At 33.2% G+C, this 57,671-nt stretch carries 57 protein-coding genes (2 of these 57 running past the window's edge); 44 read left to right on the forward strand and 13 right to left on the reverse strand.

Annotated features, from left to right (window positions below; all coding sequences use genetic code 11):
- The 9 genes from serS to IEV77_RS01735 form a co-directional block, all read left to right on the forward strand.
- A protein-coding gene (gene serS / locus IEV77_RS01695) for a serine--tRNA ligase (RefSeq protein ID WP_188461223.1) crosses the window boundary here: on the forward strand, positions 1-141 show its 3' end. 1,131 nt of this gene lie to the left of the window's left edge; 141 of the gene's 1,272 nt are visible here — the last part of the coding sequence; its start codon lies off the left edge, out of view; the stop codon is at positions 139-141.
- 538 nt (positions 142-679) lie between these two features.
- Positions 680-2,455 carry a tetratricopeptide repeat protein gene (locus IEV77_RS01700; RefSeq protein WP_188461225.1) on the forward strand — a complete coding sequence of 592 codons (1,776 nt, stop codon included), beginning with the start codon at positions 680-682 and terminating at the stop codon, positions 2,453-2,455.
- A 213-nt stretch (positions 2,456-2,668) separates the two neighbouring features.
- Positions 2,669-3,181 carry a GNAT family N-acetyltransferase gene (locus IEV77_RS01705; RefSeq protein ID WP_188461227.1) on the forward strand — a complete coding sequence of 171 codons (513 nt, stop codon included), beginning with the start codon at positions 2,669-2,671 and terminating at the stop codon, positions 3,179-3,181.
- Between the two features lie 114 nt (positions 3,182-3,295).
- Positions 3,296-3,619 carry a DUF4286 family protein gene (locus IEV77_RS01710; protein WP_188461229.1) on the forward strand — a complete coding sequence of 108 codons (324 nt, stop codon included), beginning with the start codon at positions 3,296-3,298 and terminating at the stop codon, positions 3,617-3,619.
- Between the two features lie 18 nt (positions 3,620-3,637).
- A complete protein-coding gene (gene rsmA / locus IEV77_RS01715) occupies positions 3,638-4,429 on the forward strand; it encodes a 16S rRNA (adenine(1518)-N(6)/adenine(1519)-N(6))-dimethyltransferase RsmA (RefSeq protein WP_188461231.1) in 792 nt (263 codons plus the stop codon).
- A 41-nt stretch (positions 4,430-4,470) separates the two neighbouring features.
- Entirely contained in the window at positions 4,471-5,844 is a 1,374-nt protein-coding gene (gene mgtE / locus IEV77_RS01720) for a magnesium transporter (protein ID WP_188461233.1), read from the forward strand.
- 2 nt (positions 5,845-5,846) lie between these two features.
- Positions 5,847-6,782 carry a 2-hydroxyacid dehydrogenase gene (locus IEV77_RS01725; protein ID WP_188461236.1) on the forward strand — a complete coding sequence of 312 codons (936 nt, stop codon included), beginning with the start codon at positions 5,847-5,849 and terminating at the stop codon, positions 6,780-6,782.
- Between the two features lie 26 nt (positions 6,783-6,808).
- Positions 6,809-7,267 (forward strand): DUF1801 domain-containing protein, encoded by a 459-nt coding sequence (locus IEV77_RS01730; protein ID WP_188461238.1) that lies wholly within the window; start codon positions 6,809-6,811, stop codon positions 7,265-7,267.
- 124 nt (positions 7,268-7,391) lie between these two features.
- Positions 7,392-7,778, forward strand: coding sequence for a VOC family protein (locus tag IEV77_RS01735; RefSeq protein ID WP_188461240.1), 387 nt, complete (start codon positions 7,392-7,394; stop codon positions 7,776-7,778).
- 51 nt (positions 7,779-7,829) lie between these two features.
- On the opposite strand, the gene IEV77_RS01740 is transcribed toward IEV77_RS01735, so the two are convergent.
- The 3 genes from IEV77_RS01740 to IEV77_RS01750 are packed head-to-tail and all read right to left on the reverse strand — an operon-like array spanning position 7,830 to position 11,445.
- Positions 7,830-9,659 carry a GNAT family N-acyltransferase gene (locus IEV77_RS01740; protein ID WP_188461242.1) on the reverse strand — a complete coding sequence of 610 codons (1,830 nt, stop codon included), beginning with the start codon at positions 9,657-9,659 and terminating at the stop codon, positions 7,830-7,832.
- Positions 9,660-9,682: 23 nt separating this feature from the next.
- Positions 9,683-10,933 carry an aspartate kinase gene (locus tag IEV77_RS01745; RefSeq protein ID WP_188461243.1) on the reverse strand — a complete coding sequence of 417 codons (1,251 nt, stop codon included), beginning with the start codon at positions 10,931-10,933 and terminating at the stop codon, positions 9,683-9,685.
- Positions 10,934-10,962: 29 nt separating this feature from the next.
- The gene (locus IEV77_RS01750; RefSeq protein ID WP_188461245.1) at positions 10,963-11,445 is read right to left on the reverse strand and encodes a GNAT family N-acetyltransferase; all 483 of its coding nucleotides are present in this window, start codon (positions 11,443-11,445) and stop codon (positions 10,963-10,965) included.
- Positions 11,446-11,567: 122 nt separating this feature from the next.
- Between IEV77_RS01750 and fbp the strand changes: the two genes are divergently transcribed.
- Positions 11,568-12,575, forward strand: coding sequence for a class 1 fructose-bisphosphatase (fbp, locus tag IEV77_RS01755; protein ID WP_188461248.1), 1,008 nt, complete (start codon positions 11,568-11,570; stop codon positions 12,573-12,575).
- A gap of 77 nt (positions 12,576-12,652) precedes the next feature.
- Here fbp and IEV77_RS01760 read toward each other — a convergent pair whose 3' ends face one another.
- Positions 12,653-13,084, reverse strand: coding sequence for a TerB family tellurite resistance protein (locus IEV77_RS01760; protein WP_188461250.1), 432 nt, complete (start codon positions 13,082-13,084; stop codon positions 12,653-12,655).
- A gap of 179 nt (positions 13,085-13,263) precedes the next feature.
- On the opposite strand from IEV77_RS01760, the gene mfd reads away from it, so the two are divergent.
- Positions 13,264-16,605 carry a transcription-repair coupling factor gene (mfd, locus tag IEV77_RS01765; RefSeq protein ID WP_188461252.1) on the forward strand — a complete coding sequence of 1,114 codons (3,342 nt, stop codon included), beginning with the start codon at positions 13,264-13,266 and terminating at the stop codon, positions 16,603-16,605.
- Here the strand turns inward: mfd and IEV77_RS01770 are convergent.
- On the reverse strand, positions 16,602-16,967 hold the full coding sequence (locus IEV77_RS01770; RefSeq protein WP_188462927.1) for a YraN family protein: 366 nt from the start codon (positions 16,965-16,967) through the stop codon (positions 16,602-16,604). The genes mfd and IEV77_RS01770 overlap by 4 nt on opposite strands.
- A 178-nt stretch (positions 16,968-17,145) precedes the next feature.
- Between IEV77_RS01770 and IEV77_RS01775 the strand changes: the two genes are divergently transcribed.
- Complete coding sequence (locus IEV77_RS01775) at positions 17,146-17,442, forward strand: TFIIB-type zinc ribbon-containing protein (RefSeq protein ID WP_188461254.1); 297 nt, start codon at positions 17,146-17,148, stop codon at positions 17,440-17,442.
- A 596-nt stretch (positions 17,443-18,038) separates the two neighbouring features.
- Positions 18,039-19,850, forward strand: coding sequence for a chloride channel protein (locus tag IEV77_RS01780; RefSeq protein ID WP_229736554.1), 1,812 nt, complete (start codon positions 18,039-18,041; stop codon positions 19,848-19,850).
- Between the two features lies 1 nt (position 19,851).
- Here the strand turns inward: IEV77_RS01780 and IEV77_RS01785 are convergent, their stop codons facing one another.
- Positions 19,852-20,868, reverse strand: coding sequence for a S66 peptidase family protein (locus tag IEV77_RS01785; RefSeq protein WP_188461256.1), 1,017 nt, complete (start codon positions 20,866-20,868; stop codon positions 19,852-19,854).
- Between the two features lie 38 nt (positions 20,869-20,906).
- Between IEV77_RS01785 and metG the strand changes: the two genes are divergently transcribed.
- From metG to IEV77_RS01835, 10 genes are all read left to right on the forward strand, one after another.
- Complete coding sequence (metG, locus tag IEV77_RS01790; protein WP_188461258.1) at positions 20,907-23,015, forward strand: methionine--tRNA ligase; 2,109 nt, start codon at positions 20,907-20,909, stop codon at positions 23,013-23,015.
- A 10-nt stretch (positions 23,016-23,025) separates the two neighbouring features.
- Positions 23,026-24,456 (forward strand): hypothetical protein, encoded by a 1,431-nt coding sequence (locus IEV77_RS01795; protein WP_188461260.1) that lies wholly within the window; start codon positions 23,026-23,028, stop codon positions 24,454-24,456.
- A gap of 11 nt (positions 24,457-24,467) precedes the next feature.
- Positions 24,468-25,100, forward strand: coding sequence for a class I SAM-dependent methyltransferase (locus IEV77_RS01800; protein WP_188461262.1), 633 nt, complete (start codon positions 24,468-24,470; stop codon positions 25,098-25,100).
- A gap of 103 nt (positions 25,101-25,203) precedes the next feature.
- Positions 25,204-25,719 (forward strand): ferritin, encoded by a 516-nt coding sequence (locus IEV77_RS01805; RefSeq protein WP_188461264.1) that lies wholly within the window; start codon positions 25,204-25,206, stop codon positions 25,717-25,719.
- A gap of 77 nt (positions 25,720-25,796) precedes the next feature.
- A complete protein-coding gene (locus IEV77_RS01810) occupies positions 25,797-25,967 on the forward strand; it encodes a hypothetical protein (RefSeq protein ID WP_188461266.1) in 171 nt (56 codons plus the stop codon).
- 232 nt (positions 25,968-26,199) lie between these two features.
- Positions 26,200-26,670 (forward strand): lipocalin family protein, encoded by a 471-nt coding sequence (locus IEV77_RS01815; protein ID WP_188461267.1) that lies wholly within the window; start codon positions 26,200-26,202, stop codon positions 26,668-26,670.
- 4 nt (positions 26,671-26,674) lie between these two features.
- Positions 26,675-27,379 (forward strand): YiaD family glycine zipper/OmpA-like lipoprotein, encoded by a 705-nt coding sequence (locus IEV77_RS01820; protein ID WP_188461269.1) that lies wholly within the window; start codon positions 26,675-26,677, stop codon positions 27,377-27,379.
- Positions 27,380-27,392: 13 nt separating this feature from the next.
- Positions 27,393-28,193, forward strand: a complete 801-nt coding sequence (locus IEV77_RS01825) for an META domain-containing protein (RefSeq protein WP_188461271.1) — start codon at positions 27,393-27,395, stop codon at positions 28,191-28,193.
- Between the two features lie 85 nt (positions 28,194-28,278).
- Entirely contained in the window at positions 28,279-30,396 is a 2,118-nt protein-coding gene (locus tag IEV77_RS01830) for a Tex family protein (protein WP_188461273.1), read from the forward strand.
- Between the two features lie 104 nt (positions 30,397-30,500).
- Complete coding sequence (locus tag IEV77_RS01835) at positions 30,501-31,400, forward strand: DMT family transporter (RefSeq protein ID WP_188461275.1); 900 nt, start codon at positions 30,501-30,503, stop codon at positions 31,398-31,400.
- A gap of 37 nt (positions 31,401-31,437) precedes the next feature.
- Here IEV77_RS01835 and IEV77_RS01840 read toward each other — a convergent pair whose 3' ends face one another.
- Positions 31,438-31,770, reverse strand: a complete 333-nt coding sequence (locus IEV77_RS01840) for a single-stranded DNA-binding protein (protein WP_188461277.1) — start codon at positions 31,768-31,770, stop codon at positions 31,438-31,440.
- Between the two features lie 203 nt (positions 31,771-31,973).
- Here IEV77_RS01840 and IEV77_RS01845 point away from each other — a divergent pair, with 203 nt between their 5' ends.
- The 3 genes from IEV77_RS01845 to IEV77_RS01855 are packed head-to-tail and all read left to right on the forward strand — an operon-like array spanning position 31,974 to position 33,557.
- A complete protein-coding gene (locus IEV77_RS01845) occupies positions 31,974-32,618 on the forward strand; it encodes a spermidine synthase (protein WP_188461279.1) in 645 nt (214 codons plus the stop codon).
- Between the two features lie 37 nt (positions 32,619-32,655).
- On the forward strand, positions 32,656-33,186 hold the full coding sequence (locus IEV77_RS01850) for a GNAT family N-acetyltransferase (RefSeq protein ID WP_188462931.1): 531 nt from the start codon (positions 32,656-32,658) through the stop codon (positions 33,184-33,186).
- Positions 33,187-33,206: 20 nt separating this feature from the next.
- A complete protein-coding gene (locus tag IEV77_RS01855) occupies positions 33,207-33,557 on the forward strand; it encodes a hypothetical protein (RefSeq protein ID WP_188461281.1) in 351 nt (116 codons plus the stop codon).
- Between the two features lie 47 nt (positions 33,558-33,604).
- On the opposite strand, the gene IEV77_RS01860 is transcribed toward IEV77_RS01855, so the two are convergent.
- Together IEV77_RS01860 and IEV77_RS01865 are read right to left on the reverse strand one after the other, a co-directional pair.
- Positions 33,605-34,072, reverse strand: coding sequence for an RrF2 family transcriptional regulator (locus tag IEV77_RS01860; protein ID WP_229736556.1), 468 nt, complete (start codon positions 34,070-34,072; stop codon positions 33,605-33,607).
- A gap of 217 nt (positions 34,073-34,289) precedes the next feature.
- Positions 34,290-34,757: a CBS domain-containing protein gene (locus IEV77_RS01865; protein WP_188461283.1), complete on the reverse strand. Its 468-nt coding sequence runs from the start codon at positions 34,755-34,757 to the stop codon at positions 34,290-34,292.
- A gap of 114 nt (positions 34,758-34,871) precedes the next feature.
- On the opposite strand from IEV77_RS01865, the gene IEV77_RS01870 reads away from it, so the two are divergent.
- Positions 34,872-37,190, forward strand: a complete 2,319-nt coding sequence (locus IEV77_RS01870) for a M28 family peptidase (protein ID WP_188461285.1) — start codon at positions 34,872-34,874, stop codon at positions 37,188-37,190.
- Between the two features lie 114 nt (positions 37,191-37,304).
- Here the strand turns inward: IEV77_RS01870 and IEV77_RS01875 are convergent, their stop codons facing one another.
- The 3 genes from IEV77_RS01875 to IEV77_RS01885 form a co-directional block, all read right to left on the reverse strand.
- Positions 37,305-38,966, reverse strand: a complete 1,662-nt coding sequence (locus tag IEV77_RS01875) for a T9SS type A sorting domain-containing protein (RefSeq protein ID WP_188461287.1) — start codon at positions 38,964-38,966, stop codon at positions 37,305-37,307.
- 363 nt (positions 38,967-39,329) lie between these two features.
- Complete coding sequence (locus IEV77_RS01880) at positions 39,330-41,429, reverse strand: M13 family metallopeptidase (RefSeq protein WP_188461289.1); 2,100 nt, start codon at positions 41,427-41,429, stop codon at positions 39,330-39,332.
- A gap of 109 nt (positions 41,430-41,538) precedes the next feature.
- On the reverse strand, positions 41,539-42,048 hold the full coding sequence (locus IEV77_RS01885; protein WP_188461291.1) for a hypothetical protein: 510 nt from the start codon (positions 42,046-42,048) through the stop codon (positions 41,539-41,541).
- 259 nt (positions 42,049-42,307) lie between these two features.
- Here IEV77_RS01885 and IEV77_RS01890 point away from each other — a divergent pair, with 259 nt between their 5' ends.
- On the forward strand, positions 42,308-43,267 hold the full coding sequence (locus tag IEV77_RS01890) for an NAD-dependent epimerase/dehydratase family protein (RefSeq protein ID WP_188461293.1): 960 nt from the start codon (positions 42,308-42,310) through the stop codon (positions 43,265-43,267).
- A gap of 91 nt (positions 43,268-43,358) precedes the next feature.
- Positions 43,359-43,961, forward strand: coding sequence for a hypothetical protein (locus IEV77_RS01895; RefSeq protein WP_188461295.1), 603 nt, complete (start codon positions 43,359-43,361; stop codon positions 43,959-43,961).
- A 30-nt stretch (positions 43,962-43,991) separates the two neighbouring features.
- Here the strand turns inward: IEV77_RS01895 and IEV77_RS01900 are convergent, their stop codons facing one another.
- Positions 43,992-45,242: an NAD(P)/FAD-dependent oxidoreductase gene (locus IEV77_RS01900; protein ID WP_188461297.1), complete on the reverse strand. Its 1,251-nt coding sequence runs from the start codon at positions 45,240-45,242 to the stop codon at positions 43,992-43,994.
- A gap of 108 nt (positions 45,243-45,350) precedes the next feature.
- Here IEV77_RS01900 and flxA point away from each other — a divergent pair, with 108 nt between their 5' ends.
- The 15 genes in view from flxA to IEV77_RS01975 are tightly spaced (at most 39 nt apart) and all read left to right on the forward strand, a layout consistent with a single transcriptional unit that may run on beyond the window.
- Positions 45,351-46,877: a flexirubin biosynthesis tyrosine ammonia-lyase FlxA gene (gene flxA, locus IEV77_RS01905; protein ID WP_188461299.1), complete on the forward strand. Its 1,527-nt coding sequence runs from the start codon at positions 45,351-45,353 to the stop codon at positions 46,875-46,877.
- Positions 46,878-46,894: 17 nt separating this feature from the next.
- On the forward strand, positions 46,895-48,019 hold the full coding sequence (locus tag IEV77_RS01910) for a WG repeat-containing protein (RefSeq protein WP_188461301.1): 1,125 nt from the start codon (positions 46,895-46,897) through the stop codon (positions 48,017-48,019).
- 39 nt (positions 48,020-48,058) lie between these two features.
- The gene (flxB, locus tag IEV77_RS01915; RefSeq protein ID WP_188461303.1) at positions 48,059-48,790 is read left to right on the forward strand and encodes a flexirubin biosynthesis SDR family reductase FlxB; all 732 of its coding nucleotides are present in this window, start codon (positions 48,059-48,061) and stop codon (positions 48,788-48,790) included.
- A gap of 12 nt (positions 48,791-48,802) precedes the next feature.
- The gene (locus tag IEV77_RS01920; protein ID WP_188461305.1) at positions 48,803-50,020 is read left to right on the forward strand and encodes a beta-ketoacyl-[acyl-carrier-protein] synthase family protein; all 1,218 of its coding nucleotides are present in this window, start codon (positions 48,803-48,805) and stop codon (positions 50,018-50,020) included.
- An 8-nt stretch (positions 50,021-50,028) separates the two neighbouring features.
- Complete coding sequence (locus tag IEV77_RS01925) at positions 50,029-50,271, forward strand: acyl carrier protein (protein WP_188461307.1); 243 nt, start codon at positions 50,029-50,031, stop codon at positions 50,269-50,271.
- 21 nt (positions 50,272-50,292) lie between these two features.
- A complete protein-coding gene (locus tag IEV77_RS01930; RefSeq protein WP_188461309.1) occupies positions 50,293-51,177 on the forward strand; it encodes a lysophospholipid acyltransferase family protein in 885 nt (294 codons plus the stop codon).
- 10 nt (positions 51,178-51,187) lie between these two features.
- Positions 51,188-52,108, forward strand: a complete 921-nt coding sequence (locus IEV77_RS01935; protein WP_188461311.1) for a dialkylrecorsinol condensing enzyme DarA — start codon at positions 51,188-51,190, stop codon at positions 52,106-52,108.
- An 11-nt stretch (positions 52,109-52,119) separates the two neighbouring features.
- The gene (gene darB, locus IEV77_RS01940; RefSeq protein ID WP_188461313.1) at positions 52,120-53,253 is read left to right on the forward strand and encodes a dialkylresorcinol biosynthesis protein DarB; all 1,134 of its coding nucleotides are present in this window, start codon (positions 52,120-52,122) and stop codon (positions 53,251-53,253) included.
- A 1-nt stretch (position 53,254) separates the two neighbouring features.
- Positions 53,255-53,686, forward strand: coding sequence for a hotdog family protein (locus tag IEV77_RS01945; RefSeq protein WP_188461314.1), 432 nt, complete (start codon positions 53,255-53,257; stop codon positions 53,684-53,686).
- Complete coding sequence (locus tag IEV77_RS01950) at positions 53,686-54,138, forward strand: hotdog family protein (RefSeq protein WP_188461315.1); 453 nt, start codon at positions 53,686-53,688, stop codon at positions 54,136-54,138. Before IEV77_RS01945 ends, IEV77_RS01950 begins: the two co-directional genes overlap by 1 nt.
- Before the next feature lie 6 nt (positions 54,139-54,144).
- Positions 54,145-54,558 carry a flexirubin biosynthesis protein DarG gene (DarG, locus tag IEV77_RS01955; protein WP_188461316.1) on the forward strand — a complete coding sequence of 138 codons (414 nt, stop codon included), beginning with the start codon at positions 54,145-54,147 and terminating at the stop codon, positions 54,556-54,558.
- On the forward strand, positions 54,548-55,546 hold the full coding sequence (gene darH / locus IEV77_RS01960; RefSeq protein ID WP_188461317.1) for a BtrH-related acyltransferase DarH: 999 nt from the start codon (positions 54,548-54,550) through the stop codon (positions 55,544-55,546). Before DarG ends, darH begins: the two co-directional genes overlap by 11 nt.
- Before the next feature lies 1 nt (position 55,547).
- Positions 55,548-56,291 carry an ABC transporter ATP-binding protein gene (locus IEV77_RS01965; RefSeq protein WP_188461319.1) on the forward strand — a complete coding sequence of 248 codons (744 nt, stop codon included), beginning with the start codon at positions 55,548-55,550 and terminating at the stop codon, positions 56,289-56,291.
- Entirely contained in the window at positions 56,284-57,552 is a 1,269-nt protein-coding gene (locus IEV77_RS01970; RefSeq protein ID WP_188461321.1) for an ABC transporter permease, read from the forward strand. The genes IEV77_RS01965 and IEV77_RS01970 overlap by 8 nt, the downstream gene beginning before the upstream one ends.
- Positions 57,530-57,671: the beginning of an acyl-CoA thioesterase gene (locus tag IEV77_RS01975; RefSeq protein ID WP_188461323.1), read on the forward strand. It continues 311 nt past the right edge of the window; 142 of the gene's 453 nt are visible here — the first part of the coding sequence; the start codon lies at positions 57,530-57,532; the stop codon falls past the right edge of the window. Before IEV77_RS01970 ends, IEV77_RS01975 begins: the two co-directional genes overlap by 23 nt.

Raw genomic sequence — 57,671 nt, forward strand, 5'->3', positions numbered from 1 at the left:
GAACTAGCTCATACATTAAACGGAAGTTCACTTGCCTTACCAAGAGTTCTTGCTGGCATTTTAGAGAATTATCAAACTAAAGATGGGATTGTTATTCCTGATGTTTTAGTGCCATATACCGGCTTTAAAATAATTGATTAAATTTGTAAGAATATTCTTATTTTACCGACAAAACGCTAAAAAACAACGTTGTTCAACGATTTTTTAGCGTTTTTCTTTGTTAATTAAATTATTTTTCACAAGTTAGTAGTCCCAAACCTAAAACCTACTTATTATGAAAAATGTAGTACGTATTTTTCTGTTGATTGCCTTAGTTTTTTTGGCTAGTAAAGTTTTGTTTTCAGATTTTCATATAGCAAAATCTGAAAGCAACAAGATTACTATAGTCTCGACTAAGTAATTACAAAAGTTTGATTTGGTAATTGTTATTGCCCCAATCGAGTATTTGAATCATGTTAAGTAAACAAGATTAATAGCACATTTAGTTTGGTTGGTAAAATGTCTGAAGTTTCTTCAGGCATTTTTTTATACTCAAAATTTAAATATTTAAAACCTTATAAAAAGTAGAAGCGCCTCTCTTTTTGAATAAAATGAGACCCCAAACACTATCTATCACAAAATTTTAAGAATCGTACAATATCTAAAAATCACATTTGTTATATTTACACAAAGTAATATTATGAGGTTTCTATTTTTAATATGTTTCTGTTTTTGTTTCAATGTGTTTTCGCAAGAAGACCTTGTAGCATCAGAATATTTTAAAAATGGGGAATTCGAAAAAGCGGCATTATCTTATAAAAGATTACACGACAAATCCCCAAACAACAATAATTATCTACTTCAATTAGTAAAAACTTATCAGCAATTAGAAAATTATCAAGAGGCTGAAACCTTACTTTTAGACCAGATTACCAAAGTTAATTATCCACCATTAACAATAGAATTGGGTTATAACTATCAGCTACAAAACGACCTTATTAATGCCGAAAAAAATTATAATATAGCCTTAGAAACTATAGATCAAAATCCGAATTTTGTTTTTGTAATAGGAAAAGCCTTCGAAGACAGATCCTTATTAGAGCAAGCTATTGTAGCTTATGAAAAAGGTATAATCCTAAAACCGGATCAAAATTTCAATTTTCTATTGGCTCGTATTTATGGAGAACAAGGCAAAGTTGAAAAAATGTTTGAAAGTTATTTGAATTTTGTAGAAATTAACGACACCTATTTAAATACCATTAAACGTGCTTTTAGTGAATTTATAAGTGAAAATAATGATAACGAAAATAATATTATCTTAAAACGTCTTCTTCTTAAGAAGATTCAAATCGATCAAAATTTACTTTGGAACGAAATGTTAAGTTGGTTATTTGTGCAACAAAAAGATTTTAACAAAGCCTTCACTCAAGAAAAAGCCATTTTCTTCAGACAGCCAGAAACTTTGGATAGAATTGAGGAGTTAGGGAATATTGCTATTAACGATAAAGAATTTGAAATAGCTTTAGATATTTTTACTTATTTAGGAGAAACCGCCCAAGATTTGGACACCAAATTAGATGCTTATTATCACGTAATTAACATAAAAACACAAATTGCAACACCTGCAGAGTACAAGAATATTTTAAAAGAATACGACCTTGTTTTTGATACCTATGGCAAGCAAACACAAACCTTGCCTCTTCAAATTGCCTACGCCCATTTTTTAGCTTTTTATATACACGATTCCCCAAATGCGATTACTGTTTTAAAGAAAAGTTTAGAATTACCTCTCAATTCCTTTCAGGAAGCGGGTGTTAAAATGGAACTTGGAGATATTTTAGTTTTGCAGGAAAATTTTAATGAAGCTTTAATTTACTATACTCAAGTACAACGCAATTTAAAAAACAGCACTTTGGCCCAAGAAGCACGTTTTAAAGTGGCAAAAACAAGTTATTATAAAGGCGATTTCAAATGGGCAGAATCGCAACTTAAAATTTTAAAATCGTCTACATCACAATTAATTGCCAACGATGCGCTGGAACTTATGTTACTTATAACAGATAACAAATATGAAGATTCCACACAAACAGCCTTAAATCTTTATGCCAAAGCAGATTTAATGGCCTTTCAAAATAACACAAACGAAGCTATAGAACTTTTAGATGTTATCTTAAACGAACACAAAGGAAAAACGATAGAAGATCAAGCTTTATTTAAACAAGCACAATTATTCGATTTAAAAAAGGAATATCATAAAGCTGAAGCTAATTACCAATCCATCATTACTAATTTTAGCGATGATATTCTGGCAGACGATGCTTATTTTTACTTAGCCGAACTCTACCGAACTAAGCTAAATGAGCCAGAAAAAGCTCAGGATTTGTACGAGAAAATCATCTTTAACTACCAAGACAGCATCTATTTTGTTGACGCTAGAAATAATTTTAGGCTCCTTCGTGGTGATGCAATAAATTAGGTTTGAGGTAAGATAGATCTTAAAATGAAAGACGGAGTTTCACAAAAAAAATATTTCAATTTTAAAACAAACCCAAATTTCGCTAGAATCTCCTGCAAGGTTTTATAAACCTTGTAGGTATTTATATATTGAATAACACAAAGCAATTGCCAAACATCAGAAAATAAATTGTTTTCAAAGCTAAATACAATTTCTATATTAAATCATTCTTTAATGAAAATAGCAGAAACCAACAGACTAATTATCTCCAAATTCACATTAAGTGATGCGCCGTTTTTCTTGGAACTAGTAAATACGCCTAATTGGTTAAAGTATATTGGAGAACGCAATATAAAAACCATTGCTCAAGCTGAAGAAGCTCTAAAAAATGGCCACCTTAAAAGCTATGAAAACAATGGTTTTGGCTTTTACAAACTACTACTTAAGGAAGAAAAAAATAAAATAGTTGGTACTTGTGGCCTTATAAAAAGAGAGACCTTAGATGATGTTGATATTGGTTTTGCCATGTTACCAGAATACGAAGGCAAGGGTTTTGGCTTTGAATCATCCGACGCCATTTTAAAACTAGCAAAAGAGACCTTCAACCTAGATAAAATAGTAGCCATAACCTTACCAACTAATACCAATTCCATAAAGTTATTAGAAAAATTAGGCTTAACTTATGAAAAAAGGGTGAAACCTTTTGAAGATGACGAAGAACTGCTGTTATTTGCAAAAGATTTATAATATAAATTAAATTTCAAAGATCATATTCCAAGTTATAGTTAAAACCCTTTTGGAATTTAGTTTTTTGGGGTTTGGAATTTGCAGAAACAACTTTAGGCACTTATAACTTAAGAAATGATTATATACAACGTAACGGTAAACTTAGAAGAAAGCATCCATGAAGAATGGCTTTCATGGATTAAAGAACACATTCCATTAATGTTGGCGACAGGAAAATTTACTGAAGCAAAATTAACTCGTGTTTTGGTAGATGAAAAGATAGAAGGTTTCACCTATTCCATTCAATATAGAGCAAAATCTAGAGAAGATTTAGATGCTTATTACCAGGATCATGCAAATCATTTAAGGCAAGATGGTTTAAAACGTTTTGCTGACAAAGTGTTAGCTTTTAGAACCGAGTTGGAAATTATTGACGAATATTCCGTGACTATCAACTAATTATAAAAAAGAACTATTGTGTCTAAAGACCATCAAGTAAAAGCAAAAAAAAAATTAGGACAACATTTCTTAAACGACGAGTCCATAGCTGAACAAATAACAAACAGTTTGTCGTTTAAAGGCTACAAGCACGTGCTGGAAATAGGTCCAGGAATGGGAGTTTTAACAAAATACCTCCTTAAAAAGGAAACCACAACACATGTTATAGAAATAGACCCCGAATCTGTAGAATATTTAAAAAACAACTATTTAAATTTAGCAGATCGGGTTATTGAACAAGATTTTCTAAAATACGATTTAAACGAAGTTTTCAATAACGAACCCTTCGCCATTATAGGAAATTTTCCTTATAATATTTCCACACAAATTGTATTCAAAACCTTAGAAATGCGCGACCAGATTCCTGAATTTGCTGGCATGTTTCAAAAGGAAGTTGCACAACGTATTTGTTCAAAAGAAGGCAGTAAGGTTTATGGCATTCTTTCAGTTTTAACACAAGCTTTTTACGACGCCGAATATTTATTTACGGTTCCTCCAAGTGTTTTTAATCCACCACCTAAAGTAGAATCTGGAGTGTTGCGATTAAAACGAAAAGAAAATCAGACACTTGATTGTAACGAAGCCATGCTTTTTAAGGTCGTAAAAACAGGGTTTCAACAACGTAGAAAGACCCTACGTAATAGTTTAAAATCTTTCAATTTATCAGATAATTTAAAAGCAAATACTATCTTTGATAAACGTCCAGAACAACTAAATGTGCAAGAGTTTATAGCCCTTACGCAATTAATTGATAATGATATTAATGAATAAAATCTTTGTCATTTCGACTGAGTGAAACGAAGATAAACCTCATGGCTGAAGAAAAAGAAAACATACAATTCGAATTAACAGATGAACTTATAAAACAAGTAGAAAAACTTATCGAAGTTAAAAACGATAAGGAACTTCATATCTTGTTAAATGAGTTTCATTACGCGGATATAGCTGAAATATTAGATGAATTAAATCTAGAAGAAGCGGTCTATGTTATCAAGTTATTAGATTCGGAAACTACTTCAGACATCTTAATGGAACTCGATGAAGACACTCGAGAAAGGATATTAAGAAACTTGTCCGCCAAAGAAATTGCTGACGAAATTGAAGAGCTAGACACAGATGATGCCGCAGATATTATTGCGGAATTACCACAAGAACGTCAAGCTGAAGTTATTTCTCAAATTGAAGATGAAGAACACAAAGCAGAAATTACCGAACTTTTAGGTTATGATGAAGATTCTGCTGGTGGATTAATGGCGAAAGAGCTTGTAAAGGTTTATGAAACCTGGACAGTTGCTGGTTGCATGCGTAGAATTAGAGGACAAGCAAAAGATGTTACTAGAGTTCATTCCATTTATGTGGTTGACAAAAAAAATAGGCTGATTGGCCGTCTCTCTTTAAAAGATTTAATTGTTGCCAAAAGCGATCAAAAAATAGCAGAAATTTCTAACTCCAATGTAGATTCTGTAAATGTTCATGACCAAGCCGAAGAAGTGGTTAGAGTCATGCAAAAATACGATTTAGAAGCTATTCCTGTTGTTGATGATAACCAAATCCTTTTAGGAAGAATTACCATTGATGACATTGTAGATGTTATGAAAGAAGAGGCGGAAAAAGATTACCAACTTGCCGCAGGTATTACAAGAGACGTTGAAGCAGATGATAGTATCTGGGAGTTAACCATTGCACGACTCCCTTGGCTATTAATTGGTATGTTTGGAGGTTTAGGTGCCGCAAGTATTATAGAACACTTTAATGGAGAAATGGGAGACTTTATAGTCCTTCTTAGTTTTGTTCCATTAATTCAAGCAACTGCAGGAAACGTTGGTGTACAGTCATCAGCCATTGTGGTTCAAGGGTTAGCAAACGACACGATAGATGGCAATATTTTAAAACGACTTTTAAAAGAATTTATATTAGGCTTAGTCAATGGTGTTGCAATTGCTTTGATAGGTTTAGCCATAACGCATTTTGTTTTTGGAACGCCTTATATTGTTTCCATAACCATAGCTCTTGCCTTGGTAGCAGTAATTGTAATGGCCGCATTAATTGGTACATTCATTCCCATATTTTTAGATAAAAGAGGAATAGATCCAGCAGTTGCCACGGGACCTTTTATAACCACGAGCAATGATGTTTTTGGAATCTTAATCTACTTTTTAATAGCAAAATTCATTTTAGGTTTTTAATTATGAAAGTCCTCCATCTCGATACCAATCATTCACTTTTAATTAAGCAGTTAAATGCTTTAGGATATCAGAATGACGAAGATTATAATTCGTCTAAAGCTGAAATTGAAGCTAAAATCGCAGCATATGATGGTCTTATTATTAGAAGTCGTTTTGCTATAGACAAACAATTTTTAGACGCTGCAAAAAACCTGAAATTTATAGGAAGAGTCGGTGCAGGATTAGAAAATATTGATTGTGAAGAAGCCGAAAACCAAGACATTTATTTAATTTCTGCTCCAGAAGGCAATAGAAATGCCGTTGGCGAACATAGCTTGGCCATGCTTCTTTCCTTATTTAATAAACTAAAGAAGGCGAACCAAGAAGTTAGTGAAGGCAAATGGTTACGTGAAGATAATCGAGGTATCGAATTAGACGGGAAAACCGTTGGAATTATTGGTTACGGAAACATGGGGAAAGCCTTTGCTAAAAAATTGAGTGGTTTTGAGGTTGATGTCCTCTGCTACGATTTAAAACCCAATGTAGGCGACAAAAATGCAGAACAAGTTGCATTAGACGTATTATATCAAGAAGCAGATGTTATTAGTTTACATACTCCAGAAACCCTCTTAACACGTAATATGATAAACATGGAGTTTATTAATAATTTCGTTAAACCCTTTTGGTTTATAAATACTGCTCGTGGTAAAAGTGTGGTTACAAAAGATTTGGTTTCGGCTTTAAAATCTGGGAAAATATTAGGCGCAGGATTAGATGTCTTAGAATATGAAAAAGCGTCTTTTGAAGATATGTTTACTTCAACCATGCCAGAACCTTTTCAATATTTAATAAAAGCCAACAATGTTATTCTAACGCCTCATGTTGCTGGTTGGACAGTTGAAAGCAAAGAAAAATTAGCACAAACCATTGTCGATAAGATTAAAGAAAAATTTTGTTAACTTTATAACATAAAGAATAACAAAACATGCAATACCAAGCGAATTCTCCAGAAGACTATATTAATCAAGTTCCTGAAGAACGAAAAGTAGCTCTAAATAAACTCAGAAAAATAATTAATGACAACCTTCCAAAAGGTTTTGAGGAAGGCATTCAATACGGTATGATTGGTTATTATGTGCCACATTCTGTATATCTAGAAGGGTATCATTGCGATCCAAAAACGCCATTGCCTTTTATGGGTTTCGCTTCACAGAAAAACTCTGTTAATCTTTATCATAGTGGTATTTATGCAAATCCTGAAATTCACGATTGGTTTGTTGCCGAGTTTCCAAAACATAGTAAACGGAAACTGGACATGGGAAAAAGCTGTGTGAGATTCAAAATATTGGAAGACATTCCCTTTGAGCTTATTGGAGAGCTCTGTAGAAAAATGACGGTGGTTGAATGGATTCAGATTTATGAGAAAAATATAAAGAACAAATAATAAAGTAATTATTTCAGGAATTAACATCAAGTTGTATTCTATAATTATTCGTTTATTGGTGGTAAAAAAACATGATTTAATTGAATAAGATTCCCTTCTTCAAGGGAATGAAAAAATATTTTATATGAAAAAACGCGTTACAGGAATTGGAGGTTTATTCTTTAAAACCGAAGATCCAATAGCCTCAAAAGATTGGTATAAAAAACATCTAGGATTCAACACAGACGATTATGGTTGTACCTTTTGGTGGAAAGACAAAGATGGGAAAGATTGCTCCACCCAATGGAGTCCTTTTGCTGAAGACACCAAACATTTTGAGCCTTCAAAAAGAGATTTTATGTTTAATTATCGTGTGGAAAATTTAAAGGAGTTATTAGCTGTTTTAAAAGATGAAGGCGTTACCATTGTAGGTGACATGGAAGAATACGACTATGGCAAATTTGGCTGGATTTTAGACAACGACGGAAATAAAATAGAACTTTGGGAACCTGTTGACAAGGCCTTTTTATAATATTCAAATCTAAATATTAAAAAGCCTAGAATTCATTCCGAAATAAAAATGTTAAGAATCGTTTTGCTCTGAAAGCTTCTGCTCTAATTCGGCTTGAAACTCTTCCATTACTGGTCTTACCGTACTTTCTGGCAAGTCGGCTATTTTGATGTACATCAATCCATCTACAGCGTTATTAAATAACGGATCGACATTAAAAGCAACCAATCTAGCATTTTGCTTAATGTATTTTTTAAGCAACACTGGCAAGCGTAAAGCTCCTGGCTCTACCTCATCGATAATTTTATCGAACTTGTTTAAATCGGCTTCAGTTTCATCAAAAACAAAATCTTTATCAGCATCTTTCAGCTTCACCTTAAATTCTTTTTTAGGATGCACATATTGCGCGATATAAGGGTCGTAATAATGAGATTTCATAAACTCAATCATAAGCGACTTAGAAAAATTAGTAAACTGGTTACTAATACTAACACCTCCAATTAAAAATTTATGATCTGGATAACGCAAAGTAGTATGAACGATACCTTTCCAAAGCAGAAATAAAGGCATGGGTTTTTGCTGGTATTCTTTAATAATGAAAGCACGCCCCAATTCTATGGATTCGCTCATCATTTTGTACAATTCTGGTTCAAACCTAAAAAGATCTTGAAGGTAGAAACCATCAATACCATATTTCGAAAATATTTCGGAACCTAAACCCATTCTATATGCCCCAGCCACAACGCCTTGTTCACTATCCCAAAGAAACATGTGGTGGTAATAAGTGTCAAAGGTGTCCAAATCTATAGCTTCATTTGTACCTTCTCCAATTTCTCTAAAAGTAATTTCACGCAATCTTCCTATTTCTCTTAAGATGTTTGGAATCTCTTTTGAAGTTGCTAAAAACACTTCATAATTTTTACTTTGTAACAGTCGAAAATCCCCAGTTCTTAAAGCTTCAACTTCTTTATTCATAATCTCCTTAGAGATTGGAGTTACAATACGTTTAGGTGGTTTTGGAACTTTTAATGATGTTGAAAAAGTACTTAATAAATTCCCTTTTTCATCGAAAGAATTAGAAAGCATGTATGTTTTCTTTCTTATAAATTCCGAAAATTCTTCAAGACTATGATGTTCTTTCTGGTCGGCAACAGAGATTGGCTTTCCTATCCTTACCTTAATAATTCGTCGTTTTTGAGTTAACAACTCCGAAGGTAATTTAGCGGTTCTAAACTTATCACTTATCCGGGAGAGCTTATAAAACAAAGAACTATTTTTCGCATGAAAATAAATAGGAACAACAGGAACTTCTGCGTTTCTAATAAGTTTCATAGCAGGAACCTCCCATGGCTTATCTACCAAAAGTTTCCCGTCCTTATATGTTGAAACCTCTCCCGCTGGGAACACACCAAGAGGATGACCATCTTTTAAATGTTTTATGGCATTTTTAAAACCTACAACACTAGATTTCACTTCCTTTCTATCTTCAAAAGGATTAACCGGCAAGAAGTAAGGTTTTAATGGCTCTATTCTACTAAGAAGAAAATTAGCCAAAATTTTAAAATCTTCTCTTTGTTCCAGCATTAATTTTAAAAGTAAAACTCCATCAATACCTCCAAGCGGATGATTAGAGACCGTAATATAAGGGCCACTTTTTGGTAATCGCTTTAAATCTTCTTCAGGAATTTCAAATTTAATTTCAAATTCACTTAAAATGCTATTTATAAAATCCTCATTTTTAAGATGCTTATTTCGGTTATAAATAGTGTTAAGTGTGGACAATTTTAATACTTTCATAAGAATCCATCCAATAAAAGTTCCTACAAATCCATAGGAATCTATTTGTATGGCTTTAGCCACTTCTTTGGCAGAAACTAATTCTGTATCTTTTTGCTTGGTCATGAATACAAATGTAATGAAAATGTTTATTTAGTAACTATTTGCATGGTTTCCTGCGTTAATTGCTTAAGCAACACAGTTTTACCCATTTCTAGCTGTTTTATTGCAGCTTCATTATAATGTCTAATGGTGTATAACGACACATTATCGATACAAGTTACTTTGAATTTTGCTTTTAAATGCTGTAATAATTTATCTAAATTTTGATACATATTATCCACACAAACCGAAAAACTAATGGCCGAATTTTGAATTACATGCACTTTCATTTTATATAAGTGTAGTAATTTAAAAATCTCACTAATATTATCTTCTACGATATATGAAAAATCTAAAGAAGACAACGAAATAAGCACTTGGTTTTTCTTAACTATAAAACAAGGAATATGTGGGTCTAGCCCAAATTCTTTACAAACCATAGTCCCTGTGTTTTCTGGTTCTAAAAAAGATTTTACATACAAAGGAATCTCTTTACGTTGTAAAGGTTGTAATGTTTTTGGATGAATAACAGAAGCCCCATAAAAAGCCAACTCAATAGCTTCTCGATAAGATATTTTATGAAGTAATTGGGCATTTTCAAAATAACGTGGATCTGCGTTTAAAACACCAGGCACATCTTTCCAAATAGTAACACTTTCTGCATTTAAAGAATATGCAAAAATAGCGGCTGTATAGTCACTTCCTTCACGACCTAAAGTGGTTGTAAAATTATTGGAATCGCTTCCCAAAAAACCTTGGGTAATATTTAATTGATTTCTATTAAAACCTTTAGAGATACGTTCTTGAGTTTCTTCCCAATTAACATGAGCGCTCCTATAATACGTATCCGTTTTTATAAACTCCCTAACATCCAACCACTGATTTTTCAAGCCAACCTCGTTAAGATATTCGCTAATAATAGTTGTAGAAATCAACTCGCCATAACCTATAACTTGATCGTATACAAAATTATAATCTGGCGATTTATTTATTTCCAAAAACGCTTTTAGTTCGTTAATTAAATGGGCTATCTTTTTAAAGACTTCATGATGTTCATTGTCAAACAAATCCATTAAAATAGCATTATGAAACTTTATAACTTCTTGAATAGAACTTTGTAGTTCGCCTTTGGTATTAAAATAATTATTGATAACCTCCTCCAGAGCATTGGTTGTTTTTCCCATGGCAGAAACCACTATCAATGTATTCTTATAACCAGTTCTATTTAAAACTCTTATTAAGTTTTTTACTCCTTTTGCATCTTTTACAGATGCACCTCCAAATTTAAATACTTGCATATTTATTTCCCATGCAAATGGGAATCTTTTTAATTAATATTTGATAAATATCCTTTAATTCCTTGCTCGTTTAAATGAACCACATCCCAATCTCTCATAACATTGGCTCCTTTTTTCTCGTAAAATGCAATAGCATCTTCATTCCAATCCAGAACATCCCAACATATTCGTTTCACACCTAATTGATTGCCGTACTTCACAACTTCATCCAAAAGCAAAGTGCCTATTTGATTCCCTCTCATCTTCTGGCTTACTACTAAATCTTCTAAATGCAAGACGCTACCTTTCCAAGTTGAATACCGTTTATAAACCAACGCAATCCCTTCTATCTTATTTTCTGCTTCAGCAACAAAACATTGAAATTCGGGATGCTCTTTAAAACCATCACGCTCTAAATCTGCAACGGAAATTTCCACAGCATCGGGTTCTTTCTCGAATATAGCCAGTTCTTTAATTAAATTAAGAACGTTTGCCATGTCTGCCTTTTCTGCCTTCCTTATTGAAATTTTCATATAAAAAATTTGTGATAAAGATAAGTGAAAGATGTTTAACGGCTATGATTAAAATCTTCCGAAAACGTTGTAGTTTATTAAAAAACACGATATTTGCAATTCAATCAACACATTGAAACTTCATGCTAAGAAAAAATAAAACTTTAGGGGAATTTATAATTGAGAATCAAACTTCTTTTAAATACACTTCTGGAGAATTATCCCGACTAATTAACTCTATTCGCTTAGCGGCAAAAGTAGTAAACCACGAGGTAAATAAAGCTGGTCTGGTAGATATTATTGGAGCTGCCGGAGACACCAACATACAAGGTGAAGACCAGCAAAAATTGGACGTTTATGCAAACGAAAAATTTATCCAGACTCTTAAAAACAGAAATATTGTTTGTGGTATTGCTAGTGAAGAGGAAGATAGTTTTATTAGCATCAATAGTCAAGATAAAAACAATCAGAACAAATATGTCGTTTTAATTGATCCGTTGGATGGCTCTTCTAACATTGATGTCAATGTATCTGTTGGATCTATTTTCTCAATATATAGACGTGTCTCTCCTGTAGGAACACCAGTAACTCTAGAAGACTTCCTTCAAAAAGGAAATCAACAAGTTGCCGCTGGATATATTGTTTATGGCACTTCTACCATGTTAGTTTACACTACTGGAGATGGTGTCAACGGGTTTACATTAAATCCGGCAATTGGTACATTTTATTTATCGCATCCAAATATGGAATTTCCTCAAGATGGACATATTTATTCTGTAAACGAAGGAAATTACATTCATTTCCCTAAAGGCATCAAGGATTATATTAAATATTGCCAAATGGAAGAAGAAGATAGACCTTATACGAGTAGATATATTGGGTCTTTAGTTTCAGATTTTCATAGAAACATGATAAAAGGTGGTATTTACTTGTATCCTAAAAGTTCTAAAACTTCAGATGGTAAATTACGTTTATTATATGAATGTAACCCAATGGCATTTTTAGCAGAGCAAGCAAAAGGTAAAGCTAGCGATGGTTTTACTAGAATTATGGATATCGAGCCTACAGAGCTACACCAAAGAGTTCCTTTTATTTGTGGAAGTAAAAATATGGTTGAAAAAGCTGAAGAATTTATGAGAAACGCTCAATAATCAATCTCTTATAGAACATAAAAAAGGCGAGTTGTTTTTTAAACAACTCGCCTTTTTCTTATTTAAGATAGTCAACTCTATCTATTCATCTTTTTTATTTCTTCTGTAAAGGTGTCTAAATCCACACCATTACTAACTAAAGTTAATGCTTTGTCCACAACATACTTCACATTGTCTGGGGTAAAACCTAGACCAACAGCAATCTTTTTAAGGACATCAACTTCATTATCTCCTTTAATATGATCTACATAAACCATTCTAGACAAATCGTATAAACGTTCTAAACGTCTATCATAAGATGTAGGAGGATTGATTGGGTGAGACTGATAGTCTTTTAAGATGATTTTGTATTCATCTTCATTAATATCTAAATTTCGAGCCAAACGATCTAAAAACGCTTTCTCATCATCTGTAATAATTCCATCATCCATAGCTACTCTAACAATAGATGCAAAATGGTCTGAGTTGCGTTGTTTAAATCCGCTATCGAATAAATCTGAAAATGACATATAATCTTATTTTTTTAGTGCTGCAAATATAATCAAAGATACTACCTTTTAAAATATAAAATTGGTTTTTTTAATTGATGAAATCGGGGTCTATTTCAAGAAATAAATTAAACTATTATTAAATACTATGCTTTATATTTGCATTTCTTAGAATCCGAGATTCATAAAAATAAATTGTCTTGAGTAAAACTTTTCTCTCGCAAACATATGCACAGGCTTTGCAAACGCAAAATCTGAAAACTGCTATTGCCAAAACCCAAAGTAAAACGCATTTAAAAGGACTAGTAGGCTCTTCTTTTTCATTTGTTTTAACCGAAACCTTTAAACATGCAGACAAACCTTTTCTTCTAGTTTTTGATGATAAAGAAGAAGCTGCCTTTTACCTGAATGATTTAGAGGTCATGTTAAATGATAAAGATGTCCTTTTTTATCCTGGAAGCTACCGTAGACCTTATCAAATTGAAGAAACAGATAATGCAAACGTGCTTCTTAGGGCTGAAGTTTTAAACCGAATAAATTCTCGTAAAAAACCAGCTATCATAGTTACTTATCCGGATGCCTTATTCGAAAAAGTAGTCACCAGAAAAGAACTTGAGCGAAACACTTTAAAAGTTTCTGTAAGCGACAATTTATCTATCGATTTTGTAAACGAAGTTTTGTTTGAATATAAATTTAAACGTGTAGATTTTGTTACAGAACCTGGCGAATTTTCAGTTCGTGGAGGGATTGTAGATGTTTTTTCATTTAGTCATGATGAACCTTACCGAATAGAATTTTTTGGAGATGAAGTGGATAGTATTAGAACCTTCGATGTAGAAACACAACTTTCTACAGAGCAAATCAAAAAAATAAACATCATTCCTAATGTTGCCAACAAGTTTTTTGAAGAAAGCAGACAAAGTTTTCTAGATTATATGGCTTCCAAAACAGTGGTTTTTACTAAAAATAGCGATTTATTGTTTTCAAGAATCGACGATTTTTTCCAAAAAGCCGTTGAAACTTTCAAAAATTTATCATCAGAATTAAAACATGCCGAACCAGAAGAGTTATTTTGTAATAGCACTTTACTAAAAAAACAACTATTAGATTATACCATTGTTGAATTTGGTACACAAGCATTTTTCAAAAACGATGAGAATGTAATCCAATTTAATACGTCTCCACAACCTTCTTTTAATAAACAATTCAATTTATTAATTGAAAACTTAAATACCAATCACGACAAAGGTTATTCAAATTATATTGCTTGCGCAAGTGAACAACAGGCCAAAAGATTTCATGATATTTTTGAGGATGTAGATCAAACGGTTCATTATAAAACCATTGTTTTGTCTCTTTACCAGGGATTCATAGACAAGGAAAATAAAATAGCCTGCTATACAGACCATCAAATTTTTGAGCGTTACCATAAATTTCATCTTAAAAATGGCTATGCAAAAAAGCAAGCTATAACTTTAAAGGAGTTAACAAACCTTGAAATTGGTGATTATGTAACACACATCGATCATGGTGTTGGGCGTTTTGGAGGATTACAAAAGATAGATGTTGAAGGTAAAAAGCAAGAAGCCATAAAATTGATTTATGGCGAACGCGATATTTTATATTTAAGCATTCATTCGCTTCATAAAATCACCAAGTTTAATGGGAAAGATGGCAAAGCACCTAAAATTTACAAACTAGGGTCTGCTGCTTGGAAAAACCTGAAACAAAAAACCAAATCTAGAGTTAAAGAAATAGCTTTTAACCTGATTAAGGTTTATGCCAAACGCAAACTAGAAAAAGGATATCAATACAACCCAGATAGTTCCATGCAATTGGAATTGGAATCTTCTTTTATATATGAAGATACGCCAGACCAAACTACAGCTACCACAGATATTAAAACAGACATGGAAAGCGAAAGACCCATGGACAGATTGATTTGTGGCGATGTTGGCTTTGGTAAAACAGAAGTAGCTATTCGCGCCGCTTTTAAAGCTGTAGATAATGGAAAACAAGTGGCTGTTTTAGTGCCAACAACTATTTTGGCTTATCAACATTCTAGAACTTTTAAAGAGCGTTTAAAAGATTTCCCAGTTACTGTGGATTATCTTAATCGTTTTAGAACGGCTAAAGAAAAAAGAGAAACCTTAGAGCAGTTGGAAAATGGTAAAGTAGATATCATTATTGGAACCCATCAACTAGTAAATAAAAACGTAAAGTTTAAAGACTTAGGTTTATTAATTGTTGACGAAGAACAAAAGTTTGGTGTTGCCGTAAAAGAAAAACTAAAAACGTTAAAAGACAATGTCGATGTGCTAACGCTAACGGCTACCCCAATTCCAAGAACCCTTCAATTTAGTTTAATGGCCGCAAGAGACATGTCGGTAATTACAACGCCTCCCCCAAATAGATACCCTATTGAAAGTCATGTGATTCGTTTTAGCGAAGAAACCATAAGAGATGCGGTAACCTACGAAATCCAACGTGGAGGCCAGATTTTCTTCATCCATAACCGTATTGAAAACATTAAGGAAGTTGCTGGCATGATTCAACGTTTGGTACCAGATGCCAAAATTGGTATTGGTCATGGACAAATGGAAGGTAAAAAACTTGAAAGCTTAATGCTAGCTTTTATTAATGGCGAATTTGATGTTTTAGTGAGTACAACCATTGTCGAAAGTGGTTTAGATGTGCCAAATGCGAATACCATTTTTATAAATAACGCTAACAATTTCGGACTTAGCGATTTACACCAAATGCGTGGACGTGTTGGGCGAAGCAATAAAAAAGCTTTTTGCTATTTTATTACGCCGGAATACTCTGCCATGACAGATGATGCCAGAAAACGAATTACAGCCTTAGAGCAATTTTCTGAACTTGGAAGCGGGATTAATATTGCTATGAAAGATTTGGAAATTCGTGGGGCTGGAGATTTATTAGGTGGTGAACAAAGTGGTTTTATAAACGATATTGGTTTTGATACGTATCAGAAAATATTAAATGAAGCCATTGAGGAACTAAAAGAAAATGAATTTAAAGATTTATATGAAGACGATGGCAAAGAAAAAGAATATGTAAAAGATATTACCATCGATTCTGATTTCGAATTGCTTTTTCCAGACGATTATGTCAATAATATTTCTGAACGTCTAAATCTTTACACACAACTTAACGGCATGAAAACCGAAGAAGACTTACAAAAGTTCGAATCGGAAATCGTGGATCGTTTTGGCGAGCTTCCAACCCAAGTGGTCGATCTACTAAATAGTGTTCGAATAAAATGGATTGCTACTAAAATGGGATTTGAAAAAGTGATTATGAAGCAAGGCAAGCTTATAGGCTATTTTATAACCGATCAAAAAAGTGGTTTTTATCAAAGTACCGGATTTACAAAGGTGTTACAGTTTGTACAACAGCATCCAGGCGCATGTAAAATGAAAGAAAAACAAACCAGAAATGGTCTCCGATTGTTACTGACTTTCGAGAATATTAAAACCGTAAAACAGGCATTGGCTGTTTTAAAACCTATTATGAATTAAAAATGATAGAAAGCATCTTCGTAATGTGTAAGATCTTCTTTAAATTTATTTTTAATAATAGCAATAATATCGAAACGGGTTTCTAGGGAAATATCATTGTCTATAAGATACGCATCCATAGCTTTTACAAGAAGTTTGATCTTTCCTTGGCTTACAAAACTTTGTGGATCGCCAAAAAAATCAGAATTTCTAGTTTTCACCTCGACACAAACAATACAGTCCCCAGCTTTTGTTTTGGCTATAATATCAACTTCGGCGCGATCATAATAATAATTACGCTCCAAAATTTTATACCCTTTTTTTAAAAGATATTCGGCAGCAAATTGCTCTCCCCATTCTCCAAGTTCGTTATGCTGTGCCATAATTCCTGCGAACGCAGGAATCTTAGCCTGCAAATTAATAAGTTTTAAAAAACCTTGTAAGTAATAAGTTAAAGATAACTATCTCTCACCTTTAAGCAAAAGATAAATGATATTTCAAATTGAAAATGAAATCATCCAATAAGCAGTACTTTTGTAAATTAATTAAAGCGTGTAAAACATGGCTACTATAAAATGTCCTAGTTGTGGTATTTATAATACAGATAATGATTATTGCGAGCACTGTGGAGAGGTATTAAATTATAAAATAAGACGCGAATTAGCCATAAAAAAGGAAAAAGAGGAACGATTAAAACAAGATGCATCCAAAAAAAAGGAACCCTCTTTTTTTGAAAAATATGGTAATCATCGGTTTTTGTTAATTCGTATTATCGCTAAAATCTTCCGTTCTATTTGGCTTGCATTTATGGCTATTGGAATGTTTATTGCTTGGTTAATTTCAGCTGTCGCCGCATGAAAATCCTTAAAAATCACATTTTTTTAAGCTTATGTCTTGTCGCATTGCTTATATATTTAGCAAGTAGATTCTCACTACCACTTCCAACTTGGATATACTTTTATGCAAACGATCTACTCTGCATGCCAATTGTATTAAGCCTTAGTCTTGCCACACTTCGTCTTATAAAAAAAACAGATACCATTTATGTACCATTAAGTATCATTTTTGTTCTAACAGTATACTATGCTATATATTTCGAATGGTTGATGCCAAAAATCAACATGAGATATACAGGAGATCTTATAGATGTGATACTCTATTTTTTAGGAGCTTTCCTATTTTATTTCTTCCACAAAAGATTATTTTGAGATCTTTCTGTTTTAAAAACCTGAAAGATCTAGACTATATTTCTTTTTAAGAACAGAAATTAAATTTCTATTCCTTTTAATGCCTTCCTTTTATTATTTTATCGAAATTTGCATGATATTTTAATGTTGGAGAATGTTTGGTTCTATCAATTTACTACTTTGATTTAAAACACCTTTATTTCCTTTAAGCCTTAAATAGAAATATCACTCATAATGTACAAAATCAAGAAACTATATGTCAGCTTTTTGCAATTCAAAAAAGCTTTTATCAATTACCCATATAGAAAATTTAATTTTGCCGAAATCCTTTTAATCTGGATAAGCGAGCGCCTAACGCGTTCACAATTCCTTATTTTATCGGGCATCTTGGTAGGCTTAACAGCTGGTCTGGGAGGAGTTGTTCTTAAGGTTATTGTACACCATATTCAAGTATTTATTAATACGGAAGTCCCTTTTGAGGAACGAATGTATATATATGCTATTTTTCCTGTAGTGGGAATTACTCTTACCGCTCTAGTAGTCAAGTATTTTTTCAAAGGGGATGAGGATAAAGAGTTATCATTTGTTTTAAAGGACATTTCTCAAAATCAAAGTAAAATTAAACCTTCTAAAATGTATTCGCAAATTATACAAAGTGGAATCACAGTAGGTTTTGGTGGATCTGTAGGTTTAGAATCTCCAATTGCCATTACAGGATCTGCTATAGGTTCTAATTATGCACAACGCTACCGTTTAGGATTTAAGGAAAGAACATTATTGCTAGCTTCTGGTGCTGCCGCAGGTATTGCAGCCGCCTTCAATGCTCCAATTGCAGGTATTATGTTTGCTTTTGAAATATTACTTACAGGGCTGGTTTTTACAGATTTTATTCCGCTTGTTATTGCAGCAATCTGCGGAAGTTTGCTTTCAACAGTTATTTTAGATGAAGATATTCTTTTCAATTTTGAAGCACGTGAAGTGTTTAATCATCTTAATATTTTTTACTATATCATTTTAGGTTTACTAACCGGCCTTTATGCGCGTTATTTTTTAATTGTAGGCCAGAAAGTCCATGAGTTTTTTGACCGTTTTGGCAAACGAGTCATATTAAAAGCCATCGTTGGTGGTAGCTTATTATCTTTGCTATGCGTTGCTTTTCCTCCACTCTTTGGCGAAGGCTATCTCAATATTAAAATTTTGCATCAAGGCAATGCTGTGAATTTAATTCATGAAAGTTTTTTTAAATATTTTGGCGACTCGCAACTTATTATCTTAATTTTCTTGGCATTAGCCACACTTTTAAAAGCTTTTGCAACAAGTATAACCCTTGGTTCCGGTGGGAATGGTGGTAATTTTGCACCCTCACTGGTTGCTGGTGGCTTTTTGGGGTATGCTTTTGGTTTTGCTCTGGAAATGATTGGATTCCAAGACGTACCTGTAACTAATTTAATGCTAGTTGGAATGGCTGGTGTTATGTCTGGAGCTTTATACGCGCCACTAACAGCCATCTTTTTGATTGCTGAAACCAGTAGTGGTTATGATTTATTTATTCCATTAATGACTGTTTCTGTTATTGCTTATGTTGTAAATAGGTTCTTTTCGCCCATAAACCCAGCATATAATAAATTGGCAGCCGAAGGTAAAATTTTCACCACGCGTCAAGATCAAAACATTCTTTCTCAAATCTCATTGAAAGATTGTATAAATCCTGCTTCTTTGGTGTTGCATACTAACGAAAGTATGGATGAAGTAATGCAAAAATTCAGAAATAGCGACCAGAACAGTATGGCTGTTATTAATGACAATAATCAATTCTTAGGTATTTTAAATAGAGAGCACCTTCGTCCGTATCTTTTAGGAAAAAAGCCAGCTGATGAAATAACCGTGAGTCATTTAGCCATTAAACCTTCGTTTATTATCAATCAAACTGATTCTGTTATGGAAGTCACCAAAATGTTTGATGAAGCAGATGTTTGGCAATTACCTTTGTTAGACGAAAATAAAAAGTTTTGCGGTTTCATTAGTCGTTCTAAGATTTTAACCAATTATCGTACTTTGCTAAAAGATTATTCAGAGTAATTTAGTCTTTAAAAATAACCGTTGTTTTATCTTTTGCAACAGTCATCTCAACTTTCCTTCCCAAAATCATTGCGCGATTATCTTTTTCATGTCCTGCTGGCATATTAAAGGCAATTGGGAAATTATAATCTGATAGCGCATCTAAAATAAGTTGCTCTATTGATGTTCCCCAAAGGGTCGTGTTTTTCTTCATTTTACTCATATCACCAACTAAAACACCTGCACAATTATCAAAATATCCAGCTCGTTTTAAACTTTGCAACATTCTATCAATATGGTATTTATACTCCCCTATTTCTTCAATAAATAATATTTTGCCACTGGTATCAATACTAGTTTTAGAACCCAACATGGTGTGTAGCATGGTTAAGTTTCCTCCAACCAAGGGAGCGGTTACTGTTCCAACTCGGTTGTAATTGGATCCCATTAGTGTATACTTTAAGTTTACTCCAAAAATCGCTTCCTTAAATGTTGAAACAGACTCCGAAATATCGTCTAAATTATCTGTTAAACTGGTACTCATTATCGCATGGATGCTCTCAAAACCTTCATTATGAAATTGATTATGCAAGGCAGTAATATCACTATAGCCTATCAGCCATTTCGGATTTTTACTGAACTTTGTAAAATCCAATTTATCTAAAATTCGAACCGTTCCATAACCTCCTCTGGCGCACCAAATAGCACTAATTGTAGGGTCGTCCATCGCTTTTTGAAAATCTTCACAGCGTTCTTCATCTGTTCCAGCAAAATGATTATCCTGACTAAAAACATGTTTTCCAACAACCACATGTAAACCCCAACTTTTAAGCAAGTTTTCAGCTTGTTGAATTTCGCCCGCTTTATTTTTTAGAATTCCTGAGGGTGCCACAATGGCAACCGTATCGCCAGCTTTTAAATATGGAGGTTGTTTCAAAACTTGTGTTTTATATGTTAATGTTTCCTGAGCTGAAAGCGAGGTTTTTCCGAAGAAAAAAACCAGGCAGAGTAAGGATAAAAAAAAGATGTTTTTTGTCATATGGTAAATGTACATTTTTTTTCTAAATCCCTTTCAAATTGTGTACTTTTGTGGATTCTAAAAAAGTTCTAAAAATGTCAAAAAGATATACCATAACAGCCGCATTGCCTTATACAAATGGACCTATTCATATTGGCCATTTGGCAGGTGTTTATGTACCAGCAGATATTTACGCTCGCTACTTACGTTTAACAGGAAATGATGTTGCTTTTATTTGTGGAAGCGACGAACATGGTGTTCCAATTACTATAAAAGCGAAAAAAGAAGGCGTTTCTCCTCAAGATATCGTTGATAAATATCATGCAATTATTAAAAAATCGTTTGAAGATTTTGGAATTTCTTTAGATAATTATTCTAGAACTACTGCTAAAATTCATCACGATACTGCCTCAGAATTTTTCACCACTTTATACGAAAAAGGCGAATTTATTGAAGAAGTTACAGAGCAATTATACGACGAAGAAGCGAATCAGTTTTTAGCAGATCGTTTTGTTATTGGAACCTGTCCAAAATGTGGCAACGAAGAAAGTTATGGCGATCAATGTGAAGCTTGTGGTACAAGTCATAATGCTACAGATTTAATTAATCCTAAATCAGCTATTACAGGCAACGTGCCAACTTTAAAGCAAACCAAACACTGGTTTTTACCTTTAGATAAACACGAAGCCTTTTTAAAAGAATGGATTTTAGAAGGACATAAAAAAGACTGGAAATCGAATGTATACGGACAATGTAAGTCATGGATTGACGACGGTTTACGTCCAAGAGCAGTAACCAGAGATTTAGATTGGGGAATTCCTGTTCCTCTTCCAGATGCTGAAGGCAAAGTACTTTACGTTTGGTTCGATGCACCAATTGGCTACATTTCTGCAACCAAAGAATGGGCAGCACGCGAAGGAAAAGATTGGGAACCTTATTGGAAAGATAAGGATACCAAATTGGTTCATTTTATTGGAAAAGATAATATTGTATTTCACTGTATTATTTTTCCAGCCATGCTAAAAGCGGAAGGATCTTACATTCTTCCAGATAATGTACCTGCAAACGAGTTTTTAAATTTAGAAGGAAACAAACTTTCAACTTCTAAGAATTGGGCTGTTTGGTTACCAGAATATTTAGAAGATTTTCCAAATCAGCAAGACGTGTTGCGTTATGCATTAACTGCAAACGCTCCAGAAACAAAAGATAACGACTTTACATGGAAAGATTTTCAAGCTAGAAATAACAACGAATTGGTTGCTATTTTTGGGAACTTCATCAATCGTGTGGTTGTATTAACAGATAAATATTATAACGGAATTGTCCCAGAAGCATCTAATTTTTCTAAGATAGATGAAGAAACTTTAGCTACGGTAAAAGCCTATCCAGACGTTATATCTAGTTCTATTGAACGCTACAGATTTCGTGAAGCAAGTCAGGAATTAATGAATTTAGCCCGCCTTGGAAACAAATATTTAGCAGATGAAGAGCCTTGGAAAATGATTAAGCAAGACGAAGTCAGAACACAAACAATTATGTTTGTAGCGCTTCAAATTGCTTCTGCTTTAGCGACTTTAAGTGAACCGTTTTTACCATTTACTTCAGATAAATTAAAAAGAATTTTAAACTTTGAAAAAAACACATGGAATGAAGTCTCTTCAAAAGACATCTTAATTCCTGCAGGACACCAAATAGGAAAAGCAGAGTTGTTATTTTCAAAAATTGAAGATGAAACGGTTCAGTTCCAAGTTGATAAATTATTAGCAACTAAAAAAGCGAATGAAGCAGCCAACAAAACAGTTGAGCCTCAAAAAGAAGAAATTACTTTTGATGATTTCACCAAATTAGACTTGAGAGTTGGAACCATTTTGGAAGCTGAAAAAATGCCAAAAGCTAAAAAACTTTTAGTTTTAAAAGTAGATACCGGCATTGATATCAGAACCATAGTTTCTGGAATTGCAGAAAGTTTCACTCCAGAAGAAGTAATTGGTAAGAAAGTAACTGTTTTAGTTAATTTAGCGCCAAGAGCTTTACGTGGTGTAGAAAGTCAAGGAATGATTTTAATGACCGAAACTCCTGAAGGAAAATTAGTTTTTGTAAATCCTGACACTTCGACTGCGCTCAGTACAGGTGATGCTAATGTAAACAACGGATTACATATAAGTTAACCTACTATTTATGAATAGATTCATCTTTGCCTTGTTTTTTCTAGCAGCAAGTATGCAAAGTCTTCTTGCGCAAAAAACCGTTTTAAAGTTTAAAAATGAAGAGGTTTCTAGACGTACTTCCAAGGAGACCTTAACGCTTTCTAATACTATAAACCAAGATTTAACGGTGTTGTTAGTTGAAGGAAAAGATATTTATGCTTATTTATATGATGTCGATTTCAACTTAAAACAAGAATTTGAAACCAATGCCATTAAAAGCAAATATAAAGATGCTCTTGGCTATAAAATCGATGGTTTAAAACAGCATATTTTATTTTCCAACAATCAAAAAACAAAATTTGCAGTCATGACTCTCGATTTTGACTCAAAAGAGAGTTATGAAAAAGAAGTGCTTTTCGATTTCAAAGATGAAACCTTTGTTGAAACCGTAAATTATAAGAATCAAGTCTATCTTTTATCAGCAACTGATGACAATGTGATTCATATTAGAATTTTAGACAAAAACCTCAATTTTAGTAGTGTCAACAAGATAACTATTGATGGTTTTGAAGAAAACAAAGTAATTCTAAAAGAAGCACACACATTTGGTCTGTTTTACGTTTTAGGAGATTCGAAATCGAGCGTAAAAAAAATCGATCATCGTGTTCCCGGAGCAATAGAGTTAACCTCTAGTGATAATAAACTGTTTCAATTTGACAACTTGGTTTATTTAACCTTTGAAAATAACGAAACTGCGACCCTAGTTTATAAAATCAATTTTGACGATTTTTCTTATTCTTACAAAAGTTATGACTATCCAAAAGGAACAAAAGACGATTTTAAACGCTATAATTCTTATATCTATGAAGATTATTTCTTTCAGATAGCAAGTTCTAAGGATGAGATGAAGTTTCTAGTTAATAATCTGGATGGCACTTTAATCAAATCGTTTTCGGTTTATGACAATAAAGCCATAACATTTAAGAATGGTCCAATAATTCAAGATGGAGCTACAGGGGTCCCTTTTGTAAACAGGAGAGAGTTAGAAGAATCATCCAAATATCTAAGAAAAATATCGACAGGTAACGTCGGGATTTCAGTTTTAAAACAAGATGATTTATTTTATATTACTCTAGGAGGTTATGTTGTTGTTAATACAGCAAGTGCAAATCCCATGATGGGTGGAACATCAGTAAATTCAGCTGGATTAGTAACCTATAATCCTACCTATTTCAGTTATAATTCTTATTCGAATACCAAATCGACTTACTTTAATACCAAATTAGATCCCGAGTTTAATCACATTAAAGGAACTATTGACAAAAATGTTTTTGAGATCATAAAATCATATACAAACAAGTATAAATATATTACTGCAGAAGATGTCTTTTTCCATAATGGCACATTATACTTTAGCTTTTTTAATTTAAAAGACAGCGAATATAATATCGTAACCTTTTAAAGAAATTCCTTTTGGAAACTACTCAAAACATAAAAGAACACTGGAACAAAGCTTACGACAAAGCAGATAATCAATTGGGCTGGTTTGAAGAAAATCCCACTCCAACCATGCAATTAATTGAAACTTGCAAACTTGAAAAGGATGCTAGAATCTTAAATGTTGGAGCAGGAACTACCACTTTAATTGATTCACTTTTAGATGCAGGTTACACCAAAATTATTGCCAACGATTTAAGCGATTTAGCCTTAAAGAAGCTAGAAACACGAATCAAGCAATCTCATAACTACCATTTAAAAACGATTGCAGACGATTTAACCCATCCAACAAAACTAAAAACCTTAGAACCTATAAATTTATGGATCGATAGAGCTGTGCTTCATTTCTTTTTAAAGGAGGAAGAGCAAACAGCCTATTTCGACCTCATTAAAAGCATAGTAACAAAGGGTGGCTTTGTTTTGATTGCTGTGTTCGCATTAGATGGTGCCGAAAAATGTTGTGGTTTAGATTTAAAACGTTACAATGTAGGAATGCTACAAAATAAGCTAGGAAATCACTTTAAACTTATAGATTCTTTCAACTTTACGTTTATCAACCCTTTTGGTGGAGCACGTCCATATGTTTATACTTTATTCCAAAATAAATAGTATTTAAGCATTCTAAATTAAAATAACATTCTTTTAAAATGTCTATCGTTTTTGCACTGCAAATGATTAAAAGATTGCTTAAATTTGACTAAAAGCAGAAATTATGTTATCTAAATCAATAGAGAAAGTATTAAACGAACAAATTAGAATTGAAGCAGAATCTTCTCAAATATATTTAGCTATGGCCTGTTGGGCCGAAGTTAAAGGTCTAGAAGGTGTTGCAGGATTTATGTTTGCACAGTCTAACGAAGAAAGAGATCACATGCTTAAGTTTGTGAAGTTTATTAATGAACGTGGTGGACACGCACATATTTCTCAATTAAAAGCTCCTAACGTCACTTATAAATCGTTTAAGGATATGTTCGAAACTTTATATGAGCATGAGGTACTTGTTTCAGAAAGCATCAACAATTTAGTAGATATTAGCTTACAAGAAAAGGATTATGCCACTCATAACTTCCTGCAATGGTATGTAGCCGAACAAATTGAAGAAGAAGCTATGGCTAGATCTATTTTAGATAAAATTAACCTGATTGGAGACGACAAAGGTGGCCTCTATTTGTTTGATAGAGATATTCAACAACTTACAATAACTTCTGCATCAACAGATAAGGGATAAATTTTTAACATAATAGTTTATTTAGATTCATTAAAAATAACTATTTTTGCCCCATTGTCTAATACAACGTATTTGTTTTGGGAAAAAAGAAGCAAAAAAAAGAAAAGAAAAAAGCTTTAAAAGCGCTACAAGCCTCAGGTATGATTACTGATAAAGTAAAAAGTAGTTGCTGCGAAAAATTCAAGAAGAAAGAAAGCAAGCGTTGTAAAAAATGTCCTTGTTTTGACCTTTTGAAAAAAGTGGCCTAATTAGTCTTTTTATGTCATTATATTATTTCTTACGTTAAAATCTTAAGTCAACAAACTCTCTTTAAATTAAATAGGAAACTTCTTATCGTTCCTTACTAACATGAACATCTAAAGCATTCTTAATTCCGTATTTAAGATAGTCATTCATGCATATGAAGTAGTTTCTTATTTTTTTGCATCAATCCAGAAATTACTTAACCTCTATTTTTGATTTATTACTAAAATACAACTTATGAAAAACCTAATTATTTTACTATTAACAATGACCATGCTTTCATGTGGAGGCACAAAAACAGTTCGAGATTCCAAAAAAGTAATTAAAGGAGATTGGACACTTAATTCCATAAGCTATAGCGAAGTGGGAACATATAACGTGTCGCTTCTAGATGATGCTTCTAAAGCTTGCTTTGAAGGAAGTACTTGGCAGTTTATTCCAAATAATAATACCGGATTGTATACCATCAATGACACCTCTTGTTCTACAGGAGAACGTTATTTTGTATTTACCATCCAAGAAGTAGACGAAACTACAGGACTTTATGACTTTCTCTTAAAACCAACAAACAAAAAAGGCAAGTCGGAAACAAGTCAAGGTTTCAGATTGAAATTAAATGCTTTATCAGATACCAATATGCAATGGCAACAAACAGTTACTGTTAACAACAAGCCATTTACAATAATTATGAATTTTACTAAACTATAAAAATATGATATCCATAATAAATAAATTTAAAATAATGGCACTTGCAAGTGTCCTAATAATAAGTTTTACAAGTTGCAAGACTGTAGATAATGCAAACAACAAGCAAAAAGGCGCTGTAATTGGTGCTACTGGTGGTGCTCTTCTAGGAGCCATAATAGGTAACAATGCTGGTAAAGGTGGTAATGGTGCATTAGGAGCTGTAATTGGTGGCGTTGTAGGCGGTGGAGCTGGCGTACTTATTGGTAATAAAATGGACAAACAGGCGCAACAAATTGAAAATGAAATTCCTGGAGCTCAAGTTGAACGAGTGGATGATGGGATAGTAATAACGTTCGATGAAAATAGTGGTGTGTATTTTGCAACAGATAAATATAATATCAATAGCGCTTCTGAAGCTACTTTAAAAAAATTATCTAATGTGTTTAAAGAATATCCAGACACTAATATTTTGGTTGTTGGACACACAGACAGTGTGGGAGCTAGTGATTATAACATGACGCTTTCCAAAAACAGAGCATATGCAGTAACAAATTATTTGAAAGGACTTGGCTTAAGTAGTGGTAGATTTACAACCAATTGGTTTGGAGAAAACCAACCAATGCATGATAATACAACTGCCGATGGACGTGCTAAAAACAGACGTGTTAACATTGCCATATTACCAAATGAACAGATGATTGACGATGCTCAAAAACAAGCAAATAATTAAAAATAGCGTATATATGAATTTAAGATTTTTTGAATTAACAGCTATCATGCTTGTTTTATTTACAAGTTGTAATTCCAATGAAAAAAAGAATGCTGAAACGGCTTCCGAAGATATTATTGTTGAAGAAGTTGTAATAGATTCCCATACAAGTGAAAATGCATTAGATTGGGAAGGCACATATATTGGAACCCTTCCATGTGCAGACTGTGAAGGTATTGAAAGAACGATTACCATAAATAAAGACCAAACTTTTGTAGCCAAAGATAATTATCTAGGAAAAAAAGATGGTGTATTTGATAGTCGTGGTTATATAAAATGGACTGATAATGGTCAGAAAATTATGTTATCAGACGATAATGAAACATCTTATTTTGCAGGTGAAAATACTTTGACGCAACTCGATCAATCTGGGAATAAAATAACAGGCGAATTAGCCGATTTATATATTCTAAAAAAACAAAATGTGTCTCAAGATGACGACATTGTTTTTACAGACACCAAATGGATATTGGTAAAACTCAAGGGGAAAGACATCTCAGAGAGCGAAGCCTTTATTTCGTTTGCTACTGAAGAGAATCGTGTGTTTGGACATGCTGGTTGTAATACTTTTTCTGGAACCTATAAAATTAAAAACAATACGCAACTTGAGCTTTCCAAAATAGCTACAACCATGATGGCTTGCCCAGACATGACTATTGAAGACCAATTTATGGATGTGCTTAATACAGCTGATAACTTTTCCCTTAACGGAAATACTATGACATTAAATAAGGCAAAAATGGCGCCTTTGGCAGTTTTTGAAACGGCAGAATAAGTCCATTATCTCCCTATAAAAGGAAAACCTCGTAGACTATGTACTGCGAGGTTTTTTTAGTATTTTCGACTTTCAAAATAGATTTATGATTTCCTATATAATTTCCCAAACACAACTTCCTGAAGTTTCAGTAAAAAACACCGTAGAATTATTAAATGAGGCTTGTACCATTCCGTTTATTTCTCGTTATAGAAAAGAACGCACTGGAAATTTGGATGAAGTTCAAATTGGAGATATTGTAAAATATAAAGAGCAATTTGAAGCCTTAGAGAAACGAAAAGCAACCATTCTTAAAGCTTTAGAGGAACAAGATGTTTTAACAGACGAATTAAAACAGAAAATAGAGAAAACACAAGATTTAACAACTCTTGAAGATCTCTACTTACCTTTCAAAAAAAGTCGAAAAACCAAAGCTGAAACTGCAAGAAAAAATGGCTTAGAGCCTTTGGCAAAAATCATAATGAGCCAGAATGCTTCAGATGTTGAATCTATTGCATATAAATACGTAAAAGGAAATGTTGGCTCTGTGGAAGATGCTTTGGAAGGTGCTAGACATATTATTTCTGAATGGATCAATGAACGTACCGATGTTAGAAATAACATACGTAAACAGTTAGAACGTTTTGCTAGGATTTCTACCAAAGTAGTGAAATCGAAAAAGGAGGATGAAAACGCTCAAAAATTTAGAGATTATTTTGAATGGGAAGAAGCTTTAAGCCGTATCCCTTCTCATAGGTTATTAGCTATTTTAAGAGCAGAAAAAGAAGGTTTTGTAAAAGTAAAAATCGAGATTGATAATGAGAAAGCTTTGTCAAACATAGAAGATCGCATTATGCGATCAAACAATGCCTGTTCAGAGCAGATTGAATTAGCCATTCAAGACGCTTATAAACGATTATTATTTCCATCTTTATCGAATGAAGCACTTCAAAATGCCAAAGAAAAAGCCGATTTATCTGCTATTAATGTTTTTGCGAAAAATTTAAAACAATTATTATTAGGTTCGCCTTTAGGTGAAAAACGTGTTTTAGCTATTGATCCTGGATTTCGATCAGGCTGTAAAATTGTGTGTTTGGATGCCCAAGGAAATTTAAAACACAACGAAACCATCTATCCTCATCCTCCAAAGAGTGATGCCTTAGGAGCCATGAAAAAAATAGGCTCCCTTTCTGAAGCCTATAAAATTGAAGCAATTGCCATTGGTAACGGAACAGCATCTCGTGAAACAGAAGCTTTAATCAGAAAAATACATTTTAAAAACGATATTCAGGTTTTTGTTGTTAGTGAAGCTGGAGCCAGTATTTATTCGGCATCCAAAATTGCTCGCGACGAATTTCCAAATTACGATGTCACCGTTCGTGGCTCGGTTTCTATAGGAAGACGCTTGCAAGATCCGCTAGCTGAACTCGTAAAAATTGATGCCAAATCCATTGGTGTTGGACAATACCAACACGATGTAGATCAAACAAAACTAAAAAGTGAATTAGACACTGTAGTTGAAAGTTGTGTGAATTCTGTAGGTGTAAACATCAATACAGCGAGTACCAGTTTGCTAAGCTATGTCTCTGGAATTGGACCTAAATTAGCCGAAAACATTTTTAATTACCGTACAGAACACGGTGTTTTTAAATCCAGAACTGCTATTAAAAAAGTACCTCGTTTGGGAGATAAAGCTTTTGAACAAGGTGTTGCTTTTTTACGAATTAAAGAGGCTAAAAATCCGTTAGACGATTCGGCTGTGCATCCAGAAAGTTATGGGATTGTTGAAAAAATGGCTAAAGATTTAGGCAAAAATGTCTCAGACTTGATTGGAAACAAAGAGCTACTTCAAAAACTAGATTTAAAAAAATATTGTACAGATTCTGTAGGTTTACCAACACTTCAGGATATTATAAAAGAACTTGAAAAACCTGGTTTAGATATTCGTGAGCAAGCAAAAGTATTCACTTTTAATCAAAATATAAAAACCATTAACGATTTGCAGGAAGGACAATTGCTTCCTGGTATAGTAAATAATGTGACCAATTTTGGTGCTTTCGTAGATATTGGTATTAAAGAAAGTGGTTTAATTCATGTCTCCAATTTATCAGACAGCTTTGTAAGTGATGTCAATGAACATGTTAGCCTACACCAGCAAGTTATTGTAAAGGTCTTGGAAGTAGATGTGGCTCGAAAACGTATTCAATTAAAACTTCATAAGTAAAAACAGGATAATATTTAACCACAAAATGTGAATATAGTCTCACATATATCCGTAAAGTAGAAGTACTTTTGCCGCTTCATTTAAAGTCACTAAATAGTTTTCAGATGAAAAAGGCAAGAATTGCATTAGTTATTGGAATAATCTGTATTTCTATATTCCCTATTTTGGTAAAGTTAAACCTGACTCCAGGTGTGATTTCGGCATTTTATAGAATGTTGTTTTCATTGCTGTTGCTATTACCGTATGTTTTAATTAGCAGACAACTAAAAATTCCAAATTTAAAAACGGGACTTTTGGCTCTTCTTTGCGGTGTTATTTTTGGGAGTGATGTAGCAGTTTGGAATATTGCCATCCAAGAATCTACAGCTACTCAAGCCTCATTGCTAACAAATTTATCTCCTGTTTGGCTTGGTGTATTATCATTATTTTTTCTAAAAGACAAGCCAAAAACAAATTTCTGGATAGGAACAATTATAGCAGTTTTTGGGATGATGATGTTGGTTGGTTTTACCGTTTTCAGAAATCTAGATTTTGATTTAGCTTTTAGCTTTGGAATTCTTTCTGGCGTTTTATATGCCATTTATATGTTGATTAGTAAAGAAGTTTTAAAAACTATGAATGTACTTTCCTTTATGACTATCAGTTTAATTGGGTCGTCTGTTCATTTAGGCTTCGTAAGTTATGCTCTAGACGAACCCTTCACTGGCTTTTCTAATACGGGTTGGTTTGTTTTAATTATCCAAGCAGTTGTTTGTCAGCTTTTGGCCTGGTTACTTATTAGTTATGCAACCAAACACATGCGAGCTACCAGAGTTTCAGTTAGTTTATTAGGACAAGGAATTTTGGCTTCCATTTTTGCTTGGATATTTATAAATGAAACCATATCTCTGCAAATGGTTTTGGGTGGATTTATTTTACTTTTTGGGATACGAGTAACCTTCTATGAGAAACAAATTACATCTACTTTTAAAAACAAGTTGTTCAAAACAAAAAATGCGATCTGAATATTCCAGATCGCATTTTAATCGAGTTTTATAAATACTATTTACCTAACATCAATAACTCGTTACATAAAATTTCGGTTGTATAATGTTTTTTACCATCTTTATCTTCCCAAGAGCGATTTGTTAATTTTCCTTCTACTGCAATTTCTTTTCCTTTGGTAATGTATTCTTCCACTATTTTTACCAAGCCTCCTTTTACAATAATGTTGTGCCAGTAAGCACGCTCCACTTTTTGTCCATTTTTGTCTTTGTAACTATCGTCTGTAGCTAAAGAAAATTTAGCCATTTTGTTACCATCTTCAAAGTTAATAATTTCAGGATCTTGTCCTAATCTTCCAATCAACTGTACTTTGTTTCTAAGCGTTTTCATAATTTTAAATTTTAAGGCCAGCCCAAAAGCATGGCGGGTTAAACAGTTAATACTATTGAATATCGTTCGGTCAATTCAACGGTACAAAGATGCAACCACCTCCAAATGTTAGTCGGTTATTAACTATTTAAATTCGTTTGTAAATATTTGTAGTCGTTTGTAAACGAATAATTATTCCTTATTAAGTCTTATCTTTACAGACAATGAAAAGAATTTTAAGCTATATCTATCCTGTTGCAAAAAAGATTGAATCGGATAAAAACGGAACTCTTGAAATAACTTGGTTCAACGGAAAAAAGCATTTAAACTCAAAAAATGCCAACTATTCTTATGGTTCGTTACAACGAATTTTAAAGTTTGGTTTAGAAAAAATAAACCTATCGAAAGTTAATTCGGTACTCCTTCTTGGACTTGGTGGTGGCAGTGTTATTGAAACCCTACGTAAAGATTTTAAATATCAAAAACACATTACAGCCATTGAAATCGATCAAGTGATTATCGATCTTGCTAAAGACGAATTTCAACTAAAAGCATATGAAAAATTAGAGATTATTTGCGATGATGCTTTTCATTTTGTAGAAACCCACAACCAAACTTTCGACTTAATTATTATCGATCTTTTTATAGATACTCAAGTGCCAAAACAATTTCTTGAATTAGATTTCTGGGAATTTGTTTTAAAACGAAAATCTACTAATGGCATCATAATATTCAACGCGTCTTTAGAAAAATCTCTAGGAAGTAAATTGGAATCTATTATTAGTTATTTAAAATCCCATGTATATAAAGTAGCGGTTTTTGAAAAAGTAAATCAAACAAACACCTTGGTTATAGCAAGTGCCTTGTAGGTATTTGTAAATGAATAATTTGTATCTTGCTTCTATTATGAAATTCCATATTGAAACCGAAAGACTGATCCTTAGAGACTTAAGAAAAACCGACCTAGAAGGTATGTTTGAACTAGATTCAGATCCCGAAGTCCATAAATATTTAGGGAATAACCCCGTGAAAGCAATTGAAGAATCTGAAAAAATTTTAGAAAGTGTTCTAACACAATATGAAGATCGAGGTATTGGCAGATTTGCTATTATAGAAAAATCTTCTGGAGACTTTGTAGGCTGGTCTGGAATACGTTTAAATACGGAATATAGCATGAATGGCTTTACCAAATATTACGATGTAGGTTACAGACTTCTAAAACGTTTCTGGGGAAATGGCTACGCAACAGAATCTGGCAAAGCTTCTGTGGAATACGCTTTTAAAACTATGAAACTTCCGGAGATATTTGCCACCACAGAAATAGGAAATGAGGCATCTCATCAAGCACTTTTAAAAATCGGATTACACTATGTGGAAGATTTTTATTCTGAACAAGAGCAATTAAATTTACGTTGGTATAAAATGGAAAGCCCATAATGGGCATTAATTAAAAAACTATGCAAAAACAATGTCCAGAATGCGGTGATAAAATTGTAGGCAGAATTGATAAAAAATTCTGTAGCGATGCTTGTAGAAACTCTTTTAATAATAGCGTAAATAAAGACAGTAAAAACCTGATTAGAAATACCAATAACCGATTAAGAAAAAATTACCGAATTTTAGAAGATCTCAATCCAGATCAAAAAACCAAAACATCCAGAGCCAAACTGATAGAGAAAGGATTTGATTTCAATTATTTTACTAGCATTTATACTACTAAGGCAGGAACTATTTATTACTTTGTTTACGACCAAGGATATCTGCCACTAGAAGGTGAATTTTATGCACTAGTAAAGCGTGAGAGTTAAAAAAGCATCTATGTTTACACAGCACAGACACTATAAAACTGTGATTACTAGTTTAAAATTTCGAAAGATTTTAAGGAGATATATCTGCCTTTCAATTGAATCTCCACAACAAATTCGGCTATGGTTTTTTCCTTAAAGTCTTTAAATAGCTTTTGCTTAAAGGCGATAACGGTAAAATGTATAGGGCATGGATTTTCATCCCCACATTTTGATAAACCTAAAAAACACTGATTAAATTTCTCGGAACCATCAATTTCTAACAAAACATCCCAGACAGTTTTTTCTTTATTTTCATCACTTAGATAAAAACCGCCATAAGGCCCTTTAGTAGAAGTAACAAGGTTACTCTTATTTAATTTTTGCAATAATTTGGCCAGAAAAGGTTGAGGCACTTCTAATTCTTCAGAAATAATTTTTACTCCAATTTTATGTTCTTCATCGGAACACATTCCTAAATATAAGATGGATCTGATAGCGTATTGACAAGCATTTGATAACACAGTAATTTTTTTCAAAGATATGCAAAAAAGATGTTTTAGTCTGATTTTACCTTAGATGATCTCAATATAAGATTTATAACCTAACTTTAAAATCTGATAAACGATAAATTTTTATTTCTAATAAATTATACGAGTTGAATTTAAACATAGAAATAAGCTGCTTAAATAAAGCCGTTATTTACAAGGAAGTAGAAAAGAAAGATGGCTATTTTAATGTAGATACTTATAGATATTACTTCCAATCATGACCTTTTAAATTCATGGCAACTTTTAAAATATCTTTCTGACTGATTTGCCCTACCAATTTTCCATTTTCAACAATTGGAAACCGTCTTCTTTTAGATTCTAAAAATTTATTAGCGGCATCTAGAACATTCATATTTCCATCAATGGTTTCGACATCTTTAATCATGCGTTTTTCAACATTATCATTTTCCATTGGCATATTGTAATATCTACTTTCACTAATTTGTTTTAAACAATCTCCTTCGGAAATAACACCAACCAATTCGTAGTTTTCGTTAACAACTGGTCCACCAGAAATTTTATTTTTAATAAGAATATCTATAACCTGTTCAATAGATTGATCTGGCTTAAAGGTTATTAAGTCTTTGCACATGACATCGCTTACCTTAAAAGGAAATTCTTCCGATGAATTTGGTTGTTGCTTTCTAGCACCTTGAAAACTCTTTATACCCATGACTATTTAATTTAGAATTAATCTTAAATATAACAAAATTAGACGAGTTTTCCTAACTAGGCTTTAGCTGAGAATAATTTCTTATTTTTATAGAAACTAACTAACCTCTATACCATGTTTAAAAAAGGAATTTCCTTAGCACTTATTATTATAGCTATTTACTGGAGTTTTTCGGCATTACTACCTAGTAAAATATCGACTATAGATGCTCCAGACAATTCATTTTCTACCCAAAGAGCCTTAGTTCATTTAGAAGAAATTTCTAAAAACCCTCATTACGTTGGTAGTCCAGATCATGAAAGGGTTAGAAACTATTTAGTAAATGCTTTACAAGATTTGGGCTTAGAAACCGAAATTCAAGAAGATTATATTCTAACAGATTGGGGAACCATTACAAAACCAAAAAATATTTTAGCCAGAATTAAAGGGTCTGATAATTCAAAAGCCCTGATGCTACTATCCCATTATGATAGTAAATCGCATGCATCTTTAGGAGCCAGCGATGCCGGCTCTGGAGTGGTCACTATTCTAGAAGGTTTAAGAGCCTATTTACACGAAAACCTGCCTGACGGACAGGTAGGCAAAACACCGAAAAATGATATTATTATTTTGTTTTCTGATGCCGAAGAATTAGGTTTAAATGGCGCCTCATTGTTTGTAAATAAGCATCCTTGGGCACAAGACATTGGCTTGGTATTAAATTTTGAAGCTCGTGGAAGTGGTGGCCCAAGCTATATGTTAATGGAAACTAATGGTGGAAATCATAATTTAATTTCTGGTTTTAAAGAAGCCAATCCAGATTATCCTGTGGCTAATTCTTTGGCTTATAGTGTTTATAAAAAATTACCAAACGATACAGATTTAACCCGTTTTAGAGAAGACGGAAATATTGATGGATTTAACTTTGCTTTTATTGATGACCACTTCGATTACCACACGTCTTTAGATACATATGATCGATTAGATAGAAATACTCTAGAACATCAAGGGAGTTATTTAATGCCTTTGTTAAACTATTTTTCGGATGCAAACCTCAACAATTTAAAAAGTGATGAGGATGTTATTTATTTTAACGTGCCTTTATTTAAAACCGTTAGCTACCCTTTTTCATGGATTATTCCTATGCTTATCTTGGCTATTGTAATTTTTATGGGGCTAATTTTTTATGGTTTAAGTAAAAGAACATTAAACTCCAAACAGATTGGAAAAGGAGCACTCATATTTCTAGAAGTTTTAATAATAAATGGTGCTATTGGATTTTTTGGATGGAAATTATTATTGGTTATATATCCGCAATATTCCGAAATCCTACAAGGATTCACATACAATGGGCATGCCTATATTTGGGCTTTTTCCTTACTATCCATGGGAATTTGCTTTTGGTTTTATCACAAAATATACAAGCCAGAAAACACAGCTAGTTTACTAATCGCTCCAATCTTTATTTGGCTACTAATTTGTGCCATTATTGCTTGGCAACTTGAAGGAGCAAGCTTTTTCGTCATCCCAGTTTTTTTCGCATTAATTAGTCTGTTTGTTTTGGTAAGACAAAAGCAGCCTAATCTTATTTTACTAACACTATTAGCATTTCCAGCTTTAACCATCCTATCGCCTTTTATTCAAATGTTTCCAGTTGGTTTGGGTTTAAAACTGCTACTAGCTTCAACCATTTTAGTCACATTAATTTTTGGTTTATTAATAGCGGTTCTTGGGTTTTTTAAGTATAAAAACAGATGGTCATATCTCTTATTTATAAGTGCGATTGGAATATTTATTTTTGCTCATTTAAATTCAGCTTTTAATGAAGAACATCCAAAACCAAATAGCTTGGTTTATTATTTAGACACAGACATCGATGATGCTGTTTGGGCAAGCTATGACAATATATTAGATCCTTGGACTAAAGCATATGTTTCAGAATCTCCAGATACAGAGCATGCTATTTCAAAAACCACCTTTGGAAGCAAATACAACACCAGTTTCAATTTTAGTAAAAAAGCCAATATAAAACCTATAAAACAACCATTTATAGATATCCAAAAAGATACTATTATTGGTGAAGAAAGACATATAAAATTATTTATTTCACCGCAACGTTTGGTTAACAGAATGGATATTTATGCCGATTCCTTAAATGTATTCACATCTTTCAATGTGAATGGTTTAGAGATTGAAAAAGATGAAAGTGGGTTCGTGTTTCATAATAGGGATTTTAACCGATTATTTGAATATTATGTGGTTGATGATAAATTCTTGGAACTTGAATTTACAGTTCCTAAAAACCAAAAAACAAGCGTAATCTATTATGAGAATTCATTCAATTTGCTTGACAACCCATTATTTGATGTTCCTGAAAGACCAAAAAACATGATTCCAAAACCTTTTGTTGTAAACGATGCCGTGATGCTTAAAAAAACAATCATTCTAGATTAATGACTTTTATTAATTCTTAACAGATCTTAAACAAAAGTTTATTTTAAAACAAAAAACCACCTCAGTTTGAGGTGGTTTTTTTTATTATAAAGAATATTATTCAATAAACTTTATTTACTTTTTAATCAATCTGTATGTGTGCACTTCTCCCGCATGTTTAAGCGTTACAAGATACATTCCGGAGGTCAAGGCATCATTTACAGAGACAGTTAATTTATTGTTATTTACAACCAAAGTATTATTAAAGATCTGTCTACCTGCCAAATCTACAATCCTCACTTCTATGTTCTCCCCATTTAATTTTGGTGCATTAACATAGAATGTATTACCATTCAATGGATTTGGAAACAAACTAGTACCTGCTAACAAATTATTCTCATCAATACTTGTAGTTGCATCCGAGACTTCAACGGTATAATCTTCAGCCTGACCATAACCTGTTATATTACAAGGCGCAGCTACAACATTAAATCTCTTCATAACTCGCATGGTAGTATTTCCCATTATTGCGGAGGTAGGAACCGTAATAGAACCTATAGATGAGACACCGTCTTCTCCGGTTGAGCTAAAAATATCAGGAAGCAAATACATCTCATTAGAACCTGTGGCATTATCAAAAACACCATCTTGATTCCAGTCAATGTATGCAACAATTTTTGTGGTAAAAGCACCATCCGTATTCCCTTTTATTTCAATCGGGTAGGCCTCACCAAGATTTACAGAAGCAATTTGAGCCGTAAAGTCTTCTAAAGGAGCTCCACCAGTTGCTGCACTTGTAGTATTCTCTATACCAGCAAAATTTACATAAGTAATTGGCTCAACACCACTAGGAAAAAGCACATCACAATATTCAACTTCTGTAGTAGTAAAAGTTGCTACTCCAGAAATTGCAGTCTCTGATGAGTTTGTACAAGTTGAAGAAAATCTCCATTCTACCAAATCTCCAACCTGTGCAGGAGCCGTTGCAGAATATGCCAAAACCTCAACTGTAGGGGCACCTTCATCTACCCAACCAGCACCATTAGTATTGGATTGCCATTGAAAAGACATTCCGGCATTTACAGTATAACCTTGAGCTGATACGGTATAAGAAGTACCAGGACCGCCCATTGTTGGATTAACTAATGCTATTCCAGCGTCAGGCATTCCAGCGCAAGAAGCAATGGCATCGCAATTTCCAAAAAAGGACATAACTCCATCGGCTGCCTGATCAAATCCATCAATTGGATCTGAACCAGGAACCCAGATTCCATTTGCCAAGAAATAAGATTCATTAGGCGTATTAAGCGCAGTAACCACTTCCATATAAGAACTGGCGCCACTGTATTCTATGGTTACACCAACCCAAGAAATACTTTCCGTGGCACTACCTACTAGCGTATAAGGAACAGCTAAGTCTGTACTTACCTGCATTAAATCAAAACCAAATGCAGTTCCCACATTTGTAATAGACGTTGGTGCCTGCACAGCAGTAGAACCTAATTCTAGGCCGGGTCCATTTCCAGAAGCAGAGTTTTTATAAAAATAAAATTGTACTCCAGTTACTGGAACACCAGGGGTAACCAATACATTAAACTGAATGGTGTTTAATGTAAAGGCAGTATCGGCATCTATGACCAAATCGTTCGCAAATATTAATAATTGCAGATTTCCATAACCATCCTCCACCTCTGCACCACCAAGGGTTTCTTGAGAACAAGCCGTTTGTGCATAGCCAGAGTTCCACATAAATGTGGCTACTAAGGCTGTAAAAAATAACAAAGTAATTTTTTTCATAATAAATACGTTTTAGATTAATTTATAATTGTTAAAAAAAATCCCAATCAGATTCTTTATTTAAAAATACTTACAAAAATGAATCATCTATAGTATTGGGAATAATCTAATGAAATTAACAAATATTTAGGAATAAACCAAGGTATATTTCAAATAATACAAAATTACTTTGAAGATAATTAACTCAACAAAAACGGCACCAATTAACAGGTACTTCTTAGGCATAATTGAGGAAATATTGACAAGCAACCTTCCTTTATAAATCCATATCCATAAAAGAGTCTGATGCATGAACTTCGAACTTAAAAACAGAAAAGCCAGCAATTATGCTGGCTTTCTCTATTTAGTATCTAAAAATTTACATTACCATATTCTAACTCTTTCTTCCGGAGCAATGTACATGCTATCTCCTTCTTTAACATTAAAAGCTTCATAAAAAGCATCTACATTTAATAGAGGTTGAACGGCACGATTCATTCCAGGGGAATGTGAATCTGTTTTTATTCTTGTTTTTAATGCATCATCACGCATTTTTATTCTCCAAACAGTTGCCCAACTCATAAAGAAACGTTGTTCTGGAGAAAACCCATCAATATCTGCTGGTCTACCATTTTCTTTAAAATCCATTTGCAAGGCGTCGTAAGCAGCTAATACACCACCTAAATCACCAATGTTTTCACCTAAAGTAAATTTACCATTAATAAATACCTCTGGTAATACCTCAATAGCACTGTACTGATCTGCAAGTTGTGCTCCTAAAGCTTCAAATTGTTCCAAATCTGAATCTGTCCACCAATTATTTAAATTTCCATCCTTATCGTAACGTGATCCAGAATCATCAAAACTGTGAGAGATTTCATGACCAATTACCGCTCCAATACCACCATAATTTACAGCATCGTCTGCTTGATAATTATAAAATGGAGGTTGTAAAATAGCTGCTGGAAAAACAATTTCGTTAAACGAAGGGTTAAAGTAGGCATTCACTACTTGAGGTGCCATGTACCACTCGCTTTTATCTACTGGCTTCCCTAACTTTTCAAGATCTTTATTAAAATTCCAAGCACGTGCATTTAAAGAGTTTTGAAGGTAAGAACCTCCATTTTCAACACTTGCTACTTCTAATTCAGAATAGTCTTTCCATTTATCTGGATAGGCTATTTTAATAGATGTTGCTTGTAATTTTTCAATGGCTTTTTGCTTTGTTTCTGGGCTCATCCATTCTAAATTATTGATACGATTTTCAAATGCCAAAATAACATTTTTAATCATTTTTTCAGCCTTCACTTTCGCTTCAGGTGGAAACATTTTATCTACATACAGCTTTCCTAAAGCTTCTCCAACAGTACCGTTTAAGACTCCTAATGCACGTTCATCACGCGGACGTTGTTTTTTTGCTCCGTTTAATTCACGACCATAAAACTCCCAGTTTGCTGTTTCTAATTCTGTGCTAAGTTTTCCTGCCGCACTGTTAAATGCATCCCATCGTAAATATGCTTTCCAGTCGTTGACATTACCTTCAGCTAACACCTCTTGTAAACGATTGAAATAATTTAAATCGCCTACAATAACCGTATCTAATTGTTTAACACCAATTCCTTCCAAATAATTTTTCCAATTTACAGAAGGCACCATTTTTTGTACCTCTTCTATAGATCTTGGATTGTAACGCTTTCTTGCATCACGTCTATCTACTTTATCCATTTTAGCTTCCGCTAAACGGGTTTCAAATGCTAAAATTTGTTTGGCTTCTGCGCTAGCCTCAGCTTCTGTTTCACCTAAATACTGCAGCATTTTGGTCATGTAAACCACGTATTTTTCACGTTTTTCTTTAGAATCCGCATCGTCTTTTACATAATAATCACGATCAGGTAAACCTGTGCTACCTCCACCTAAATATGCGACGTTACGGTTACTGTCTTTAGGATCTGAACCAACACCAAAACCATATAAACCACCTCCACCTTGAGGCTCCATCTCTATCATGTACGCTTGCAAGTCTTCAATGCTTGCTATAGCCTCAATTTTAGCTAGGAGAGGCTCTATAGGAGCCATTCCTTGTTTATCGCGTCCAATAGTATCCATTATGGTTTGATAAAGAAAGACAGCTTTTTCTTGATCTGAACCAGGCAATAACTGAATGGAAGAAAGATCCTTATTATCAGACATAGCCTCCTCTAAGATACTTAAAGCATCTGCATCGGTCTTTTTACGAAGTTCATTAAAACTTCCCCAAACAGATTGATCATCTGGAATCTCTGTAGTCTCTAACCACGTTCCATTAACATAGTTAAAAAAATCTTGATTTGGTGCCACTGAAGTATCCATGAAATCTAAATTGATTCCTGGTACTTGCACCACTTCTAATTTTGCCATTTCTTTTTTTGAATCATCTTTACAAGCTACAAGGCCTGCAAAAGCTACCATGCTATAAAGTGGTAACTTTAAGTACTTTCTATTCATAGGGTCTGGGTTAAATTATAAAAAGTGCAATTTACTAAATACTTAGAGTGAATTTGAAACCCCCTTAAATATTAACAAAAGCTTAAGAGTTAAGATTATATAAATTCACTTAAGGTTTGATAATTTTCTGAGATTCTCTTTCTATCTTTTTATTCATTTGAAGATTTAAATTTGAAAATGAAACCAACACCTCCTTTATAGAAGCCATTATCTCTTCTGGTGTAGCGTTTGAAAGATTTACAACACTTTCTAGTTTGTAGAGTTTGGTTTCCAAAGCAATTATCCGAGAGATAATAGGTGGAGAATTTAGCTGCTCTGGAATAGATTCTTTTAAATCGGTTATTAAAGCTTCTAAAATTACCTGATTACCTTTAAAAAAGGCTAGATCGGCTTGTTTTAAATTTGAGATAACGTCCGCCAACTCATTGTATTTAGTCCAGTTTTTTGTTATTACTTGAACTTTCGAGTCTAATAGATACTCTGTATAATTTAATTTCTGAATATTTTGTTTAGAAAGTGTTGGCAAGGCAATATCCTGCTCATTTTGACTCGTATCTTCATTGCTATTACCACAAGAAACTAAACAAATTAAAAGGCATATACTAATTAATAATTTCATCTGAATAGGTGTATAATTTTTATTTTTAATATGTCTCTCTCTACAGGCATGGAACTTCAATGCAATCATTCCTTTGCTCTATAAACAGTAATTATAGATATTTTTCATAAAATCTATAATGAATAGCAAATATATAGATTTCGGGATTTCACATCCCATTGTTTGGCAATTGTTTAATAAATAACATGTTTTTTTAAGTTAAATATACAAGTCTTCAACAAAAATCTTATTATTTTTGAAGACATTAAAACTTACAAAAATGACTCCAAAAATATTAATCATTGGTGCCTGCGGACAAATTGGATCCGAATTAACACACAAACTTAGAAGCATACACGGAAAAGATAATGTTATTGCTAGCGATATTAGCTATAACAATCTAGATATAGTTAACTCTGGAACTTTCGAGATTTTAGATGCACAAGATTATACTTCAGTAAAAATATGTATTGATAAGCACCAAATAAATACGGTTTATTTAATGGCAGCCATGTTAAGTGCTACTGGCGAAAAATACCCGTTGAAAGCTTGGGATTTAAATATGGATTCTCTATTTCATGTTTTAAATTTAGCGAAAGAAGGATTTATAAAAAAATTATTTTGGCCTTCAAGTATTGCTGTTTTTGGACCTACTACACCTAAAGAAAACACACCTCAATATACCATTATGGAACCATCCACTGTTTATGGAATAACGAAACAAGTAGGCGAACGATGGTGTGAATATTACCACAATCAATATGGTGTAGATGTAAGAAGTATCCGTTATCCAGGCATTATAAGCTGGAAAACCCTTCCTGGAGGAGGAACTACTGATTATGCTGTAGAAATTTACCACAAAGCTATTGCTGATAATAAATATGAGTGTTTCCTTTCTGAAGAAACAGAACTTCCAATGATGTTTATGGACGATGCTATTAAAGCTACTTTAGATATTATGGATGCCAAACCAGAAGCTATAAAAATAAGATCGTCATACAATCTTTCTGCAGTAAGTTTTACGCCTAAAGACATGACTCAATCCATACAAAAACACCTTCCGGATTTTACAATTTCTTACAAACCAGACTTTAGACAAAAAATTGCTGATTCTTGGCCAAAAAGCATAGACGACTCCAATGCTCGTGAAGATTGGAGTTGGAAACATTCTTTTTCTTTGGACGATATTACAAACGAGATGCTTACTAATTTGAAGAAAAAGGAAGTAGAAACGAATTAAATTATTAATTTATTAAAATACGCAACTTTTCGTGTGTTATTTTAAATGAAGTTCTTTTATATTCGCTTCATTAACCATTTAAACTTAACTTATGAATAAATTATTATTTTTTGCATTATTATTTTCTACGTCAATCATGTTTTCTCAAAAAGAAAAAGTCACCAAAGGTGATTGGTCCAATTTAAAAGGCATCACAGAGTATGATCTTGTTTTTGACTATTCTGATTTAGAGATCCCTAAATACGATTCTGAGGAAGACTTCTTAGACGATAAAATGGCCAAACGTAACGATAAAGAACCTGGTTCGGGGGAAGCTTTTAAAAAATCTTGGTTCTCTGATAGAGAAGAATTTTATGAGCCTAGATTTATTGAAACATTCAATGATAAGTATAAAGATGGTCTTGTAAGAGTTGACCGTGATCTAGGAAGTGCAGAATACACTATGAAAATTCACACAACCTTTATGTATCCTGGATATAATGTAGGTGTTGTTAGACACAACTCTAAAATTGAAGTTACTTTAACTGTTTATAAAAATGATAGTCCAGAAGACATTTTAATTTCCGTAGATTACACGAAAGTTGAAGGTGCTGGAGGCGGTGGCTACGATTTCAACTCTGGACAGCGAATTGCCGATGCTTATATTATTTTTGCAAGAGCATTAGTAAAAGATATGTATAAAAACAATAAATAAATTTAATTGTTTATCGAAAAAAAAGCGAGACTAATTAGTCTCGCTTTTTTCTTTTTCCATATTTATTATATGCGCTAAATTCTTAACTATTCTATCATGTTTTTTAACAAATGGATTGGTTTCATCCCAAACATAACCAGCTAAGACCGCACAAATTTGTCTTTTAACTTCAAGATTTTCGGGTCTATGAAAAAACAAAGTCTGTAAATTCCCTGTATACCATTCTTTAACATACGTAGAGAAAACCGCCACGCCAGATTTCATATAATTTGAATAATCTTCTTCCCAATCAACTTGTTCTCCTTTTAATTCTTTTGAAATTAATTTAGCAGACAACAAAGCAGATTCCGTAGCAAAGGTTACTCCAGAAGAAAAAACTGGATCCAAAAACTCAGAACTATTTCCCGTTAAAGCATATCCTTTACCAAACAATTGCTTAACAGATTTGGAATAATTCTTAATATTTACTGGGTCGAATAAGAAATCGAGACCTTCAAATCTATCATAATAATAGTCAGAAAGTTTCAGCATCTGCTTCATACGTTCTGTAGTAGTCCCTTCAAAAGAATCCATATATTCTGTTTTACTAACAAAACCTAAGCTTGTATTTCCATTAGAAAACGGAATCACCCAAAACCAAGTGTCTTTATCTAATACATCAAAAGTAATTCGAGTTCCTTCCTCGCCCTCTGGTCTTCTCGCATCTATTACATGAGTAAATATTGAGGAATGGTCTGGTAAAGTCGAAGGTTTATCCAAATCAAGCAATCTAGGCAACACACGCCCATAACCACTAGAGTCAATTATAAATTTAGCATGCACATTGTAAGTTTCTCCATTTTTAGTTTTTATGGCCGTTTTAGATGAGCCATCTTCAGCAATAACTACTCCAACAACTTCATGTTCAAAAGAGAGGTCAACACCCTTCTTTATTATCTCGTTTGCCAAAATATGATCAAAATCAGCTCTTGGCACTTGCCAAGTCCAATCCCAACCTTCAGAGTGTTTATCACTAAAATCGAAATTACAAACAATATCTCCTCTTAAAAATCTGGCTCCTGATTTTACTTCAAAATTAGCTTCTTTTAAACAATCAATTAAACCAACTTCCTCAAAATGATCCATACACCTTGGCAATAAACTTTCACCAATTACAAATCTTGGAAAAACACTTTTTTCAACAACTTTAATGTTATAACCTTGATTCTTTAAATAAGCTGCTGCAACACAACCAGAAGGTCCTGCGCCAATTATTAAAACATCAACATGTATATCGTTCATGGTCTTTATGGTATTAATTGATTTATTGTTATAAATTTGCAATCCAAAATAACTACTTTAGTTTTAGTTATTAAAATTTTCAATATAAAATTACAGAATAAAAAATAGATGCTAACATTTAACGGGACATTAGGAATAGAGGATTTTTATAAAGTTATTTTTGAAGGTAGCAAAATACAAATAGACAAAAAAGTTTTTAAAACGGTTGAAGATAGTTTTAATTTCTTAAAAGAATTTTCTGCAGACAAAGTAATATATGGTGTTAATACAGGTTTTGGCCCAATGGCACAATATAAAATCAAAGATTCTGAACGCATCCAACTTCAATATAATTTAATAAGAAGTCACGCGTCTGGAACTGGGCAACCTATTGCACCCATGTATGTAAAAGCTGCCATGCTTGCTAGATTAAATACCCTATCTCTTGGACATTCTGGAGTTCATATATCTGTTATTGAATTAATGACAGAACTTATTAATCAAGATATAACCCCATTAATTTACGAACACGGTGGCGTTGGAGCCAGTGGCGATTTGGTACAATTAGCACATTTGGCATTGGTTTTAATTGGAGAAGGCGAAGTGTTTTATAAAGGTGAAAGGCAAGCCACTCAAGATGTTTTTAAAGCATTAAATCTAAAACCTATTTCTGTTGAATTACGTGAAGGTTTGGCTTTAATGAATGGGACCTCAGTAATGACAGGAATTGGTGTTATTAATACCATATACTCTAGACGTTTATTGGACTGGATGACTTCTTGTTCGGCGGCAATAAATGAAATTGTTAAAGCTTACGACGACCATTTATCTTACGAATTAAACCAATCTAAAAGACATGTAGGGCAACGCAAAATTGCTGAAGCCATGCGTGAACATTTAAAAGATAGCACCTTAACTAGAAAAAGAGAACATCATTTATATTCTAAAAACGACGATGTTTCTATTTTTGAAGATAAAGTTCAAGAATATTACTCCTTACGTTGTGTGCCTCAAATTTTAGGACCTGTTTTAGATACTTTAAACAATGTAGAAAATATTTTAATTGAAGAAGTAAATTCTGCAAACGACAACCCAATTGTTAATGTAGAAAAGAAACATGTCTATCATGGTGGAAATTTTCATGGAGATTATGTATCTCTAGAAATGGATAAACTTAAATTAGTTGTCGCAAAACTGAGTATGCTTTCAGAAAGACAATTAAACTATCTGCTTAATGCTAGATTAAACAACATGTTACCTCCCTTTGTAAATCTTGGAAAATTAGGTTTAAACTTTGGAATGCAAGGTGTGCAATTTACTGCCACTTCTACAACTGCCGAAAACCAGATGCTTTCCAACCCAATGTACATTCATAGCATCCCTAACAATAACGACAATCAAGATATTGTAAGTATGGGAACAAATGCAGCTTTAACTACCAAAAAAGTTATAGAAAACGCATTCGAAGTCTTATCTATTGAAATAATAACCATTGTGCAAGCTATTGAGTATTTGGAAGTTCAGGATAAAGTATCTTCTAAAACTAAAAAGATGTACGATGAGATTAGAAATTTAGTTCCTATCTTTACAGAAGACGTTATTATGTATCCATATGTTAACCTTGTTAAAGATTTTATCATTAACAATAGAACATAAAAATCAAATTTCTTATTATGAAAACTAAAATGCTATTAATCGTACTGCTTTTTTTAGGCATGAATATTCACGCTCAAGAATTAGCTTTAGCTAACCAAAATGGTACTTATGGCTATATTACCAAAACAGGAGACTGGCACATTCAACCTAATTTTAAAGTGGCAAAAAATTTCTCTGGAGATCTAGCTGAGGCATCTAAAGACGGTAAAACTTGGGGCTTTATTAACCGTAAAGGCGAATGGGTTATCCAACCTGTCTTCGAGAAAACAAAAGAATTTAACTCAGGAATAGCTGTAGTTTTAAAAGATAAAACTTGGATCTACATTGATACAAAAGGAGATCCTACCTTGACTAACGTTTCAACAGAAAAATTATACGATTTTAAAGATGGTTTAGCCATTATTAGAACTGGTGACTTCGTTGGTTTTATTAATACCAAAGGTGAAGTGGTTGTGCCTGCAAAATTTAAAAAAGTTTTCGATTTCGAAAATGGCTATGCTAAAGTTTTAGAAAATGATAAATGGGGATTAATTGATCCTACAGGAAATTATTTTGTAAAAACGGAATACGATGGTGTAAGCAACTATTACGAAGGAAATGTTGTGGCAAACCTTGGAGATAATTACGGATTAATCATTAATAACGAATTTAAAATAGTTACTGGCGCTGAAAAAATATGGGACTTCTCTAATAATTCCAAATATACCTATGCAAAAAAGGATGGTAAAATGGGGTATATTGACAATACAGGCGAATGGATTATAGAACCTACTTACGATAAAGCTCGCGCTTTTGTAAACGGTTTGGCACCAGTAATGAAAGATAAAAGTTGGGGTTATATTAATACAAAAGGAGAAACAATTATTCTTTTTCAATATAAAGATGCAGAGATTTTTAGTGAAGATGGTTTAGCTCCAGTAAAATCTTCAAAAGCATGGGGGTTTATTAATACCGAAGGGCAATTAGTTATCCCAGAAAAATATGATATTACCGCAGGAGGTTTCTCAATTTTCGAAAAAAATAATCTTAAAGGATTTAAAGATGGCTTAGCTAGAGTAAAAGAAAAAGATTGGGCTTATATAAATACTAAAGGAGAAGTTCTTAAAAATATGTGGTTTGAAAATTTAGAATTATTCAATTAATTATTCTAACAATTACGACATTAAAAACAAGATTTATAAATGAAATGTGCCTTAATAACTGGTGGATCTAGAGGAATTGGTAAAGCTATTTGCATCCAATTAGCAAAAGATACAGACTACCATATTTTAATAAATTACAACAACAATAAAACAGCAGCACTTGAAACTCTAAAAGCTGTCGAAGCCGAAGGTAATACCGGAGACATTTTACAATTTAATGTCACAGATGCCGAACAGGTAAAATCGACTCTAGACGCTTGGCAAGAAAGCAACAAGGATGCACTTATAGAAGTTATAGTTAACAATGCAGGAATTACTAAAGATGGTCTCTTTATGTGGATGCCGCAAAGCGATTGGCAAGATGTTATAAACACCTCCTTAAACGGATTTTTTAACGTTACCAATCACCTAATCCAAAAAATGCTAAGAAACAGATATGGTCGCATTATAAATGTGGCTTCAGTATCTGGCGTAAAAGGAACGGCTGGACAAACAAATTATTCTGCTGCAAAAGGCGCCTTGGTTGCGGCTACAAAAGCCTTGGCTCAAGAAGTTGCTAAGCGCAAAATAACGGTTAATGCTGTAGCACCAGGCTTTATAAAATCGGATATGACTGCCGATTTAAATGAGGCCGAATTAAAAAACTTAATACCAATTAACAGATTTGGCGAACCAGAAGAAGTAGCTTATGCTGTATCTTTTTTAGCTTCTCAAAAAGCATCGTATATTACGGGAGAAGTGATTAATATAAATGGAGGTATTTACTCGTAAATTAAAAAGAGGATGAGGAGAGTTGTGATATCAGGAATGGGAATATATTCTTGTATTGGGGAGAATTTAGAGGAAGTAAAAGTATCTTTATATAAAGGAAAATCAGGAATTGTTGTAGATCCAGAAAGAGTAGAATATGGTTATCGTTCTCCGTTAACAGGAATGGTTAAAACACCAAACTTAAAAAACTTACTATCAAGAAGGCAACGCATTAGCTTAGGCGAAGAAGGTGAATTTGCTTATGTTGCTACTTTAGAAGCATTAAAAAACGCTAAAATATCGCAAGAGTTTTTAGATACTCACGAAATTGGAATTCTTTACGGAAACGATAGTACTGCAAAATCCATTATAGAATCTAACGACACCATTAGAGAAAAAAAAGATACCACTCTTGTAGGTTCTGGAGCAATTTTTAGAGGCATGAACTCTTCAGTTACCATGAATCTTTCAACCATATTTAAATTAAAAGGCATCAATTTCACTATTAGTGCAGCCTGTGCAAGCGGTTCCCATTCTATTGGAATGGCCTATCAATTAATTAAAAGTGGCTTACAAGATTACATTATTTGTGGTGGCGCTCAAGAAATAAACAAACTTGCTATGGGGAGTTTTGATGGTTTAGGCGTGTTTTCTAAAAACACCGAACATCCAGAAAAAGCATCCAGACCATTCGATATAAACAGAGATGGTTTGGTTCCAAGTGGAGGTGCTGCAACACTAATTCTAGAAACATACGAATCTGCTATAGAAAGAGGTGCCACTATTTACGGGGAAGTTATTGGTTATGGTTTTTCATCTAACGGCGATCATATTTCAACACCAAATGTGGACGGTCCGGCAAGAGCGATGAAAATGGCTATAAATCAAGCAAAAATCAGTGCCACAGATATAGAATATGTTAATGCTCATGCTACTTCAACTCCTGTTGGAGATGCAAACGAAGCGAAAGCCATTTTTGAAGTTTTTGGAGAAAACGGCCCATTTGTAAGCTCAACTAAATCTATGACTGGCCATGAATGCTGGATGGCTGGCGCAAGCGAAGTCCTCTACTCTGTTCTTATGATGCAAAATAATTTTATAGCTCCAAACATTAATTTAGAAACACCAGACGAGGACGCATCAAAATTAAAGTTAGTTAACAAAACGTTAGATAAAAAATTTGATGTATTTTTGTCGAATTCGTTTGGATTTGGAGGAACAAATTCAGCATTAATTATTAAAAAACAATAGTGTAAGCAATGAATAAAGAGGTTATTATTGAAAAGATAAACGACTTTCTTATTGATGAATTTGAAGTTGAAAGTGACGATATTTCACCAGAAGCAAATTTAAAAGAAACACTCGAACTTGATAGTTTAGATTTTGTTGATCTGGTTGTTGCAGTTGAATCTAACTTTGGTGTTAAATTAGTTGGTGAAGATTTTGTAAATGTCAAATCACTTAATGATTTCTACTCCCTTATTGAAAGTAAATTAGGCTAAACACATACTACTCTTAACATTATGGCTGCGGAATGGCAAGGTAAATCCAGAGGTACCGTTCTAGGATACAAAATCTTCGTGTTTTTCATGAAGCATGTTGGAATAGGCGCAGCTTATTTTATACTCTATTTTGTTGCTACTTACTTCTGTTTCTTTTCTAGAAAAAGCACAAAATCCATTTATTATTATTTAAGACATAGATTAAATTATTCTACAGCAAAAAGTATTTTAGGTGTTTTTAAAAGCTATTTTGTTTTTGGTCAAACCATTCTAGATAAAATAGCGATTTCTTCAAACTTAAATGACAGGTATACTTACGAGTCTGATGGAGTTCATTTTATAAATGAAACCCTTAAAGAGAAAAAAGGTGGGATTCTAATAAGTGCTCATGTCGGTAATTTTGAGATTTCAGAATACTTTTTTGGAGCTCTAGAGGAAAACGCATCAATAAGCTTATTGACTACAGATATTGAACATACGGCTATCAAAGAATATTTGGATAGTGTTAGGAAAAAATCCAACATTAATCTAATATTAATAAAAGACGATTTATCACATATATTTGAAGTCAATGCCGCTTTAGCACGAAATGAAATTGTGTGTATTACTGGGGATCGCTATTTTGAAGGCTCCAAATTCTTAACAGAAAATCTTTTAGGAGAAGATGCCAAATTCCCAGCTGGACCTTTTATGCTGGCATCAAGACTTAATGTTCCTGTATTGTTTGTATACGTCATGAAAGAGACCAATAAACATTACCATTTATATGCAAGAAGATCTGAAGCAAAACATAGAGATGCACAAGCTTTATTAAAAGAATATACAGAAAGCCTTAGTTGGATGCTTAAAAAATATCCCTTACAATGGTTTAATTACTTCGACTTTTGGGACACATTTAAAAAATAATTAGAAGCAGATGAAAGAAATTTTAGTCATTCATTATTCACAATCTGGTCAGTTATCAGAAATTGTAAATAACATTGTTTCACCGTTAAAAACTGAGGAAATAAATCTAACTTTTCTAAAAATTGAAATGGAAACCCCATTTCCTTTCCCTTGGAATAAAAAAGAATTTTATGGTGTTTTCCCTGAGACCTTTCTTCAAATTCCTCAAAAAACAAAACCTGTTCCTGAGGCTATTCTTAATAAAAAATACGATTTAATTGTTTTTGGCTTTTCAATATGGTACTTAACACCCTCGTTGCCAACAACCTCCTTTCTAAATTCCCCAGACGCTAAAAAACTTTTCGCAAACACGACTGTAATAACAGTTATTGGTTGCCGAAATATGTGGATCATGGCTCAAGAAAAAATGAAGAAAAAACTTCAAGAACTTCAAGCTAATTTAGTAGGAAACATTGTACTTGTAGATAGACATATCAATCATATTAGTGTGATAACCATTGCTCAATGGATGTTCTCTGGAAAAAAAGAACGTTTTTTAGGAATCTTCCCTAAACCCGGAGTTTCACAAGAAGATATTGATAACGCTGTAAAGTTTGGTCCAATAATAAAAAGGCACATTTTAAATAATAATTACCTTACCTTACAAAGCGAGCTGTTAAAAGAAGACGCTGTAAAAGTAAAGCCGTTTTTAATTACAGTTGACAAACGTGCAAACATTTTATTCTCAAAATGGGCGCAATTGATAAAATCTAGAGGTGATAAAAACCCTGAAAAACGACAGTTATATGTCAATTTATTTAATTTTTATCTATTATTTGTCATTTGGACTATTGCTCCTATAGTATTTATCTTATTTTTGTTGACTTATTTACCATTCTATGGTAAAATTAAAAAGATGAAAGCATATTACTCATCAGTAGCATTAAAATAGAAGGTTGAAAAATGAAGGAAGTATATATTACTAAAATATCAAAGTTTTTACCAAATCGTCCTATTAGTAACGACGAGATGGAAGATAAATTAGGCATAATTGATGGAAAATCTTCTAAGGGAAGACGTATCGTTTTACGTAATAATAAAATTACTACACGGTATTACGCCATTGATGATAATGGAAACATTACACACAACAATGCGCAATTAACAAAAGAAGCTGTTGAAAAATTATACGATGATAACTTAAAACCTAACGAAATTGAGTTATTATCTTGTGGAACTTCTAGTCCTGATCAAATATTACCGTCTCATGCCGCCATGGTTCATGGTTTCTTGAAAAATGGAAATACTGAAATAAACTCACCTTCTGGAGCATGTTGCTCTGGAATGAATGCCTTAAAATATGGGTTTTTAGCTGTAAAATCTGGTCAAACGGAAAATGCGGTTTGTACAGGTTCAGAACGTACATCTTCATGGATGAAATCTGATACCTTCGAAGACGAATTAAAACACTTAAATACTCTAGAAGACAATCCAATTCTAGCTTTTAATAAAGATTTCTTACGTTGGATGCTTTCAGATGGTGCAGGTGCTTTTCTTTTAGAAAACAAACCAAATGGAGAACTTCCTTTAAAAATTGAATGGATGGAAGGCTACTCCTACGCTCACGAATTAGATGCGTGTATGTATGCTGGAGCAGACAAACTTGAATCGGGTTTTTTAAAACCATGGAGTGAATACCCTTCAGATGAATGGAGTAAAAAATCACTTTTTGCCATGAAGCAAGATGTGAAGCTTTTAGGCGAAAACATCCTTGTAAAAGGTGTAGATAGCTTAAAAATGGCCATTCAAAAACACGGACTTAAACCAGAAGATATTACATATTATTTACCTCATATTTCATCTTACTATTTTAAAGATAAGTTATATGAAGAAATGGTAAAACAAGATGTAGAAATCCCTTGGGAAAATTGGTTCATGAATTTAAGTAACGTTGGTAATGTTGGTGCGGCATCCATTTATATTATGGTTGAAGAACTAGCTGCTTCTGGAAAACTTAAAAAAGGTGATAAGATTTTACTTTCTGTCCCAGAAAGTGCGCGTTTTGCTTATGCTTATGCGCTTTTAACAGTTTGTTAAAATGATGCAACAAGAATTACCCATAACGGATATATCTAATTTAATCCCACAAAAAACACCTTTTGTGATGGTAGATACCTTAATGGATTTTTCGAGTAACCATGTGGTATCATCATTTAAAATTTCAGAAAAAAACTTATTTTTAATCAACAATAGTTTATCGGAATCTGGTCTTATTGAAAACATGGCACAAACTGTCGCACTTCATACAGGTTACGATTTTTTTATTAAGAACGAACAAGCTCCTACAGGATATATTGGTTCCATAAAAAAAGTAACCATTTTAAAGTTGCCTCTTTTAAACGAAATTATTACAACCAAAGTAGATATTTTGTACGAATTTAACGGTGTCACTATGGTTGCAGTGAAAGTATTGAATGCCAAGAATGAAGAAATAGCTTCTGGCGAAATGAAAACTGTTATTGCTAACTAATGAATTTTCATCATTTAGACATAAAGAAATTTTTACCACATCGCCCACCTTTTTTAATGGTGGATCATGTGCTGACTATTGACGATGAACATGTTTCCACATCTTTTACCATTAAACCAGAATGCATTTTTAACGAAGACGGAGTCTTTAACGAAGCAGGCATGATTGAAAATGCCGCTCAAACCTGTTCTTCCATCGTTGGGAAAAGCTATTTTGATGAAGGCGACTTGGAAGGCAACTCTACAAAACTCATAGGTTTTATTAGTGCTATTAAAAAAATAAACATTCATGGTTTGGCTAAAGTTGGTAAGACTATCACCACAAAAGCCTACATTAAATCGCGTCTTAATACAGACCAATTTACCATGTGTGCTATTGAATGTTATATCACTGAAGACCATAAAGAATTGTTATCTTGTGAAATAAATTTAGTTATTCAAGAAGTTAAATAATTTCCGATGAAAAAAGATGAAGTTCCCCAGGATAAAAGCAACTTAGAATCGGCTAGTTTTAAAGAATTATGCTACGCTGTTGACGAAAATGGCGAATACACAACAGTTAATAGCTCTGGTTGGGATCCTAAAACCATAGCCTTGAATAAAGCCATCGAAGACATTAATCAACGTGTTGATGAAGCTAAACAACGAGTTTTAAGCAACCAAACAAGTCCTATTGAATATTATATGGAATTTCATAAAATGGACCTTCCTATTTTAGCAAGTTATGTTGGTTTCTGGAAATGGCGTGTAAAAAGACATTTCAAACCTCAAGTATTCCATAAACTTTCAAACAACATACTACAGAAATATGCTGACACCTTCGAAATCAGCATCGAACAGTTAAAAAATATTGACCTACATCATGGAAATTAATTTCACGCATCATCAATCTGCACATTGCGAAAACGGTGTGATTTCTAATTTAATGAAGCATCATGGCTTTCAAGTAAGCGAACCCATGGCTTTTGGTATTGGATCTGGATTATTGTTTTGTCATATTCCATTTTTAATGGTTAATCATGCCCCAGCATTTACTTACAGAGCTTTACCAGGAATTATTTTTAAGCGATTTGCTAAACGTGTAGGAATAAAAATAAAACGAGAAAAATTTAAATCACCAGCAAAAGCCAAAGCTGTTTTAGATAAAAATTTAGAGAATAACAATCCTGTTGGACTGCAAGTTGGGGTTTACAATTTGGTGTATTTTCCAGATGAATATCGCTTTCATTTTAACGCACATAACTTAGTGGTTTATGGCAAAGAGAATGACACCTATTTAATTAGCGACCCTGTCATGGAAGAGGTTACTACTTTAACTGATAAACAGTTAGAAAAAGTGCGTTTTGCTAAAGGTGCTTTTGCTCCAAAAGGACATATTTACTATCCTGTCGACTTTCCTAAAGAATTAGATTTAGAAAAAGCCATTGTAAAAGGAATCAAGCATACCTGCAAAGACATGCTTGCTCCTGTCCCTGTTTTGGGTGTAAAAGGTATTAGATATACAGCCAAACTTATTAGAAAATGGCCAAAGAAAAAGGGTGTTAAGAAAGCCAATCATTATTTGGGTCAAATTGTTAGAATGCAAGAAGAAATTGGCACAGGTGGTGGTGGTTTTAGATATATTTTTGCCGCTTTCTTACAAGAATCAAGTAAAATATTAAAAAAACCAGAACTTTCAGAACTTTCAAAAGAAATGACCTTAATTGGTGATTCATGGCGTGATTTCGCTGTAGATGCTTCAAGGATTTATAAAAACCGAAGTGCTAAAGATGATGCTTATAACCATGTGGCAACACAGTTAGAAGCTATTGCAGATAAGGAAGAAATATTCTTTAAAAAATTAAGGAAAGCTATTAAGTAAGATGATTAAAATTGAGCACATTTCTAAAAAATATAAAAATGCAGATAATTTTTCCTTATCTGATTTAAACCTGCTCATACATGAAAAAGAAATTTTTGGATTATTAGGTCCAAATGGCGCTGGAAAAACTACGCTCATTTCTATATTATGCTCCCTCATTAAGCCAACTTCAGGATCCTTCTCTATTGCTGGATTGACCTATCAGAAAAACAAAAACCAACTCAAACAACTTATTGGTATTGTTCCTCAGGAATACGCTTTATATCCTTCGTTAACAGCTTTCGAAAACTTAAAATACTTCGGAAGTATGTATGGTTTAAAAGGAAAAGAGCTAGACAAAAAAATCAATGATGCTTTAGATCATCTAGGTCTGTTGGCATTTGCAAATAAAAATATAGATACTTTCTCTGGTGGAATGAAACGCAGGGTTAATTTAATTGCGAGCATTCTTCACAATCCAAAGGTCTTATTTTTGGATGAACCAACCGTAGGTGTGGATGTACAATCTAAAAACGTGATTATTGAATACCTTCAGCAATTAAATAAAAACGGCACAACTATAATCTATACCTCGCATCACTTAAACGAAGCAGAAACCTTTTGTACGCGTGTGGCTATTATAGACCATGGGAAATTAATTGTAAAAGGGAAGCCAAAAGAGTTAATAGATAACAGTGACGGTTCAAATAATCTAGAAGATGTTTTTATAAGTTTAACTGGAAAAGCTTTAAGAGATCATGCATAAATTAATGGCTTCCGCACGTAAAGAATTCCTATTGCTAATACGCGATATTGGAGGTATTGCCATACTTTTTATAATGCCTTTAGTTCTTATTGTAACCATAACTTTAATTCAAGATAGCACATTTAAAACGGTTTCTGATGCTAAAATCCCTATTCTGGTTGTAAATAACGATCATGGAAATGTTTCTGAAACCATTTTGCAGGGTTTAGAGGATTCCAATGCCTTTGAAGTGAATATTAAAGACACAGAAGAACAGGCAAAAGACCTTGTTTTTAAAGGAAAATTTCAATTAGCCATTATTATTCCTGAAGATTTAAGTTCTGGGCTTGCACAAAAAGTAGCCCAAAATGTCGATGGTATTATTGCCAAATTTGGAATTGAAGATGAAACAGAAAGCGTAACCAAACCAAAAATTGAAAGTAAGGAAGTCAAGCTTTATTTTGATCCTGCCACACAAATATCTTTTAAAAACTCTGTAAAAAACGGGATAGATAAGATGGTTTCTAAAATTGAAACACAATCTATTTACAAAGCTTTTCAGGAACAAATAAGCGACGATGCTTCAGAAGTTATTTTTGAAACCGAAAATTTTATCACCTTCACAGAAATTTTACCAAAAAACAATAACAAAGAACTCATTCCAAACTCGGTACAACATAACGTGCCCGCTTGGACTTTATTCGCCATCTTTTTTATAATTGTACCTCTTTCAATTAATATGGTTAAGGAAAAAAGTCAAGGTACTTTTGTTAGATTACGTACAAACCCAATATCTTATGCCACCGTTTTAGGAGGAAAAACCCTTGTATATCTTGTGGTTTGCCTTATTCAATTTGTGCTTATGTTAATGGTTGGCGTGTTTCTATTTCCAGCAATTGGCTTACCAACATTAGATATTTCTGGCAGATTGCCATTGCTTTTTGTAGTAGCCATTTTTGCAGGACTAGCGGCTATTGGTTTGGGATTATTGTTAGGAACTGTAGCTAAAACTCAAGAACAATCTGCACCATTTGGCGCAACCTTCGTGGTTATTTTAGCTGCTCTTGGTGGCGTTTGGGTTCCAGTCTTTATCATGCCAAAATTCATGCAAACCCTCTCTAATATTTCACCTATGAATTGGGGCTTAAATGCTTTTTACGATGTATTTTTGCGTCATGGCTCACTCTTAGATATTTTACCAGAAATCAGCTTGCTATTCTTATTTTTTTTAGCAACCACATTAATTGCCATCGTTTATAATGAAAAGAAAAACACCGTCTAAATCAAAAGAAATAACACATACAAGTCAAGTACGTGTTCGTTTTGTTGAAACAGATCCTCTTGGGATTGTTTGGCATGGTAACTACATTCAATATTTTGAAGATGGACGTGAGGCATTTG

The sequence above is a fragment of the Xanthomarina arctica genome, assembly GCF_014638915.1.
Classification (GTDB): Bacteria; Bacteroidota; Bacteroidia; order Flavobacteriales; family Flavobacteriaceae; genus Xanthomarina; species Xanthomarina arctica.

What these genes read in the sequence shown, in the direction of transcription:
- IEV77_RS01910 (WP_188461301.1), top strand. Translation starts at nt 46,895, where the DNA reads ATGAAAACTAAAATGCTATTAATCGTACTGCTTTTTTTAGGCATGAAT.
- IEV77_RS01845 (WP_188461279.1), top strand. Translation starts at nt 31,974, where the DNA reads ATGAAAAGAATTTTAAGCTATATCTATCCTGTTGCAAAAAAGATTGAA.
- fbp (WP_188461248.1), top strand. Translation starts at nt 11,568, where the DNA reads ATGCTAAGAAAAAATAAAACTTTAGGGGAATTTATAATTGAGAATCAA.
- IEV77_RS01710 (WP_188461229.1), top strand. Translation starts at nt 3,296, where the DNA reads ATGATTATATACAACGTAACGGTAAACTTAGAAGAAAGCATCCATGAA.
- IEV77_RS01820 (WP_188461269.1), top strand. Translation starts at nt 26,675, where the DNA reads ATGATATCCATAATAAATAAATTTAAAATAATGGCACTTGCAAGTGTC.
- IEV77_RS01825 (WP_188461271.1), top strand. Translation starts at nt 27,393, where the DNA reads ATGAATTTAAGATTTTTTGAATTAACAGCTATCATGCTTGTTTTATTT.
- IEV77_RS01705 (WP_188461227.1), top strand. Translation starts at nt 2,669, where the DNA reads ATGAAAATAGCAGAAACCAACAGACTAATTATCTCCAAATTCACATTA.
- IEV77_RS01875 (WP_188461287.1), bottom strand. Translation starts at nt 38,966, where the DNA reads ATGAAAAAAATTACTTTGTTATTTTTTACAGCCTTAGTAGCCACATTT.
- IEV77_RS01890 (WP_188461293.1), top strand. Translation starts at nt 42,308, where the DNA reads ATGACTCCAAAAATATTAATCATTGGTGCCTGCGGACAAATTGGATCC.
- IEV77_RS01865 (WP_188461283.1), bottom strand. Translation starts at nt 34,757, where the DNA reads ATGGGTATAAAGAGTTTTCAAGGTGCTAGAAAGCAACAACCAAATTCA.
- IEV77_RS01850 (WP_188462931.1), top strand. Translation starts at nt 32,656, where the DNA reads ATGAAATTCCATATTGAAACCGAAAGACTGATCCTTAGAGACTTAAGA.
- flxA (WP_188461299.1), top strand. Translation starts at nt 45,351, where the DNA reads ATGCTAACATTTAACGGGACATTAGGAATAGAGGATTTTTATAAAGTT.
- IEV77_RS01925 (WP_188461307.1), top strand. Translation starts at nt 50,029, where the DNA reads ATGAATAAAGAGGTTATTATTGAAAAGATAAACGACTTTCTTATTGAT.
- flxB (WP_188461303.1), top strand. Translation starts at nt 48,059, where the DNA reads ATGAAATGTGCCTTAATAACTGGTGGATCTAGAGGAATTGGTAAAGCT.
- IEV77_RS01805 (WP_188461264.1), top strand. Translation starts at nt 25,204, where the DNA reads ATGTTATCTAAATCAATAGAGAAAGTATTAAACGAACAAATTAGAATT.
- IEV77_RS01700 (WP_188461225.1), top strand. Translation starts at nt 680, where the DNA reads ATGAGGTTTCTATTTTTAATATGTTTCTGTTTTTGTTTCAATGTGTTT.
- IEV77_RS01770 (WP_188462927.1), bottom strand. Translation starts at nt 16,967, where the DNA reads ATGGCACAGCATAACGAACTTGGAGAATGGGGAGAGCAATTTGCTGCC.
- IEV77_RS01920 (WP_188461305.1), top strand. Translation starts at nt 48,803, where the DNA reads ATGAGGAGAGTTGTGATATCAGGAATGGGAATATATTCTTGTATTGGG.
- IEV77_RS01935 (WP_188461311.1), top strand. Translation starts at nt 51,188, where the DNA reads ATGAAAGAAATTTTAGTCATTCATTATTCACAATCTGGTCAGTTATCA.
- IEV77_RS01795 (WP_188461260.1), top strand. Translation starts at nt 23,026, where the DNA reads ATGAATAGATTCATCTTTGCCTTGTTTTTTCTAGCAGCAAGTATGCAA.
- IEV77_RS01870 (WP_188461285.1), top strand. Translation starts at nt 34,872, where the DNA reads ATGTTTAAAAAAGGAATTTCCTTAGCACTTATTATTATAGCTATTTAC.
- IEV77_RS01835 (WP_188461275.1), top strand. Translation starts at nt 30,501, where the DNA reads ATGAAAAAGGCAAGAATTGCATTAGTTATTGGAATAATCTGTATTTCT.
- IEV77_RS01855 (WP_188461281.1), top strand. Translation starts at nt 33,207, where the DNA reads ATGCAAAAACAATGTCCAGAATGCGGTGATAAAATTGTAGGCAGAATT.
- IEV77_RS01750 (WP_188461245.1), bottom strand. Translation starts at nt 11,445, where the DNA reads ATGAAAATTTCAATAAGGAAGGCAGAAAAGGCAGACATGGCAAACGTT.
- IEV77_RS01945 (WP_188461314.1), top strand. Translation starts at nt 53,255, where the DNA reads ATGATGCAACAAGAATTACCCATAACGGATATATCTAATTTAATCCCA.
- IEV77_RS01880 (WP_188461289.1), bottom strand. Translation starts at nt 41,429, where the DNA reads ATGAATAGAAAGTACTTAAAGTTACCACTTTATAGCATGGTAGCTTTT.
- IEV77_RS01760 (WP_188461250.1), bottom strand. Translation starts at nt 13,084, where the DNA reads ATGTCATTTTCAGATTTATTCGATAGCGGATTTAAACAACGCAACTCA.
- IEV77_RS01745 (WP_188461243.1), bottom strand. Translation starts at nt 10,933, where the DNA reads ATGCAAGTATTTAAATTTGGAGGTGCATCTGTAAAAGATGCAAAAGGA.
- IEV77_RS01970 (WP_188461321.1), top strand. Translation starts at nt 56,284, where the DNA reads ATGCATAAATTAATGGCTTCCGCACGTAAAGAATTCCTATTGCTAATA.
- DarG (WP_188461316.1), top strand. Translation starts at nt 54,145, where the DNA reads ATGAAAAAAGATGAAGTTCCCCAGGATAAAAGCAACTTAGAATCGGCT.
- IEV77_RS01930 (WP_188461309.1), top strand. Translation starts at nt 50,293, where the DNA reads ATGGCTGCGGAATGGCAAGGTAAATCCAGAGGTACCGTTCTAGGATAC.
- darB (WP_188461313.1), top strand. Translation starts at nt 52,120, where the DNA reads ATGAAGGAAGTATATATTACTAAAATATCAAAGTTTTTACCAAATCGT.
- IEV77_RS01725 (WP_188461236.1), top strand. Translation starts at nt 5,847, where the DNA reads ATGAAAGTCCTCCATCTCGATACCAATCATTCACTTTTAATTAAGCAG.
- IEV77_RS01900 (WP_188461297.1), bottom strand. Translation starts at nt 45,242, where the DNA reads ATGAACGATATACATGTTGATGTTTTAATAATTGGCGCAGGACCTTCT.
- IEV77_RS01830 (WP_188461273.1), top strand. Translation starts at nt 28,279, where the DNA reads ATGATTTCCTATATAATTTCCCAAACACAACTTCCTGAAGTTTCAGTA.
- IEV77_RS01950 (WP_188461315.1), top strand. Translation starts at nt 53,686, where the DNA reads ATGAATTTTCATCATTTAGACATAAAGAAATTTTTACCACATCGCCCA.
- IEV77_RS01730 (WP_188461238.1), top strand. Translation starts at nt 6,809, where the DNA reads ATGCAATACCAAGCGAATTCTCCAGAAGACTATATTAATCAAGTTCCT.
- IEV77_RS01885 (WP_188461291.1), bottom strand. Translation starts at nt 42,048, where the DNA reads ATGAAATTATTAATTAGTATATGCCTTTTAATTTGTTTAGTTTCTTGT.
- IEV77_RS01965 (WP_188461319.1), top strand. Translation starts at nt 55,548, where the DNA reads ATGATTAAAATTGAGCACATTTCTAAAAAATATAAAAATGCAGATAAT.
- IEV77_RS01775 (WP_188461254.1), top strand. Translation starts at nt 17,146, where the DNA reads ATGGCTACTATAAAATGTCCTAGTTGTGGTATTTATAATACAGATAAT.
- IEV77_RS01785 (WP_188461256.1), bottom strand. Translation starts at nt 20,868, where the DNA reads ATGACAAAAAACATCTTTTTTTTATCCTTACTCTGCCTGGTTTTTTTC.
- IEV77_RS01840 (WP_188461277.1), bottom strand. Translation starts at nt 31,770, where the DNA reads ATGAAAACGCTTAGAAACAAAGTACAGTTGATTGGAAGATTAGGACAA.
- IEV77_RS01895 (WP_188461295.1), top strand. Translation starts at nt 43,359, where the DNA reads ATGAATAAATTATTATTTTTTGCATTATTATTTTCTACGTCAATCATG.
- IEV77_RS01735 (WP_188461240.1), top strand. Translation starts at nt 7,392, where the DNA reads ATGAAAAAACGCGTTACAGGAATTGGAGGTTTATTCTTTAAAACCGAA.
- darH (WP_188461317.1), top strand. Translation starts at nt 54,548, where the DNA reads ATGGAAATTAATTTCACGCATCATCAATCTGCACATTGCGAAAACGGT.
- mgtE (WP_188461233.1), top strand. Translation starts at nt 4,471, where the DNA reads ATGGCTGAAGAAAAAGAAAACATACAATTCGAATTAACAGATGAACTT.
- IEV77_RS01740 (WP_188461242.1), bottom strand. Translation starts at nt 9,659, where the DNA reads ATGACCAAGCAAAAAGATACAGAATTAGTTTCTGCCAAAGAAGTGGCT.
- IEV77_RS01815 (WP_188461267.1), top strand. Translation starts at nt 26,200, where the DNA reads ATGAAAAACCTAATTATTTTACTATTAACAATGACCATGCTTTCATGT.